Consider the following 57671-nt stretch of genomic DNA (forward strand, 5'->3'; position numbering starts at 1 on the left):
TATTTCGTTTCTTCACTGTTAACTGATCGCTCGAGACAACTCCATTATTCTATCACCTTAACCTACCTTTGTCAATATCTTTTTGAAACTTTTTTAAAAAAAATTGAGACAGGTATGAAACCTGTCTCATCTGCTTTATTTTACTTCAAGCAACCCTAGGTCACCATCTTCTCTTTTATATAGAAGATTTGTAGTGCCGTCATTTGCATCTGTGTAGATAAAGAAGTCATGCCCAAGTAATTCTAACTGTAAAATTGCTTCTTCCAAATCCATTGGTTTCAAGTCAATCTGCTTGGTACGTACTACTTTTACTTCTTCTACTTCTTGGTCTGTAAATTCATCTGAGAAGACTTGGCTTGTTGAAATCTTTTGACGATGTTTGCGCTCAATTTTTGTCTTGTTACGACGAATTTGGCGTTCAATCTTATCAACAACTAGGTCAATTGAGCCATACATTTCTTGAGATACATCTTCTGCACGCAATGTAATGCTGCCTAATAGAATAGTAACTTCTACTTTTGCACGCTTGTCACGGTATACTTTCAAGTTGACTTTCGCATCTAGTTCTTGGTCTTCATTGAAATATTTTTCAATTTTTGCGACTTTGTCTTCTACGTAGTCTTTCAAGGCATCTGTAACTTCAAGGTTTTCTCCACGAATACTATATTTAATCATATTGTACCTCTTTCTAGGCTATTGCCTTTCTTCACTATTATTATATCATTTTTTTCTAAAAATGCAAGCGTTTCCTAACGGGCAATTGAAAAACTCTTGACTGTTTTCGCTCCTGCTTTCAAAAGTATTTTCCTAGCGTGTTGAATGGTCTGGCCTGTCGTATAGATATCATCAATTAAAAGAATCTTTTCTGCTGGTACTTTTTCTGAGATTAAGCAAAACGGTTGTTGCGTTTCGAGTCGTTCCTTTCGACTGAGACTGGATTGTTTGACCGTCTCCTTCTTTTCTAATAAGTTGCAATAGGATAAACCGGCTTCCTCTAGCAAGGCCTCGACTTGATTAAATCCCCTTTCTTCAAGACTTTTTTGACTGAGGGGAATGGGGACCAACTGCCAATCCTTCCATTCCTTACCCATTAGTTTAAGTTCTGAAGCAAAAACTTTCCTTAAAGCATAATCACCAAAAAACTTGTAGCGTGAAAAATAGCTGGCCATTGCTTGGTTGTACTGAAAAAGTGCCAAATGATCCGCGGGTAAACCTTGCTTTCGCCAATGTAAACAATCTTCGCATTCTTTATCCTCATCGTATTTGTAACAACTTGGACAATGCTTTTGCCCAATTTTCTCAAATTGCGCCTTGCATACTTGACAAGTTCTTGCCTGGCTCTTGGAAAAACTAAAGATGTTTGAAAAACTTTCTTTTGTCGAAATAGGTTGATCACAGAGAAGGCAGTTGATCATCTTTAGCCTCCTTATTCATTTCTCGAATCTCTTTTATTGCTGATTGCATGGCCTTTGTTTTTCCATTGTGAAAAAAGTACAATAGTCCATCTGGCCTATCCATACTACGCCCAACTCTTCCTGAAATTTGGACGAGACTGGATTTTGTAAACAACTGATGATGGGATTCTAATACGAAAACATCTACCCCTGGAAAGGTGACTCCTCTTTCGAGAATGGTAGTAGAGATAAGAATAGTAATCTTTCCCTCTCGAAAGGCTTGGACTTGGTCTAGCCGGTCACTAGTTTGACTAGAAACACAGCCTACACTCCCTTTTCCAAACTCCTTCTCAAGGATTTCCTGAACCTGTCGGCCTCTTTCAATCTCAGCAACAAACAATAGCAAAGGAAATCCTGTCGCCTGTTGCATCAAGATAGCTTTCATCAGTTTAGTTGGTAGGCAAGTCTTTTTAATAGAAGCTTCAAGGCTACCGAGCCAAATCGGTGTCGGGATAACCAAGGGATTCCCATGAAATCTTCTTGGCAAACTAAGCCGTTCCAGTTGGCCATTTCTGACCATCTTGTCAAGCCGATCTGTTGCAGTTGCCGTCAAAAATACTCTTACCCCATTTTCTTTGAGCGCATTGTCAACCGCCTGGTAAAGAATGGGGTTATCTACATAGGGAAAGGCATCAACTTCATCGATTATCAATAAATCAAAAGCCTGGTAAAATTTTAGCAATTGATGTGTGGTAGCAATGACTAAGGGTGTTCGAAAATAGTCTGCTGATTCTCCATGCAAAAGGCTAATCGGACAAGTAAAGTCTTTTTGAAGCCGTTGGTAAAGTTCGATGCAAACATCCACGCGCGGGCTGGCTAAACAAACCGTCCCACCCTGTTTCAGAATAGTGTCGATGGTCTGGTAAATCATCTCTGTCTTTCCTGCTCCTGTAACCGCATGTACCAGACAGGCCCGTCCATCTCCAACTTGTTTTTGAAGGGCAGTTGAAATCTTTTCCTGCCAAGGGGACAATTGTCCTTGCCAGTTTAGGTAGGATTGTTCAGGAAATCTTTTTTGCGGAAAATAATACAAGGCCTGATCAGAACGTAGCCTTCCCAACAAGATGCACGCTCTACAATAATAGGTCTGATTTGGCAATCGACCTATCTCTTCATAGTCGGTTCCACATCGCTGACATGTCTTTGGACTAGTATTTTGCTCTAGTTTTCTTGCTAGGGCGATTTCTTCTCTTGTTAATTGATCTTGCGTGAACCATTTTCCATACTTGTTTTCATCTCTCATACTTATTGATTCGTAATCCATCTTGTCAAGATAGAAAAAAAATCGTACAATTTTTGTATGAAAGAATTTAAAACTATCAAAGCCGACGGAATTGTTGAAGAGGAAATTAAAAAATCTCGCTTTATTTGTTTTATGAAACGTGTCACTAGTGAAGAAGAGGCGAGAGAGTTTATCAATTCAATAAAAAAAGAACATTACAAGGCTAACCATAACTGCTCTGCTTTTGTCTTAGGGGAAAATATGACCATCAAGCGGACCTCAGATGATGGTGAACCATCTGGTACAGCTGGCGTTCCGATGCTGACAGTTTTAGAAAACCACCAGCTGACCAATGTGGTGGCGGTGGTGACCCGCTATTTTGGTGGTATCAAACTGGGAGCAGGAGGTCTTATTCGTGCATACGCTGGAGCTGTGGCAAAGGCGGTCAAAGAAATCGGGATGGTTGAGGTCAAGGAGCAGGAAGGAATTGCTATTTCTTTAACCTATGCTCAATACCAAGAATTTGCTAACTGGCGAGCGGAATGGCAACTAGAAGAGTTCGATACCCAATTTAATACAGGTGTAGACACCCTCATCTTCGTTGATAAGCAAGCAGTTGAGCCTGTCCTTGCTAGCTTAACCGAATTTTATCATGGTAAAGTTATTGGTCAAGTAGCTGAGTCTAGGGTGGTTGAAATTCCGATTCATTAAAAAAAGCTATCAAAGTGATAGCTTTTTTATATTTTACATGAGCTAAATTTCTTCTTATAATAGAAGCAAATTCAAGCGGAGGTGCCCTATGGCCATTTATCAATCAATTACCCAATTAGTCGGAAACACCCCAATCATCAAACTCAACTCCCTAGTACCTGAAGACGCTGCTGAGGTCTATGTAAAGCTGGAAGCATTCAACCCTGGCTCATCAGTTAAAGACCGTATCGCTTTAGCTATGATTGAAGATGCTGAAAAAGCTGGGATCATCAAACCTGGTGACACCATCGTGGAACCTACCAGCGGCAATACTGGTATCGGTTTGGCTTGGGTAGGGGCTGCCAAAGGCTACAAGGTAATCATCGTCATGCCTGAAACTATGAGTGTGGAACGCCGAAAAATCATCCAAGCCTACGGTGCGGAGTTGGTTCTTACACCAGGGAGCGAAGGGATGAAGGGAGCTATCGCGAAAGCAAAAGAGATTGCTGAAGAACAAAATGGCTGGGTGCCTTTCCAATTCGCTAATCCATCCAATCCAAAAGTTCACGAGGATACAACAGGGCAAGAAATTTTGAAAGACTTTGGTCCAACCGGCCTAGATGCTTTCGTTTCTGGTGTTGGTACTGGTGGAACTGTCTCTGGCGTTTCCCATGTTTTGAAGGTAGCAAATCCAGATATTGCAATCTACGCAGTTGAAGCGGATGAATCTGCCGTACTCTCTGGGGAAGCGCCTGGACCACACAAAATCCAAGGAATTTCAGCCGGCTTTATCCCGGATACCTTAGACACAACCGCTTACGATGGCATCATTCGCGTCAAGTCTGACGATGCACTTGCAACAGGACGTGCAATCGGTGGCCAGGAAGGGTTCTTGGTAGGTATTTCTTCAGGTGCAGCCATCCATGCAGCAATTGAAGTCGCAAAAGAATTGGGTGCAGGCAAAAAAGTATTAGCTATTTTGGCTGATAACGGTGAGCGCTATCTTTCAACAGCACTCTATGATTTCGAAGCATAAAAAAAGAAGGTCACGCCTTCTTTTTTTCTTTTAAAAATGCAACTGATTCTTTGACCCAGCCAGGCAGGGCTTGCCCCAAGGGAGCAAAACCTGTCTTATGACGGTCACTGGTGAACCGATGATGGCGTGGAATTTTCTGTTTTTCCTCTTCCAGTGTTCGGATGGAAAGACTTGCCTTACCCGTGTACTCATCTAAGTCCACTACCTGTACCAATACTTCTTGACCCAAGGAGACTTGTTCATAGATATTATCGACAAACCCAGTCTTAATTTCTGAAATGTGGATCAAACCGCTTGTCCCATCTTCTAATTCGACAAAAGCGCCATAGGGTTGAATGCCTGTCACCTTGCCTGCTATTTTGTCTCCGATTTTCATATTAATCCTCGATTTCAACTCCAAGAATGACTACATCTTCCACTGGTTTATCCATCGAACCAGTTTCTACACTTGCAATTGCATCCAAAACCTCAAATGATGCTTGGTCAACAAGGTGGCCAAAAACAGTATGGCGTTGGTCCAAATGCGGAGTCCCGCCCTGTTCGGCATAGGCTGCTGCAATTTCCGCAGGCCAACCACCACGTTCTAATTCTTTTTTGGCGTATGGTGCTTTGTCAGCCTGTACAATAAAGAATTGGCTGCCGTTTGTATTTGGTCCAGCATTTGCCATTGATAGGGCTCCACGGAGGTTGTAGACTTCCATTGAAAATTCATCTTCAAATGATTCCCCGTAGATGGACTCACCACCCATACCTGTTCCGGTCGGGTCACCTCCTTGAATCATAAAATCTTGGATGATACGGTGGAAGATGACTCCATCATAGTATCCATCCTTGGCAAGGGCTACAAAGTTTGCAACTGTCTTAGGTGCTTGTTCTGGGAAGAGCTGGATTCGCAAGTCACCATGATTGGTATGAATCGTCGCAACCGGTCCTTCTACTGATGCCAGATTTAATTGGGGATATGTTCTTTCTTTCTCAACCATTCCTAATTTCTCCAAGGCATCAAAGATGCCATCTTCTTCTACTTTTTTTGTAATATAATCTGCTTTTTTCTGCAACTCAGGATGCGAATGTCCCATTGCAATACTGATACCTGCATAATCAAAGACTTCCAAATCGTTTAGCCCATCACCGAAAACAAGGACATTTTCTGGTTTCAAGCCTAATTTTTCAACAACAGCTGCAACGCCTGCCGCTTTTGAAGCTGACTGCAAGACGATATCAGATGAAATCTCATGCCAACGCACACTTCGCAAACGGTCTTGTAGGTTCTCAGGCAATTGAACTTCCTTACCAGTTTGTTCAAAGGTAATCAGTTGATAGACATCCTCTTCCTTGTAAAAATCAGGATCCGTTGGGAGGTTTTCATAAATTGGATCAATGGCAGCGCTAATTCGCTGATCCCGTGTAGAAATGGCAGCTGACTCGCCACCCATCATACCGTAATCGACTCCTTGACTTGCCATCCAATCCAAGGCTTCTTGAATCAGTTCTTTGGACATGACTGCCTTACGAAGAAAATTCCCTTTGGCATCTACAACGTAGGAACCATTGATCATAGCAAAATAATCAGGTTCCAATGCCTTGATTTCAGGAACCAGCCCGTAAATGGCACGACCAGAAGCAATTCCAGTCAGAATCCCCTTTTTCTTCAAAGAAGCAAACACCTGTCGAATCGACTCAGGCATGTAGCCTGTATCTTTGATGCGCAAGGTGTCATCAATATCGAAGAAAACAATTTTAATCTTTTTTGCTCTGTATTTTAATTTTGCATCCATCTGTTTCCGTCCTTTCAAGGGTCTTTATTTGACCAAAAAATGGGAAAATTATCATATTTTCCCATTATACCACTATTCTGCGTCTTGCGCTACTAGCCCATGTTGAAAGGCATAAACTACTGCTTGCGTCCGGTCACTAACTTCCAATTTTGAAAGGATATTGGAAACATGGGTTTTAACGGTTTTGAGGGAGATAAAGGATTCATCGGCTATGCGCTGATTATCGTAACCCTTGGCTAATAAAGATAGAATTTCCCGCTCACGCGCAGTCAGATCATCATGGAGATTTGGATGGCGTTTTTGATCTTCAACTTTCTTCTCTACTTCCGTTTCAATTGCAAATTGACCGTCTGCTACTTTTTCAATCGCCCGCAATATCTCATCTGCACTCGATGTTTTCAACATGTAGCCTCTTGCCCCAGCTTCTAGGACTGGATAGATCTTGGCGTTGTCTAGGTAAGACGTCAGGATTACAATTTTGGCTTCCTTCCACTGAGAAAGAATCTCAAGTGTCGCTTCCACTCCAGTCATCTTGGGCATGACCAAATCCATCAAAATAACATCTGGACGAAGGCTCAGGGCTTTTTCCAGTCCTTCTTGTCCATCTTCAGCTTCTGCAATCACTTCTACATTGGCTTGCAGATTGAGATAACTTTTCAATCCAAGTCTAACCATCTGGTGATCATCAACCAAGAGCACACTAATCTTCTTCATGTTCTTTTCCTTTCAATAAGGGAATACGGATATCAATGGAGACACCTTTTTGAGGCGCTGTCCGAATTTTGATAGTTCCTGCCATATCTTCTACTCGTTCCTGAATATTTTTCAGCCCATAGCTGACCTCTTCTTCTTGCTCTACCTGCATTCCGATGCCATCATCTGTAATTTTCAGTTGTAGCTCTGCTTCCTTCTGAATGAGAAACACATCCAAATGCTGGGCCTTGGCATGCCGAAGGGCGTTGCTGATAATTTCTTGGGCAATGCGGAAGAGGTGGTCTTCAATCGCCTTGGGTAATTGGTCCACCTGGTGCTGAAAATGGACTTGAATCGAACTCTTATCTTCAACTTCGCGTAAAATCAGTTCAAATCCGTCTACCAGATTACGACCGTCCAACTCACTTGGGCGTAAATGGAGGAGCAAGATGCGCAAATCTTTCTGAGCTGATTCCAGCATTTCCTTGACCGAGAGTAGCTGGGTCTGCAGGGTTGCCGCATCTATACTGGTCAAATTCCCTGCAATCCCTGATAGTATCATGGAGCTCGCAAATAATTCTTGACTGACTGTATCATGCAATTCTCGGGCAATCCGTTTACGTTCCCCTTCAACAATCTCCTCTCGTTTCACCAAATCCAAATTATCAACTAGCTGTACTTGACGAGTCAACATGCGGACCTTTTCAGACAGGGCTACCAATTCCTCCTCTTCTTCCGCCTGCGAAAAAATGGGTTTGTTTTGCAAAATCAACTTCATTTTTTGGCGCATGGAGCGGGTTGCAAGCAAGACCGAAGATTGAACAAAAATCCAAAGAAAGATTGACAGGACGATGATGAGGATGACAATGGTGAAAACAAGTTGATCTGTTTCAACCCAAAAAGTGACATCCATGAGAGGGTGTTCTAGAAGGGGGAAAATAGCTGCCAATACAACAAGAACCAAGAGGATAGCATACCAAACGTAGAGGAGGAGACGACCTGCTTTCATCATACGCTTACCACCTCCACATCACCCAAAATCGAATTGACAACGATTTTTATCCGCTTATGCGATTGCAAATAATTGGGACTGGATAAGGAAACATTTTCATTTCGCAAATCTAGCTGAGGTTGTCCCATAAAGCGAACACTGCCGTAGATACTGGATGCCGACAGGGAAACTTCCACATCGATTGGTACGATAATCTTGGTTTTTCCAAAAGTTTTTCGAACAACAAAAATATTGTCTCGCCCTGTCAAGACAGTTTCATCCAGATCAATCACATCATTCCCAAAGAGTCGGATCATGTTAATATCTTCGTAACCGAATTGATCATAGTGATGATCTTGGTTTCCAAACCAGTGATTTTTATCCCGTTTGACTGCCAAAGCCGTATCTTCAAATACCAAGTGGGTGTACTGGTTTTGTTTTTGGTAACGGGAGAAAAAATTGAAAAAAATGTAAACAATAAGTAGAATAATCCCAAATATAAAGAAGGGATTGAGCAGAAAGACCAGAAAAATCAAGTAAATACCTGTTAAGAGGAGGAGATTTCCTTGCCGACGCCCCAAAAGATACCACAAGCCCAAGATAATAAATGCAATAAAAAGCAAACTGCGGGCTTGTTGACTAGCCAATACGTCAAAAAAGGCTAGGGTAAAGATGATCGATTCTACCAATAGAAAAAATTGAACTTTGCGCATAGTTTTCCCTTTCCTTCTTATTGTACCAAAAATCGACTGAATGTCATCCATCCTGAGATGGAATTGCTGAATGTTAGAGCTTGGTATTGCCCATTAGAAAGAACAACTTATATAAAAAGTGAGGCTGGGCTTGCCCCAACCTCATGTATATTTTATTGGCTATTTGAAGTAGATGTTGAACTCGAACTACTTGTACTAGTTGTTGTTCCAGTAGAGCTTGTTGATGAACTAGTTGACGAAGCAACTGTGACATAGAGCGTTACAGTCCCTGTGATGGACTCTCCTGCTCCCGGAGATTGTCCGACAACCAAATCTCCTGTCGTAGAAGTATAGGCATTGTCAGCAAATTTTTCAATAGTTGTAACATCAACTCCCAGGGCTTGCAGTTGTCTTCTGGCCTCTGCATAGCTAACTTGTAAAATTCCAAAGTCTGGCATCACTGCTGCTTGACCTTTTGACACAACTAAGTTAACGGCTGTGCCTTTTTCTAGGGTCGTTGTTGCAACTGGATTCGAGCTGATCACATAGCCTGACTCCACTTGATCACTAAATTCTTCTGTCGTCGTCCCAACAATCAAACCTACGGATTTGAGCAATTGGGTCGCTTCCGATAGCGATTTTCCTGTCACATCTGGAACGTCGACTGGTTCTACCCCTTTAGAAACAATCACAGTTACTGTGGTTCCTTTTTGATGAGAGGTATTGGCATTTGGGCTGGTTTTAATAACCTTACCTGCCGAAACAGTATCACTATAATCTTCTTTCAGGACAACTTCAAAACCTAGGTTCTCTAGTTCGGCCTGGGCAGTCTCTGCATCTTTTCCAACCAAATCCGGAATATTGATCGCCTCTTCAACTGCCACAACAATATCAACTGTCGACCCTTCTCGCTTTGAGCTATAGGCAGCTGGATTGGTCCGAATCACTGAGCCTTCTGGAATTTCCGTCGACGCCTCACTGGTTACATTTCCAACCAAGAGACCTGCAGTTTCAATTTTTTCTTTCGCAACTTCCAAGGTCTGACCTGTAACGTCTGGGACTTGGACTGTTGCCGGTGTGTTGTAGAGGATGGCAACAAATCCTGCTAGCATCAAAAAGATGGAACCAAGTAAGACCTTGTAACGGGTACGCATACCACGACGTTTTTTCTGCGCTTTTGGAAGCGGAGCAGGTTTTGGCTTGCTTTTGGCTGCAACTTTTTCTTTCTTAGCTTCTTGTTTAGCCTGTTTTTTACTCGGCGTTGTTGCTTCTGGATTGACTTGAGCCAGTTTTGGTAGAGTTTTTGTATCAACCTTATTATCATCCAAAATCACTTTGGCTTCATTTCGGCGTTCATAAGAAAGGGCTGAAGCCAAGTCTGCATACATCTCTGCCACAGACTTATAACGATCGGATAGTTTTTTCGCTGTTGCCTTCATCACAACATTTTCCAAAGCCTGTGGTACGGCTGGATTTTCTTCCCGAACAGATGGCAACGGCTTTTGGAAATGCTGGAGGGCAATAGTAACCGCACTATCTCCATCATAAGGAATCCGACCAGTCAACATCTCAAAGAGGATAATTCCCATGGCATAGATGTCACTTTGAACGGTTGCTTTCGAACCTCTAGCCTGTTCAGGAGAAAGGTAGTGAACTGAGCCCAACATGGAGTTGGTCTGGGTCAAGCTGGTTTCCGCGAAGGCAACTGCAATCCCAAAATCCGTTACCTTAGCGGTTCCGTCTTCGGTCAACAAGACGTTTTGGGGCTTCAAGTCACGATGGACAATACCACGGGTATGCGCCATACGCATAGCAAGTAGAATCTGGCCCATAATTCGAACCGCATCATCATTAGACAAAGGAGCAAAATCCTTGATGTACTTTTTCAAATCCAGTCCATTGACATATTCCATTGCTAGGTATTGTTGCCCATCTTCTTCACCAATGTCAGTAATACGGACAATATTGGGATGATCCAGTTCAGCCATAGAACGTGCTTCCCGCTGGAAACGTTGGATAGCAATCTGATCTGTCTGGTAGTTGGTACGAAGAACTTTTACAGCAACTTCTTCCCCATCCAAGATCAAATCTCGTGCCATATAGACATCTGCCATTCCTCCTCGGCCAATCTGCTTGACAATACGATACCGCCCAGCATAGATTTTACCAATTTGAATCATTACCAACTACCCTCCGTAATCTGAAGAAGAGCTACGGTGATATTGTCTAAACCTCCTGCATTATTTGCAAAGCGAATCAGTGTCTCCGCCTTGCTCTCTAATGAAACGTCGCTAAGTACAATGTCTCGAATATCTTCTGTTGAAACCATATTGGTCAAGCCGTCACTGTTAATGACAACATAGTCACCAATTTCCAAGGTCTTGAGTCCAATATCTGGCTCAACTGGTTCTTGTTGCCCAATCGATTGGGTCACAAAGTTTTTCTGAGGATGGCGTTGTGCCTCTTCTTCAGTAATTTGACCAGCGCGTACCAAGGCACCTACAAGAGAATGGTCATTTGTCAGGCGTTGGTACTCTTCTCCACGGACAAGTCCAATACGTGAATCGCCAATATGGGCATAAATCATCTGATTTTCAATAACAACTACCGCTTCTAAGGTTGTTCCCATTCCTTTGTACTCTTCTTGCAAGCCTAACTGGTGAATCTTCTGGTTTTCCTCTTCCAAAACTTGGACAAACCATTCTCTCACATCATTTAAGTGATTGATATGGGAATCAACCCAAAGAGTTCCAAGGTCTGTAACCGTCATTTCGCTAGCAATATGCCCAGCGCGGTGACCACCCATCCCATCTGCAAGGAGGATCAAGTCAACTCCAGCTCGGTTAGTATAACGGTTGACGTAATCTTGGTTGTTGGATCTTTTTTGACCAACATCTGTTAACAAACTAATCTTCATATATCTTTTCTGCTGTTGTACAGCAACCTCCTCATATTAGGATATTCTTTTCACTTGACCGATGAAAAAGCCATCTGTCAAAAATTGTTCCGGGGTTATCAAGAGGCATCCGTCCACCATCAATTCCTTTTGAGAATGATGAAGCGGTACCTGCTCAAAATTAGGATGAGCCTCTAAAAATGCTCGAAGCACTTCCTGATTTTCCTTGGCTATAATAGTACAGGTGCTATAGGTCATTATACCACCTTTTTTAAGACTTTGGCAAACGCTATCCAGAATCTGCAACTGAACTGCCTGTAGGGATGCAAAATCTTGCGTTTCTTTATTATAACGGATATCTGGTTTCCGACGAATCAAACCAATACCAGAACAAGGCGCATCAACTAGGATTTTGTCGAAGCAATCTGGACCAAATGTTTCAGCAACTTGCATGGCATCGAGCTTCTGCGTGCGGACACGGTCAGCAAGACCTAGTCGCTGAGCATTTTCTTCAATTAACCTTAATTTATGGTCATACAGGTCCAAGGCTGTCACTTGGCCACTGGTTAGATAAGAAGCCATATGACAAGTTTTTCCACCAGGCGCTGCACAAGCATCTAGGACCTGCTCATCTCCCTGTAAATCAAGTGTCGGTGCAACCAGCTGACTGGATTCATCTTGGATGGTCAGCAATCCTTGTTGAAAATAATCCGTCCCCGCAAAATGTCCATGGTCCTTGACCAGGCCGACTGGTGAAATCGCAGAGGGTTTTGCATCCAAGGAAACTTGTAGGGTTTCAAAATAACTGGAATCCGTCACACGGACGCTGGCCTTATTGCGGACAAGTAAGCTAGCAAATATTGCCTGCGCGCGTTCTTCGCCATACTCTTCAATCAATCTCGTCACCAACCATACAGGCAGGGAATAGAGGACTGAATAGCGCTTGTTCTTACGCTTGATGGTATCAGGATTTGGCAAATCCGTAGCCAGAATTTTTCGCAAGAGCGCATTGACAAACTTATCCGTTCCCTTGCCTCTTTTGGCTAACTCGACGGCTTCGTTGACGACTGCATGGTTAGGAATTTTGTCCAAATAACACAATTGGTAAAGACTCAGCATGAGTAGATAATAAACCCAGCTATCCAACTTTTCTCTGTCTTCGATAAAATGAGCCAAGTACCATTCGAGGGTAATTTTTCGAGACAAACTTCCGTAAACCAGCTCCGTCACCAGGCCCTTGTCCTTGTCTGATAACTCAGCTTGAGACAGAGCTTGCTGAAGGGCGATATTGGAATAGGCTCCCTTATCAAAGACTTCTACCAAAACCGATAAAGCAAGGCTTCTAGCCGATTCTTTCTTACTCACCAAAACGATCTCCTACTGCTAGGTCGCGCCCTGCACCATTGAGAAAATCTGCAACAGTCATCTTAGGCTTGCCTGCGGGTTGAACAGTCAAGAGCGACAGAGCACCCTGACCAGTTGCAACGATTAACTCCTTTTTGTTGCGGCTGATAACCTGACCTGCAGGCCCTTCACCTTCCACAGCGACTGCTTCTTGGATTTTAAAACGCTCACCCTTCCAGTAAGTATGGGCAACCGGCCATGGATACATGCCACGAACTTGGTTGAAGAGCTGACGAGCTGTCTTGGACCAATCCAAAACCTCTTCTTCCGGCTGGATATTCGGCGAGAAGGTGACTTGACTTGGATCTTGAGCGACTGGTCTCAGGTTCCCTGCAAGATAGGCTGGCAGACTGGAAAGCAATAAATCACGACCAACTACCGCTAGTTTCTCAAAGAGAGTGCCGACATTATCCGTCTCTTCGATGGCGATGCTATCAGCTGCAATCATATCGCCTGCATCCATCTCTTTGACCATTTCCATAATAGTGACACCCGCTCGTTCATCACCATTTATAAGGGCATAATGAATCGGTGCGCCACCACGATATTTAGGCAAGAGCGAAGCATGAACGTTGACTGCAAAATCAACAGAATGGAGCAATCTTGTAGGCAAGAATTGTCCGAAAGCGGCTGTGACAATACCATCCGCTCCTAGACTCATAATCGCTTCCATCTCTGAACTGCCTGATAATTTCTCCGGTTGATAAACTGGTAAATCATAAGCTAATGCAACCTCTTTCACAGGTGTCATTTGAATTACTTTTTTTCGACCAACTGCACGATCTGGCTGAGTCACTACAGCTAATACCTCATAGTGACTATCAGCTAGAATTCCTTTCAATACGGTCGCAGCAAAGGCTGGCGTTCCCATAAAAATAATTTTTGTCATTCTATTCATTCTCCTCTTACTATCCCTTAATTATACCATTTTTGCTTATTTTTTCCTTAATCCAAGCCCTATTCACGATAAAAAGAGGCTGTTTTTCAGCCTCCTATTAACTTACATCATGTTCTGCGGTTCATTATCAATGACCATCCGCAAATCCTTCATTTCCTTTTCCTGGGTCTTGTCCAGGATATGATTGAGAACGGCTTCCAGATTTTCTTCCTTGCGGTACTTGAGAATAATTTGATAATGATAGAGGTTATGGGTACGAGCAATGGGTTTGGGAGTTGGCCCCAAGATGCGAATGCTATCGCTGAGATTTTCCCGTAAGAAGCTGACCACCTCAAAAGCCTTTTGCACCACAAAATCTTCCGACTTGTGCGACAGGGTCAATCCAACCGTGAAATAATAGGGAGGATAACCCAGATTGCGACGAATGTTCATCTCATATTGGTAGAAGCCTTCGTAATCCTGATTCTTGGCAAAGGCAATGGCGTAATGGTTGGGGTTGTAGGTCTGAATCAAGACCTCCCCTTCCTTGTCAGCTCGACCTGCCCGACCAGCTACCTGGGTCAAGAGCTGGAAGGTCCGCTCAGACGAACGAAAATCAGGCAGGTTCAGAGCTGTATCCGCATTGAGTACGCCGACCAGGGTTACGTTTGGAAAATCCAGTCCCTTGGCAATCATCTGGGTGCCCAACAAGATATCGGCTTCTCCCCGACCAAAGCGGTCCAACAAGTCCTCGTGAGCTCCCTTTTTCCGTGTGGTATCCACATCCATTCGCAGAATCCGAGCTTCTGGCAAGAGTTCCTGCAATTCATCATAAGCCTTCTGGGTCCCCGTACCGTAGTAGCGAATGGACCGCGACTGGCAATTGGGACAGATCTGGGGAATAGCCTTCTGAAAACCACAATAGTGGCAGTTCATGGACCGACTATCCATGTGCAAGGTCAGGGAAATATCGCAGTTGGGACACTGGTCAACCGTCCCACAATCCCGGCACATGACAAAGGAAGAATAGCCCCTGCGGTTGAGCATGAGGACCACCTGCTCCTTTTTCTCTAATTTCTCACGGATTTTATCCAAGAGGATCGGGGTAAAATTGCCAGCTTCCTGCTGACCGATATAATCGCGAAAATCCACTACCTGCACCTCTGGAATTTTAGCCAGTGGATTGGCCCGTTGATTAAGCCTTAAAAGACCGTACAAGCCACGACTGGCACGGGCCCTGGTTTCCAAGCTAGGTGTCGCAGAGCCTAGGACCAAGACTGCCTGATTGTAGTCTGCTCGCAACTTAGCCACTTCACGTGCATGGTAGCGAGGATTGCTGTCTTGTTTATAGGTGGCCTCGTGCTCCTCATCGATGATAATGACCCCCAGATTTTTCAAGGGAGCAAAGACTGCCGACCGAGCACCGACCACGACCTGAGCCTGCCCCTGCTCAATCTTCCGCCACTCATCATACTTCTCACCGTCCGACAGGCCTGAGTGCAATATAGCTACCTGCTGACCAAACCGAGCGATAAAACGATTGGTCACCTGCGGCGTCAGAGAAATTTCTGGCACCAGCATAATAGCCGTTTTTCCCTGAGCCAAGACCCGCTCAATCACCTGCAGATAGACCTCCGTCTTACCAGACCCTGTCACGCCTTGCAGCAGATAGGTCTGGCTCTCCTGACCAATAGTCGAGACAATCTGCCTGACTGCAATGGCTTGCTCAGGGTTTAAGGTCAGGGCCTGGCTAGCCTCCACCTTGTCAAAGTAAGCTTGACTGCGACTGACCTCTTCCTCCCAGACCTCAATCACTCCCTGTTCCTCAAAAAAGTCGAGGATTTCTTTAGAATAGTCTGCTCGTAAGCTTGCTAGGGGCGCAGGCTCCGCCTGCTGCAAGAGCAGAGCTTTAAGCTCTTGGCGTTTCTTGGCACGCTTGCTAATGTCAAAGTCTGCTAGCTTGTCCTGATAGACCCGGTACCATTTTTCCCGTTTGATGTGTTTTTTATCCATGGCAACATAATCCACCTCAATCTTGCCAGCCTGGGCCAATCGCATGACACGTGCCTGATGCTCGACATCCAAATCCGAAAATCGAATCTCCTCACGCCCTCCAAACAAGCTTTCCTGCTCTGCTTTTTCCAAAGAAACCTTGGGACGTAAAACCTTATCGTAGCTGGAGTTTAGGAGGTTGGGCAACATAGCTTTGAGGAGGCTGATTTTGTAAGAAAAGACAGTCTTTCGCAATTGTTCCGCCAACCAGAGTTGCTCCGTAGTCAAAACGGGACGGAAATCCAAGATTTCCGCTATGTCCTTGGTATCCTCCGACGCTGGCTCATCCAATAATCCCACAATAATCCCTTGGATCAAACGATTTCCCTTACCAAAGGGGACATGGACTCTCACACCGATTTGCACCATCCCCTCCCACTGGAATGGGACACGATAAGAATAGGGCTTGTCCGTCTGCATAAGGGGAACATCCACGATAATCTCCGCTAACATAGAACCTCCTTTCTAAAATCAAAAGAAACTCAGCTGGAAGCCAACTGAGTTTAGGTGTCTAGATTTTTTCGCCATCTTCTTTCTCTTTGGCAATTTGAGCCTTGATTTTACGCTCTTCTTCTTCTGCTAAACGTTTCGCCTCTTCTGCACGACGACGAACAGCTTCACGTTTGGCTTCTGGATCTGGGTGAATCACTACGTTGCCAGCCTCGATTTCTTCCAAGGCACGCAGGGTGGATTTAACAGAAGTAAATTCTTGGGTTGGTTTTGCTCCCGCTTCCAATTCATGGGCACGCTTGGCTTCCAAAATCACCAAAGAATACTTTGATGGCACCTTATCCAATAAGGTATCAATCGAAGGTTTTAACATCATAATCATTTACTCTTTTCTATCTACTTTTCTTATCTATGAGCTGTTTCACTAATCATCTCATCGTAGCGACCAATGACACGATCTACTCGGAAATGCTCCGCTTCAATAATTCGTTTGACACGTTCAGCCGCCAAAGGCACTTGGTCATTGACAACTGCGTAATCGTATTCGCGCATGAGGGCAATTTCTTCTTTAGCACGCTCGATCCGTTGCTCAATCACTTCCTGGCTATCTGTTCCACGCCCAACCAAGCGATCCTGCAATTCTTCCAAGTCAGGTGGGGTCAAGAAAATAAAGACTCCATCTGGCACTTTTTGTTTTACCTGCAGCGCTCCTTGAACTTCAATTTCAAGAAAGACATCGATCCCCTTGTCAAGTGTTTCATTGACATATGTCAAGGGCGTCCCGTAGTAGTTTCCAACATATTCTGCGTATTCCAACATCTGACCCTGACGAATCAAATCTTCGAATTCTTCTCTTGAACGGAAGAAGTAATCTACTCCGTCCACTTCACCAGGTCGCTGAGGACGCGTCGTCATGGAAACTGAATATTCAAATTTATTATCAGAACTATCAAAGATTTCCTTTCGAACAGTTCCTTTTCCAACCCCGGAAGGACCAGAAAATACAATTAGCAAGCCACGTTCGGTCATGACATCTCCTTTTCATCTTTCAATCTAGTGTAACAAAAATCTGACTAGATTTCAACACCTTGATGAAGGGATTGAAAAAAGCAACCTGTCGGTTGCTTCTTATTTTGCAATATCTGTTGCTCTGGTTTCTCGAATAACCGTAACCTTGATATTTCCAGGATAATCCAAGTTATTCTCGATTTTTTCACGCACATCATGTGCCAAGATAGTGATCTGATCATCCGAAATTTTATTTGGATGAACAATAATCCGCACTTCACGACCCGCTTGAATCGCATAGGATTGCTTAATACCATCAAAGCTATTAGCAATTTCTTCCAAGTCTTGTAGACGCTTGATATAAGCTTCCATGGATTCACGACGTGAACCTGGACGAGCTGCACTCAAGGCATCCGCTGCGGCAACAATCACAGCAATAGTGCTGGTTGCTTCAACATCCCCATGGTGACTGGCAATAGCGTTGACAACGATTGGATTTTCTTTGTACTTACGGGCCAATTCTGTACCGATTTCAACGTGACTTCCGTCCACTTCACGGTCAATGGCTTTCCCGATATCATGCAAGAAACCTGCACGACGGGCTAGATTGACATTTTCACCCAACTCAGCTGCCAAGACTCCAGCCAATTTTGCCACTTCAATCGAATGACGGAGGACATTTTGACCATAAGATGTACGGAAATGCAAGCGCCCCATAATCTTAATCAAATCAGGATGAAGATTTGGTGCCCCAATTTCATAAGCTGCAGCTTCACCATATTCGCGGATGCGGTTGTCCATCTCCAAGCGATGCTTGTCAACCAACTCTTCGATGCGAGCTGGATGAATCCGTCCGTCTTGCAACAGGGCTTCCATGGTCATGCGAGCAATTTCACGGCGAATAGGATCAAAGCCAGACAAGACAACCACTTCTGGCGTATCATCAATAATGACATCAATCCCCGTCAAGCTTTCGAAGGTACGGATGTTACGACCTTCACGACCAATGATTCTTCCCTTCATAGCATCGTCTGGCAAGTGAACAGATGTGATGGTCTGCTCTGCCACATACTCACCTGAGATCCGTTGCATAGCTTGCGCCAACAAATCTTTTGCGGTTTTATCCGCACGTTCTTTCACCTCACGCTCAGCATCCTTGATGCGGGTCGCGATTTCATGGGTCAGCTTGTCGCGTGTCTCTGTCAAGATTTGCTCCCGAGCCTGGTCCTGGGTCAGAGAAGCAATTTTCTCCAATTCCAACGCCTTTTCTTCTTCCAATTTTTGGACAGCTTGCTCGCGCTCATCAATGTGTTTAGATTTATCAGTTAGGCTTTGTTCCTTTTGTTCTAAAGCCTTTTCTTTGTTCGTTAAATTATCGTCCTTGCGGTCTAAGCTGCTGGCCCGCTCCGTTAAGCGAAGCTCAGTCTGCTTCAGTTCTTGTCTTTCAGACTTAAACTCTTCTGCAACTTCCTCCCGATATTTTCGTGCCTCTTCTTTCGCTTCCAAGAGCAACTCTTTTTTGAGGGTCTGGCGGTCACGTTCTGCAGTTGCAAGAATTGCTTCTGCTTCGTGCTCTGCCTTACCTCTCATGTTGCTGGCCTCTTGTTCAGCAGATAAAAGTGTCAGTTCTGCAGTTTCTTTTGCAGATTTCATTTTCAAAGAAATGGCTAGATAACCAATGACTAAACCGATGAGAGCAGAAACAAGTGTCACTACAAGTGTAACAAATTCCATTTTTCTACCTCTTTTTTCGATTAGATTTTCACAAAAATCTTCTTTTATTCTATCATAATTGAAACGATTTCACAATTCAAAAAATTAAAATATGATATAATGATTTGGAAGGAATTTTAGAAAGTGAGAAACATATGCCTAAAGACGTCATTGTAGAAAGTTTTGAATTGGACCACACCATTGTAAAAGCACCCTATATCCGACTGATTTCAGAAGAAAAAGGCCCTAAGGGAGATGTGATTACCAACTTTGATATTCGCATGGTTCAACCCAACGAAAATGCCATGGATACTGCTGGCCTCCATACCATCGAGCACCTCTTAGCAAAATTAATCCGCCAACGCATCGATGGTTTGATTGACTGCTCACCTTTTGGTTGCCGCACTGGCTTCCACATGATTATGTGGGGAAAACAAGATCCTGAAGAAATTGCAAAAGTTATCAAGGCTTCTCTTGAAGAAATCGCTACTGCCATTACTTGGGAAGACGTTCCTGGCACAACCATTGAATCCTGTGGCAATTACAAAGACCATAGCCTCCACTCTGCTAAAGAATGGGCAAAATTAATTTTAGAACAAGGTATTTCATCTGACGCCTTTGACCGTAAACCAATCTAAAAAGAACAGCAGATTATCTGCTGTTCTTTTGTTTAGTAATCCAATGCATCTGAGTGGCCAGAGCCATTTCCAACAAAGTAACCTGTCTTACAGTTGATTGAGAAGAGGTAGGTACCGTCTGGTTTGAACAGGTTGTAATAGCCATTTCCATTAATAATATTGACTTTTTCAAGAATATAGTTGTTTCCAGAAATATAGCCACGTTGTTGTGAGATGGCAATGATGTTTTCAAGGATGCCTGGGTTAAAGTTCCACGCTTCGTTGTTGACATCATCAATCTTAGCCTGATCATATGGCACACGGCTGAGGTTGCGTTGCAAGGTCACTCCTTCTGGTACAGCAATACCGTAAAGGGCGCTAACAGAATTGGTTACTGCAGCGCTTGTCGTCGCCTGACTGGTGCTACTTGCCGTTGTACTTGCTGTTGTATTGGCAGCTGCTTGACTGCTTGAACTTGCTACCGTTGCTGCATTTTCTAGTTGTGATTGCCCAAAGTTGATAGCTGCTGTCAAGGTAGCATCTACGCTAGAGATTCCTGTTGCAGTCGCTGTAAAGCTTGCGCCAGAATTGGCTGTTGCCGTCGTATCCAACTCACCATCCACAATCAAGGCCTTATCAAACTGGCTGTTGATAGCTTGAGTAGCTGCGATGGCTTTTTCAAGGCTATCATATTTAGCTTTTGCTTCCTTGTAGGCATCTGAAGAACTATCCATCTTGTCCAAAATCGCCTTCAAATCTGCCAGGCTGTCAAAAGCGCTATTTTTCAATTTTGACAGGCTTGAGTCAGTAAAGAAACTTGCGTAAAGTTCGTTAAATGCAGTTAAGCTCGCATCTTCTGAACTTGAACTAGTTGCCGAACTAGTCTGGCTTGTTGAGCTAGAAGAAGACGAACTCGTATTTGAAGACGAAGAGCGGTTCAACCAGATAAAGGCAGACACCAAAGTTGCTAGAAAGGCTAGACCCAAGCTCGCCCAAATCCAGAGTTTCTTCTTCTGAGCCGAGGTATCCTCAACAGGACCGAGAACAAAATCATCTTCCTCTTCTTCCGCTAAACTATCTACTACTGGTAGCAGGTCGATGGTTGCAGCTGATTCCTTAGGAAGATCGAACTGCTTTGTCTCCTGTTCAACCGTTTCTTTCGCTGTATCTGCAGCAGTTGCCACAGGAGCTGTAACTTCTTCTTTTGCCCATGCTTTTTTGGATTCAATTTCTGCACGGTGTTGCTTGATGTAACGGTCCAAAAGACCGTCTTCTTCTGTCACCCCCGCAACAATCTCCTTGTGTTTTTTGACGGCCTCACCGACCGTCAAATCCTTGGCTGTTTCAAAATCCAGCACCTTTTCTTCTTGACCATCTACAAATTGTTTGTTCTTATCTACCACTTGTCATCCTACCTTTTCTGTATTTCGCTTGACACGTTGACCAAAAAATTGGTAGAGGTCAACCTTCAAAGTTCCGTTATAAAGTTTGCGTTTCTTATCCGCCAGTCGGCCAAAGCGTTGTTCAAATAACTCATCGCTTGTCAAAATAAACTGAGACCAGGTTTTTAGAGGAGCAAAGGTCTGTCCCATTTCACGGTATAGGTCAATCAAGTCTTTATCTTCCAACAAGCGTTCACCATAAGGAGGATTGGAAATAATGACCCCGTTGATTTTGTCCGTCCGTAAATCCTGTAATCGCATCTGTTTGAAGACAATATCATCTGCAACTCCAGCAGCCACGGCGTTCTTTTTCGCTATTTCCACCATACGGCCATCGATGTCCGAACCCGCAATATCCAATACTAGGTCCTGTCGGATAGCAGACTGAGCTTCTTTACGAAGACGCAAAACTAAGTCTCGATCTACCCAATTCCATTCTTCAAAAGCAAAGGAACGCTTCAAACCAGGCGCAATATTTCTAGCCAGCATGGCTGCCTCAATACAAAAAGTCCCTGAGCCACAGGTTGGATCAATCAAGGGCTTATCTGGATACCAGTTGGACAACTGCAAAATCGCAGCTGCCATATTTTCCTTGATAGGAGCTCCGCCTTTTTCCGCCCGATAACCCCGTTTAAAAAGACTAGATCCTGTTGTATCAATCAGAACCGTCGCATGGTCCTTCAAAATGGATACCTCAATTTTGAACTCTGCCCCAAGCTCTTGCAAAGGAACGCCTTCTGGTCGAGAATAGTGCTTCTGCAATTTTTTTACGACTGCTTTTTTCGAAATAGCTTGCACACTTGGTTCGTTGTGCAGTTTGGACTTGACACATTTTGCCTTGGAAATAGGGAACTTACAGCCCAAGGGCAGGTAATTTTCCCAATCCAAGCCAAACACACCTTGAAACAGTTCTTCAAAGGTTCTAGCCGGAAATTGCCCTACGACAATTTTGATACGGTCAGCCGAACGCAACCAAAGATTGCTTTCAATAATTTCTTTGACCCCTCCTGTAAACCGAACTCGCCCGTTTTCCACTTGGCAGCTGTAACCCAAATCTTTTAATTCTCTTCCAACAACTGCTTCCAGTCCCGCTGCCGCGGTTGCAATCAGCTCAAATTGTTTTTTCATGTATTTCCTCTATAATAAAAGCTAGCAAAGCTAGCTACCTATTTATGCAATTTTCTATAAGCCATGTTTTGTTCCGGTGGTACTAGGCCTACCACCTTCGATAATCATCTGTCTACTGTTCTAAACAGTCAGGATTTCTGTTCGTTTCCATCCATCCCATGCCCCGACCAAAGTTTGGGTTGCTAGCTTGAGGGGTTTACCGCGTTCCATTTTTTACGTTTCCATAAAAACTTCGTCACTGTGGCACTTTCAGACCTACTTTGGCATATCCGAAGACGTAGCCATTTTAGTCGCCGTAACGTCAAAGACGTCCCTAGGCTTATGCATTCGCCTAGCACAAACACTACCGGCATCACAGCCAGTGCTAGCATGGACTTTCCTCATGGTAGATAGCTACCACGCGATTATCCAAAAATTGCACACACTTCACAAACGCTCTATTCTTGAACGATTTGCTTTCCGAATACTTCTTTTTCCAAGCGATTGAGACGGCGAAGAATATCAAAGTTTGTTGCTGATGTCATTCGCTCCGTACGGATTGTTGTTGTTTCTTCAACTGGTGCAACTGGCTTATTACCATTTGCTGCTTGTGCTTTCAAGCGTGCAATCTCACCCTTCAACTCCTTGATAATCGCTTCATAGGCGTCATAGTCCTTCATGATTTCATCTAAAAAATCATTGACTTCATCCTGATCATACCCACGAAAACCAATCTTAAAATCTTGTTCAAAAATATCTTTAGTTGTAAATTTAATACTTGCCATGTCTCTCTCCCTAATCTAAACGTCACTAATTCTATTATATTAAAAAAAATAGGGAAAAATCAAGTCAAATCACTCAAATTTTTCAAAATTTTCCGCCACCTCATTTAGACGTTCAAAGGTAAGCGTTTTAACAGTATAAGCCTCCTTTGTTAGCAGCAGATTGTAAAGGTATTTCAATTGTGTTTCATTTTCAGGTTCATAAAATACATAGGCCTGATTGGTCTTATCTAGAAGAAATTGATTAAACTCCCGAAATTGGGATGGATTTTCATACCGTTCAAAGGCAATTTTCACGAAATCCTGTTGCCGAAAGAGGGCCAATTTTTCCTGTTGATGTTCCTGCCAATTCTCTCCATGATTAGCAAATAAAAAAATCGTGGCAATCTGGCATTCATACCCCTCTTTTTTCAAGTCCAATAAGGTCTCCAAACACCAGTATTCAAACCCCAGTTGTCCTGTGAAGATAAACCAGTTCGCCCCCTCTTCTAGTAAGGAAATCAGATCCTTACGAATAGCCTCTTTGATAATCGCCAATCGTGGATCTTTCTGACCAAATATCCCCAGTTCATGAGCTCGGTATCCTTGGACCAATACGGTTTTGGAAGTCATTATTTGTTGAAAATCCCCTCTTTATGGTATAATATGCTGATACTATTTTATCAAGAAGAGGAACTATGGTCAAATACCCTCACCAAATTGGGAGAAAAGTAGTGCCGCGGGGAAAACCGCGACCAGACGAAAAAATTTCCTTTGCCAACCGCGGAATGACCTTCGAAGCGGCCATTAACGACAGCAATCAATACTATCTAAGCAGAAACCTTGCGGTAATCCACAAGAAACCTACTCCTGTTCAGATTGTAAAAGTTGACTATCCTCAGCGGAGTCGGGCCAAGATTGTTGAAGCCTACTTTAGACAAGCCTCAACAACGGATTACTCCGGTGTCTTCAAGGGTCACTACATAGATTTCGAAGCCAAGGAAACCAGACAAAAGACATCCATGCCGATGAAGAACTTCCACCAGCACCAGCTGGAACATATGCGGATGGTACTCCAACAGGGTGGCATTGCCTTTGTCTTACTCCACTTTTCAACCATTGGAGAGACCTATCTCTTGCCTGCCTCCTCTTTGCTTCATTACTATGACCTTGATAATGGTAGCAAATCTCTGCCACTTTCTTATATCCAAGAAAATGGCTATGAAATCAAAATGGGTGGCTATCCAAGCCTTCCCTATCTAACAATTGTTGAAGAAAAATTTTTAGGTGGTGACTCCATTGAATAATCCAAATACCAAACGCATCTTGATACTTGGCGCCAATATCCTAATGGGACTCTTTCTTTTTGTCTTTCTTGCAGGAGCCTGCTTAGCAGGTTATTACATCGCTACTGCTCCTGAATTGACTGAGGAAACATTGACAGCAACGGTTTCAAGTAAAATTTATGACAAGGACGGCACGCTCATTGCTGACCTAGGAGCAGAAAAACGCTCAAATGCAGATGCATCTGAAATCCCTACGGATTTGGTCAACGCTATTGTCGCCATTGAAGATCAGCGTTACTTTAATCACCGCGGTGTCGATGTAATTCGTATCGCTGGTTCCTTGCTCAACAACCTAAGCGGTGGAAATCTGCAAGGTGGATCAACCTTGGACCAACAGCTGATTAAATTAACTTACTTCTCGACTTCGACAGAGGACCAAAACATCAAGCGTAAGATCCAAGAAGCTTGGCTTGCCCTCAAACTGGAGCGTATGAAAACCAAACAAGACATCTTGACTTACTATGTAAACAAGGTCTATATGTCCAACGGAAACTACGGGATGAAGACAGCTGCCCAAGCATTTTACGGCAAAGAACTGAAAGACCTGACCCTACCCCAGCTAGCCCTTTTGGCTGGTATGCCACAAGCACCAAATCAATACGATCCGTATACTCAGCCTGAAGTTGCCAAGAACCGCCGTGATTTAGTCCTTTCTCAGATGTTGAAGCTGGATTACATCACTATGGAACAATATGAACAAGCGGTCGTGACACCTATTACAGATGGCCTACAACCCTTAACCAGCACTTCAGCCTATCCAGCATATATGGACAACTACCTCAAGGAAGTCATTGCTGAAGTAGAAGAAAAAACAGGTTACAACCTCTTGACGACTGGTATGGATGTGTATACAAACGTCGATACTGCAGCACAACAACAGCTCTGGAATATCTATAACACAGACCTATATATCACCTATCCTGACACTACCTTCCAAGTAGCCTCAACAGTCGTCGATGTCAGCAATGGTAAGGTTGTTGCTCAACTTGGCGGGCGAAATCAATCAAGTAGCGTATCGTTTGGTACCAACCAGGCAGTTGAAACCAATCGCGACTTCGGCTCAACCATGAAACCCATTACCGACTATGCCCCAGCGATTGAAAATGGTATCTATAATTCAACTGCAGATACCATTCTAGACGGCCCTTATTACTACCCTGGAACAACTACTCCAGTTTACAACTGGGATAGAAGTTACTACGGCACAATTTCTGTCAAGACAGCCCTCCAGTATTCACGAAACGTACCCGCTGTAAAAGCACTTGAGGAAACTGGTTTGGACAAGGCCCTCAGCTTCTTGAACAGCGTCGGCATCAATTACCCACAACTCCTCTATTCAAACGCTATCTCAAGTAATACAACTGAGTCTAGTAGTGAATATGGAGCAAGTAGTGAGAAGATGGCAGCTGCCTATGCAGCATTTGCCAACGGCGGTACCTACTACAAACCGCAATATGTCAATAAGGTCGTCTTTACAGACGGAACCAAACAAGAGTACCAACCAGAAGGCAATCGTGTCATGACAGCTGAAACAGCCTACATGATGACAGATATGCTGAAGAGCGTTATGACATCGGGAACTGGGTTAAATGGTGCTGTAACAGGTGTCCCAATGGCTGGTAAAACCGGTACCTCAAACTACACGGATAGTGAGTACACAGAAATTCTTGCCAACAATGAAGCAGCTAATTACAGCATGATGGTCGTCCCCGATGAAAACTTTGTTGGTTATTCGACCAAATATGCTATGGCTGTCTGGTCAGGTTACACTAATAGAAAGACACCCGTCTTGGATAGCGGTATGAAGATTGCAACAGATGTCTTCCGCAACATGATGGCCTACCTCAACCCAGTTGAGACAGCTGTCGATTGGGAAATGCCTGAGGGACTCTACCAATACGGTAGTAACCTCTACTTGAAAGGCAGCGACAGTTACAACAACATCCTCTACAATAGTTACAACTATCGTAATTCTTATAATAACAATTATAATTCCCAATCTTCAACCACTTCATCTACTGCTGTTGAAACGGAATCTACAACGACTGAAACCAGTCAAACAACATCTGAAACGACAACAGATACCACTCAAGATCAATCCAACGACAGTGATCAATAAAAATAGCTCAGCCCTTTGAACTGCAAACCAACAAGTGAAAACTTTGGAGGTCGCGACAAAGGGCTGGGTTTTTCTTTTTTTAATGGAATATGATAAGATAGAAGTATGAAACCAGAAGAATTTTATCAAACACTTGCTCAGAAGGGCATTGTCTTAACAGACAAACAGAAACAGCAATTTCAACGCTACTTCCAACTCTTGGTAGAGTGGAATGAAAAAATCAATCTAACGGCTATCACAGAAGAAGAAGAGGTCTATCTCAAACACTTCTTTGATTCCCTTGCTCCAATTTTACAGGGGTATATTACCAACCAAAATTTCAAGCTATTAGACATCGGGGCTGGAGCTGGCTTTCCAAGCTTACCAATGAAGATTGTATTTCCAGAGCTTGAGGTGACGATTATCGACTCTCTCAACAAGCGCATCACCTTTTTGAACCATTTGGCTGAAGAACTGGAATTGGAAAAAGTACATTTTTACCATGGTCGTGCAGAGGACTTTGCCCATGACAAGAGTTTTCGGGCGCAATTTCAGTTGGTCACCGCACGTGCGGTTGCCCGCATGCAGGTCTTATCTGAGCTAACCATTCCTTTTTTAGCTCTCAATGGTCGCTTGATAGCCCTCAAGGCTTCTGATGCTGAAAACGAACTGGAAGCTGCAAAGAACGCCCTCAACCTACTCTTTGCCAAGGTCATTGAAAACCAGGATTACCAATTGCCGAATGGCGACCCCCGTACCCTGACAGTTGTTGAAAAGAAAAAAGAAACCCCAAACAAGTACCCACGTAAGGCGGGTATCCCAGCAAAACGGCCACTTTAAAAGGAGTTCCAACTGGAACTCCTTTTTCTTATTTCCAAGGATTATAAAATCGCCCTTGATTGAGAATAAATAGTGCAATGGCTGTACAAGCAAAGAGGGCAATCACCATAAAAACAAGGTAGTCCTGCTTTTGCAAAGCTTGGTAAGTAAACCAGGTCCGCTTCGAATTTTTTCCAAAGCGGCGCAATTCCATTGCAGTTGAGATGGTATCAATTCGTCCCAAAGAACTGAAAATCAAGGGAACAACTAAGGAAAGGTTACCCTTAATACGATCCATCAATTTCCCTTTTTTAGACAACTCTAAACCACGTGCCTCTTGAGACATTCGAATGGTGAAAAATTCTTCCTGGATATCTGGAATGTAGCGCATGGTGAGACTGACTGCATAAGCAATCTTATAGGGAACCCCAATCTGATTCAGACTAGAGGCAAATTGACTGGGATGGGTTGTCATCAGAAAGACCACCGCCAGAGGAACAGTACAAAAATACTTGAGCACCATGTTAAGCATGTAAAACAGTTGCTGACTGGTCACTGTATAAATGCCCAGACCTTCCCATAAAACAGTCTTAGCGCCATAGAGGCTGACTCCGTATTGCGGAGCAAACAGATAGACCATCAAGGCATTGAGAAGGGCAAAAATCGTTGTAAATACAAGGACAAAGGACACGTCCTTGAGTCGAATTTTTGACAAACGAAAGAGACTGAGTGAAAAAACTGCAATGACCAGAATCAATCGTGTATCATAAGTGACCATGGCGATAATGGAGATCAAAAGGAAAAAGAGCATCTTTGTAACTGCTGACAGCTGGTAGATGAATCCTTGGCCAGGTTGATAGCCGATTAAGTGTTGACTCATGCTTCTCTCCTTTCTGTTTTCATGTATAAATTGGTCAAATCCAGAGGATCCAAGCCCATCTTTTCTGCCAGATGAAAAATACTGGTTTCCTTGAGATTGGCCTGCTCAATCACTGGTTGCTTGACCAAGAGTTCAGCTGGATGTCCCTGATAGACAATCTGTCCATCTACGACAACCAAGGCCCTGTCACAGTAGTCCAACATCAGCTGCATGTCATGGGTAATCATCACAATCGTTTGCCCTTGTGCATTTAGTTGATTCAGAAAGTCCATCATTTCGCGGTAATGACGTTGGTCCTGTCCAGCTGTTGGCTCATCCAAGAGGATAATATCAGGCTCCAGAACCAAAATAGAGGCGATGGTCACGCGCTTTTTCTGCCCATATGAAAGGGCTGAAATGGGCCACTTCCGAAATGGATAGAGCCCGCACACTTCCAAGACTGACTCTACCTTACTTTGAATCTGGTCTTCTGCCATTCCTCTGAGGCGCAATCCCAAGGCAACTTCATCAAAAATCATAGTCTGACTGATCATTTGGTTGGGATTTTGTAAAACATAGCCAATCCGCTGGGCTCTTTCTTTGACAGAGTCATCCGCTATGGATTGACCCTGCCACAAAAACTGACCTTGAACAGGCAGAAAACCACAGAGGGCCTTTGCCAAGGTCGATTTTCCTGCACCATTTTTTCCGACGATAGCCAGGCGTTCTCCCTGGTAAATCGTCAGATCCATATCAGGAATCACTTGATGATCTCCGTAAGCGACTTGCAACTGAGAAATCTCTAGCAGGGGGGTGCGATCCTTCTGAGCTCGTTCAATATGCGGTAAATCTGGAATAGCTCGGTCTATCAAATCTATTTTTTCCAATGAAGATGGATGAGAAATATCCGCCAATTGATAACCGAGGGCACGTAAAGTTGCTAGATAGAGCGGCTCTCGAATACCATTTTCTTGCAGCAAATCCGATTGTAAGAGTTGGTCAGGATGACCATTAAAGACCAGACGCCCACCATTGATCAAGACAATTCGGTCCACCTGGCGGTAAAGCACATCTTCCAAGCGGTGCTCGATAATAATGGTCGTTGTTCCTTCTTCATTATGAATCCGGTCAATCAAATCAATGGTATCCTGTCCAGATTTTGGATCCAAATTGGCCAAAGGTTCATCAAACAACAAAATCGGACTTTCATCGATCAAGACTCCTGCTAGGCTAACCCGTTGCTTCTGACCTCCCGAGAGATCCTGGGGACGATGGTCCAACAGTTCTTTTAAGTCCAAGCGTTCTGCCCAGTCATGAACTCGCTCCTTCATAGTCGCCAAGGTTTCCATGTCATTTTCCAAGGCAAAGGCCAAATCTTCTGCTACAGAAAGCCCAATAAACTGACCATCCGTATCTTGCAAAACGGTGCTGACCATAAGAGATTTTTGGTAAATAGACTGGTCAAAGGCAGGGATCCCCATCAGTTCAAAATCCCCTGTATGGGTTCCCTTATGAATGGCAGGGATAATCCCATTCAAGACCTGACCGAGAGTGGACTTGCCTGAACCAGATGGTCCAATAATCAGCACCTTCTCTCCTTCATAAATGGTCAAATCAATACCGTGTAAGGTCGCATCCGTCTGCGCATTGTATTTAAAGGAAAAATTTTTGAATTCGATGACTTTTTTCATAATTCCTATTATATCAAAATCCAGCATGAAAAAAAGGAAGAATCCTCAGATTCTCCCAATCCATAAGCTATGACGAACGATTTTCTTATTTAAACTTTAAAAATAAATCGTTATTGAAAAAACAAGAGCATCTTACATCACAATCACGTTGAAATGATGTCCATCCAAATCTGTAAAGCTGGCACCGTAAAAGTCATAGGCATCTGTTGGTCGACCTGTAATTTGTCCACCATTGACTTCTACACGCTCCACCAAGCTGCCCACTTCTTCTTTAGTTGCTACATTGAGTGAAATCAAGACTTCATCTTCAACTCTTTTCTAGTTGATAGGTTTAGTATAGTTGATTTTTCTTAGGGAAACAATTATTTTGCCCCCATAACCTCAGAGATTTCTCCCCTAGACTTGGATAGAAGCGACTGTAGAAAGACCTGCTCATTTCTTTCTATTTGCTGGCAAAACTCATCAAAAGATGCTACTCCTTGAGGGATCGCCAAGCCCAGTTTTTCAACCACGACTGGTTCATTTCTTCTTTGACCTTTCCCCTCCAACAATTCATACTGCTTACTCTCTTCAATTTTCCCAGAATGAGGAAATAAATAAAAGCCTTTCCGAGCATCAAATCGGTACATATAGGCCACTAGCTGCAAGTAATCCCTTCCTTTGATATTGTCGATAGGTTTGTACTTGGCATCTGCAACAACCCTTTTCGAAAGGGAAACAAAATCAGGATAAATACGCCCATTTCCACCTTGAAACATGGAAAAACTGCCACTCTTCGCCTTATTTCGCGGATGATGAAACTCTTCCCCTAACAGTTGTGCTAGATATTCTTCCCATAGCCAAGCCACATCAAACAGAATACCTTGAATTTTCTGCTGCTGCCTCTCCCCAACACCATGCCTTGTTCCTTTCAGAATCAACAAACAAAGTTTTTGCAAGGTCCCATATTCATGATAATAAGCATGACGAACAGGTGCAACTTGGTTTTGGTAGATGATTTTTGTCCTATCTGCTAATTGGTAGCGAGGAGTCGCTTGAATGACTGTTTCTATATTCTCCCTATCCTTGTCTTGAAATAGCAGGGACGTACGTGAAAGTTGGTGCCCCTTGATATACTCGATAGTATGTCGGACCAGTTGCATCAGATTATTATCAAAAGAAAACTCCCTGGTGCTATAAGCCATCTTCCCTTCAAATGGTGTGCTAGTTTTCAATTGCCGAGCGATATCCAAGGCTCCCTTCAAATTCGCATCATGATGATGAAAACGGCGATATTCTTTGTAGAGTCCCTTTCGTAAAGCAGCCTGAAGAAATGATGGAAAAAGGCAAATAAACAGCTGATAGAATTGCTGTTCGAGTGAAAATGAGGTTTCTAGATTGGTGACATTGAGATGAAGCACCTTCTGTAACATGTAATGCAGAAAATAATCTTCCTTATCACTTTGAGCAAAGCGGGAATGAATCGTCAACTGGTCATTCTGATATCCGATAAAGCCAATGACATTTCCAGTCCGTAAGGAATGATCGACAGTCTCAAACAGCTTTTCTGATTTGTCGAGATCAGGAATTTCTTGCCAGCTCGTCGGAAACAGGAATAAACCCTGTTCTTTGGCTAAAGACTCCAAACTCCTATCAAGCAAGTGATCCGCCAAAAAAGGATACCGCTCTTTAAAAACTGATTTCGAAATCCCATGCTGATTGTCTCTAATCCACATCGTCCATTTCCTCAAGCTTATCAAATGCAGCTTTCAATTCCTCTAACTGTTCCGCCTCTTGATAGCTACCTCGAAGATATTCTTCTAACAAGGGCTGAATATAATCTTGCCATAGCCGTTCATAATCGTAATCCAGTTGCGGAAGAGCTAAAAAATAGGATGGTCCGATATGGTAGTTTCGATTGAGATCCGCTATTTTTTCAATTGCCTGATTAAGATGTCTCAGTCGGACGGTCGCTTCTAGAATCTTACTGTCGTCTAGCTGATTCTTCCACATCCCTAAACAATCTTCAGCTTTTATCTCAACAAAACGAAAACGACGTCGCATGGCAAAATCAAAACTATCCACCGAACGGTCAATATCATTCATGGTACCAATGATATAAACATTTTCCGGAATATAGAACTTTTCTTCCCCTTCATGCATATTAGCATACTGAGTCGAAATTGCTCCCTTTTTGCCCCGATAACCAGGATCAATAGCATAGAACAACTCACCAAAAATCTTGGAAATCTCCCCACGGTTGATTTCATCGATGATAAAGACGAATTTTTTGTCAGATTGAATATCTTCAGGAGCTTGATAGGGTTTTAGACCGAATTTTTCTGCCATTTCTTTAATAATCGCTTTGCGATAGGTATCAAAGCCACCTTTTGGCGTTCCTGGTAGGCCACGGTAAACATTATAACATTGGTTACGGTTATAGAATCGACTATCTGATTCTTTCTCTGTTACGCCAGTCATATCCCCTTTTTCATAGGCCACTAAATTCATCGGCTTGCCTTTGAGAGTTTTCATCCTGTAGCCGTCTGGCTCATCAGAAACAGCCTCCCAAAACTTTTCCCAAGCCTCGTCAAAGTTGTCCTGTCCTCCAGTTTTTGAGGAATCCATAGCTTTTTGACAAAACTCTTTGAAAATTCCAGATTTGATGTCAAACTTGATTTCTCCAGAATCATCTTTTACCGGTCGCAAGCCTTCCACAAAATCCGTGTAATCATAGGAAGGATGAAATTGAACAAAACCGATTTGTTCTGGATGTCCATCTGTCAATTCCTCTGCAATTTGCTTGGCAAGATAGGTTTTTCCTGTACCAGGTGCCCCACGGAGAATGAGGTTGCGGGAAGAAATTAAGCTAGTTTTTAATGTCGATTTCATTTTATCCCTTTCTTTGATTACTTGTTCATTTACCTCAGCAAATGGTTTTTCACTAAGTCTAACCCCCTCGTAGGATTTCCGAACGAAAGGCAAGACCCTGTCGATATCCTCTTCCGATTGTATATAGCAATTAGCATCAATAGCCCAGCCATGTTGCTTGGGTGCAATGGTAAACAAGGTCTTCTCCTGGCTGGATAAGAAACGAGAAAGGATGGCTACCTTTATCCCAACTCTACTCTTGGATATCTCTATAAAATTTCGTTTTTTATCTTTCTTATTTTCTACGCTAAAGGCAGTATAACTATTCGTTTCATGTTGAACAGCATTCGGAAATGCTTCTCTTACCTTTCTCAATACAAGTTCCTTATCCACTTCTGCTCTTCCTTTCACCTGATTGACACAAAAAATCCCTACTATGTCATTATATCATAGTAGGGAACTGATTTTCTAATTCAATTTATACCAATACTGGCAATTCTTCACCAATCGCTTCCAAGCGTTCTGCCCATTCTTGACGGGTCAAACCGTTTTCAGTGATGTAACGGTTGCGCTCGTGAGCACGGCATTCGGCTGAGCAACCACGAACATACTTGTGCTCGTTTTCTTCTGACATAAGGGTGCGGCGGTTACAGAATGGGTTGCCACAGTTGACATAGCGTTCACATGGTGTACCATCGAACCAGTCCTTACCAACAACAACTGGATCTACATGGTTGACATCAACCGCGATACGCTCGTCAAAGACATACATCTTACCATCCCATAGTTCACCACGAACTTCTGGGTCTTTACCATAGGTTGCGATCCCACCGTGGAGCTGGCCGACATCCTTGTAGCCTTCACGAACCATCCAGCCGGAGAATTTCTCACAGCGAACACCACCAGTACAGTAAACAACCACGCGCTTGTCCATGAATTTTTCTTTGTTGTCACGAACCCATTGTGGCAACTCACGGAAGTTGCGGATGTCTGGGCGGATGGCACCGCGGAAGTGACCAAGGTCGTACTCGTAGTCATTACGGGTATCCAAAACAACTGTATCTTCGTCCAAGAGAGCTTCTTTGAACTCTTTTGGTGACAGGTAGGCACCTGTCGTTACAAGTGGGTCAATGTCGCTGTCGAAGTCGTTGTCTTCCAAACCAAGGTGAACAATTTCTTTTTTATAACGAACAAACATCTTCTTGAAAGCTTGCTCATTTTCTTCATCAATCTTAAACCACAAATCGCTGAACAATGGGTTTGCATGAACATAGTCCATGTATTTTTGGGTTGTTTCGTAGTCACCAGAAACAGTACCATTGATACCTTCATCGGCAATCAAGATACGGCCTTTGAGTCCGATAGACTTACAGAAAGCCAAGTGCTCAGCAGCATATTCTTTGGCATTTTCAATTGGAACATACTTGTAATAGAGTAGAACGCGAATATCTTTTGACATAGTGTCTCCTTTTCAATCTTTGCAATAGATTTTAAAGCTATACGATAGCGCATAGTCCTCTCAATTATACTCTTTTCATTCTGGTTTTCAAAATGATTTGCTTCCAAGTTTGCCTGCTTATTCTGGTAAATTTTGCTTTAAATTTTTTAATTGCTTTAGGGTGCTACTTGGTAAAATTTGCTTCACTTTCGAACAATGGCGCTTCTCTACATGTCCTTTCCAAGCTTCCTTAATCGGGTCTGGTTGGGTATTTTTTCGACAACAACTTGGGTGTTTTTCTACTGGTTGCGGAGCTTGCTCCAATGGTGTCACTTGCTGACAATCTGCGGTCGACTTCTCTTTGGACGATGCTCTGCCTGCAAAATACTTTCGCCATAAACCTTGAACAAAACTGAATACCTTCCGCCACCAAGCAAAGAAGCCCTGCTTTTCCCCAAGAGAAACTGGCGTAGCAATTAAGGATTCTTCCTGGACCAAGGTTAAGAGCTGTTTCCGAACCTTCCAGCGTAGGGTTTGTGGGGCTGGCTTTTGATTAAAGGCTTGGACCTCCTTGAGCCGTACTAGATAGGGCGCAATAAAAGGTGTTGGGTAAAAGCGAAAGCTAGAGGAATTTCCCATCGAAGTAGATATCAATAAGCCGGTCACCAATAACTCTTTGATTAACTTCACCTGTTTTTCTTGAAAGCGATAGAGGTAACGAGTCTCCCCTTCCACCTCTTCAAGATACACTTCTAGCTTTCCTTTGCGCCGTCGCCCATAGACTTTGGCCCCCATCCTCTCTGCCTTTAGCATAAAGCGGAGCAGGAAAAAAGTGCCTTCCTTTAACCGCCTCCAGTCGTGATCTTGGTACAAGAAGCTCCGAATTTTCCCCCGCATATAGAAATCCCCATGATCGACATGAAAAGTTGGTTGTTGGTAATGCGAGCGGCTAGGATGGTTGCTAATCCGAAACACTTTGTAATAGACATGGTCACAGCTGACACAGGAATAGATGGATTGGCTGGTTTTGGATTGGTAGAGATGGATCAATTCTTCTCCAGGGTTTAGGATAGACTCAATCACCGCACCAACCTTTTCAACGGTCCAAGTCATACGACACCTCACTAAATGAATAGCTTCACAAATGTTAATATATTAATTTTACCATAATTACAGCAAAAAAACCACCTAGAAATAGGTGGTTCCTGGATTAGTCTTTTGAAAGACTGTTTGAACGTGTTTGTGTTTTGGCATAGATAGACAGCAAGATGGTTCCTGCTACAGCGACTGTCACACTATTGACAATACCAGCAACCAAACCTTGAGCAAAGACCTTATTAGCTGGCTCGCTGTAAATAACAATATCCAAAAGTGGTGCAATCAAGCCCCAGGCTACGATGTTGGCAACCACCTGTGTCACGTTGAAAAAGACGATGTCCTTCTTCTCAAAGATTCCTTCATCAAGACGAAGGCTTCGTTTGGCAACACCCAAGACTAGACCAAAGACTCCTGATGCCAAGACCCACGACCACCATGGTGAGCCATACTGGAGCGAGTCTTTGAAGGCATGGCCGATAAAACCAACTAAAAAGCCAACAATCGGTCCAAAAACGGTCGCCAAAAGAGATTGAACAGCGTATTGAAGCTGGATAGATGTATTTGGAACAACAAGGGTTGGGATACTAATCAGAATCCCGATAACCACAAAGAGGGCAGCACCGATACCGGTTGCGACAACAGTTCTAATCGAATTATTTTTCATAATAGTCTCCTAACTAGTTTTTAATTTACAATGCGTTTGATTTCAATATGCCAATTCTGTCCGACACCAACGTTATAAGCCTTGGCAAAGGAACCTTGGTTAATAGCCAACCCGACTCGATAAAGGGAGTTGATATAAAGAAGCGGTTGTCCAATTCGAACATCTGCAAAGGACTTGCCATAGGTCACCTGGTTTTGATAGACCAACATGTCATTATTGTAGATCGTCACTTCAAATCGGTCGTTAAAGGCTGGATTGAGATTATAAAACTCTTCGCGCGTGATGGAAGTCCAAAGTGAGCCAAATCGGACATCCAGGATATCGATTGCCCCTTTGACAAAGTCTGCCCCCACTTCTGTCGGAACAGTTGGAATCTCGACAATATCTGCAACCTGCAACTCTGGTCCAACTTCTTCAAAGCTGATGTGCCCGGATGCTAGCTTAGCGCCTGTGTAGGCGTAAACATCTCGACCGTGGAAGGTATAGGAATGTTCCGTATTGGCACGGCGATTGGCTACTTCTGAGATTTCTCGTACAGCCTTGATACCAACGTGTTGCTTGATAAAAGAAAGGGTTCCATTATCAGGGGTCACAATGTAGTGGTTTTGTTCTGTCAAGGCAACCACACTTTTCCGTTTTGAGCCAACACCTGGATCCACAACGGATACAAATGTCGTTCCTTCTGGCCAATATTCAACCGTTTGGAAAAGACGGTAGGAGCCTTCAAAAATATTATAAGGGGTGATATCGTGTGTTAGATTGTGGACAACCAAGTCTCTCGATTCTTGCAAGGCCACACCGATCATAGCAGATACAGCACCGTCCACAAGTCCAAAGTCTGACTGGAGGACCAAAAGATTATTTGACATAGTTTCTCCTTCAAATTGGTTCTCTACCATCATATCAGATTTTCAAAGCACTTTCAAATTGCTTTTGCAAGAGAACTAGTTATAGCGAACAACTATACTCTCCTTCGATTGGCAAAAGAAAAGACGAGAAAATCTCGTCTTTTCCTTAAGCTACAATCGCTTTTGCTACCTCTTCTGTTGTCATACGTGAGAAGTAGTAAGTGGTGTCAATTTCTTGTAATTTGGCAAGGACATCTGCGTACTCGTAGCGAGTGCCTACCAGCAAATCTTCAATATCCGATACATCACCGATACCGAAGAAGTCTCCGTAAATCTTGATAGATTCGATGACAGATTTTTCAGCCTTGATGTAGGTTGTGATTTTACCAGCTGGGTAACGAACGCTACGCTCCACTGTGTATTCTGGTGTTTGACCGTAGGTCCAATCCCATGTCGCAAACTGGGTATCACGGATTTCTTGGATACGAGCCAAGTCGCCTTCTGACAAGACATACTCGTCCATATCTGGATATTCTTGCTTCATCTGATTGAGGATAGCGTCCTTGAACTCCAAGACTGTCATCTTCTCTGGTAATTCGTTGTTGATGTTGGTTACGCGGGCACGGACTGACTTGACACCCTTGGATTCAATCTTGTCCTTGCTGACCTTGAGGGCACTTGCGAGGACTGACATATCCACATCAAAGAGCAGGCAACCGTGGTGCATCATGCGACCTTTGGCATAGGCTTGGGCGTTACCACAGATTTTCTTGCCGTCGATTTCCAGGTCATTACGACCGGTGAAATTCGCCTCAACACCCAGTGTCGCAAGGGTATCAATTACAGGCTTGGAGAAGGTTTTGAAATCAAAAGCTCCCTCGTCTGCCTTATTTGAAATAATAGTATAGTTGAGGTTGTTGAGGTCGTGATAGACAGCGCCACCACCTGACAGACGGCGAACAACATGGATACCATTTTCGTCTGTGAATTCCTTGTTGATTTCTTCAATAGCATTCTGGTGCTTACCGATAATGATGGCAGGCTCATTGATCCAGAGAATAAAAATTTCGTCAATATCTGTTAATTCCTTGAAAGCATAGGCTTCGAGGGCAATGTTATAGGCTGGGTCATTGCTGTTATTTACGATGTATTTCATGCGAAACTCCTTTATTGTTAACTAATTTTTATTATAGTGGAAACGATAACAAAAGGCAAGTATTGAAACTCTTCTTGTCCATTCTTGAATTTTCTGAAAAATGATGGTAGGCTATAAAAGGAGGTTTTCATGAGCAAACACTTAAAATCATTTTTGATCTTTTATCTAGCCGCAAGTATCTTTCTTCCTTTTATGTGGTTTATCAATGCGCCACTTATCTGCTTTGTCCTTCCTCTTTATCTGACCTGGCAAAACATCCGCCATTTTATAGCCCTTTTGAAAAACCAGTTAAAAGAGTATAGTTTTTGGATTAACGATGGTTTGATTTTCTTTTTAGGAACAGGGCTAAGTTGGTTGGCTCTTGAATCGGCTCAAGTTGTTTACGTCGATTGGCCAGAAACCTTGGTTAATAGCCAGATTCACAGTCCAATTCAAACAGAAGCCTGGTCGGGACAGTTCTTCCTGCTTCTTTTGGGGGTTTTAGCTTATTTGGTGCTGAACATCTACCAAACCAAACTCCTCCCCCCTCTCCTAACAGTCCTCCTCATCAGCTGCCTGTATCCAAGTTTTGTATTTGCAATTTTTTGGACTATTCAACTTTCTAGCTTAATCGAAACAGATTTCTTCACATACTGCTACCTGTGCTTGGTTCCCTTCAACGTCTGTCTCATCTACAGTCGAACCATTTTACAGATCATAAAATTATGGCAGACAGAACTTGCAAAGCAGAGCACCCCACGCTTTCCTAGACTTTCTGCTCTCCTGCAAAGAAGCCTTTCTCTGCCCATCTGGCTCCTCTTCTTCAGTCTCCCCTATCTTGCAGTTCTTGGCTCTTATCTCATTCTATTTGGCCAAAAACCTGACCAGCTGCTTCAGATGTGGACAGAAACTAGTGACTGGGCCTTATCAGAAAAAATCTCCCCACCAAATGCCTTCTATGATGAACACTATCTTTGTACAGTGGGGGCTGCTGGACACCGCAAATTGGTCAAACCCATTCGCATGGGAGAGCGTCATGGACATCGTGTAGTTGTCAATCGTCAGCTGCAAATTGCCAATGCCTTTGAACAAATTTTAGAAGAAAGATGTCCACGCCTGCATCGCTTCATTCGTTCCAACTACGACCGGTATGGCTATCCCATTTCCAAACATATTCGCACGGCCTGGCAGGCGGATCTAATCTACCTGATCATGAAACCAGCCGAATGGCTCTTCCTCATCGTCATCTATCTGCACGATCGTCAGCCAGAAAATCGAATTGCACGCCAGTATCTGCCACTTTCAAACAATCTATTACCACAAGAAAATACTAGCAATTAGTAACATATCACAAAAAAAGAAAGCCACACGGGCTTTCTTTTTGCTTATCTGATTATTTACGTTTTGGTGGGTTGTGGATCGCAACACCAAGAACATCAAGGAAGGCTTCGTACATAACTTCTGAGAAGGTTGGGTGACCGTGGATAGATGCTGCCACGTCGTCAACTGTCAACTCAGATTCCATGATAGTTGCTGCTTCGTTGATCATTTCAGCTGCAACTGGACCGATGATGTGAACACCAAGGATTTCATGGTATTTCTTCTCAGCGATAACTTTTACGAAACCATGTGCTTCGTTAGAAGCAATGGCACGACCGTTACCAGTGAAGCTGTTGCGACCGATAAGGATGTTTTCTTTACCGTATTTCTCGATAGCTTGGTCTTCAGTCAAACCAACCATAGCGATTTCTGGGTGTGTGTAAACCGCTGCAGGTGTGAAGTCCAATTTAGCCTTGTGGTGGTTACCGTGGATTGCATTTTCAGCTGCCACTTCACCCATACGGTAAGCAGCGTGTGCCAACATCTTAGTACCGTTGACATCACCCGGTGCGTAAATACCTGGGATAGAAGTTTCTTGGTATTCGTTAACCTTGATACGACCGCGGTCCAATTCAAGGTTAAGATTTTCAAGACCAGCCAATTGTGGTACACGACCGATTGAAAGAAGGGCTTTTTCAGAAACAATTTCTGAACCGTCGTTCAACTTGATTGTCAATTGGTTGTTAGCTTCAACGATTTCAGATACACCAACGGAAGTCAAGAATTTCATACCTTTCTTAGAAAGGACTTTTTGCAATTCTACAGACACTTCGCGGTCCATACCTGGAATGATACGGTCAGCCATTTCAACAACTGTTACTTCTGTACCGTATGATGCGTATACCAAACCAAGTTCCACACCGACTACGCCACCACCCATAACAGTGAGTGACTTAGGAATTTCACGCAAGTCAAGGATATCATCAGAAGTCAATACCAATTTAGAATCAATACCTGGGATATTGATGCGTGATACTTTCGAGCCTGTTGCAAGAACGATGCTGCGACCTTTGATGACCTTATCGCCAATGACAACTGTCTTGTCAGGGTTTACTTGACCAAGACCGTTAAAGATTGTTACCTTGTTAGCTTTCAATAGACCAGCTACACCACCTGTCAAGGTCTTGACAACCTTGTTCTTAAAGTCAACTGTCTTATCCATGTCTACGGTGTAGTTAGTTGAAGCAAGATTAATACCACGCTCAGCCGCAATCTTCAATCCGTCAAGGATTTCAGCGTTTTTAAGGTAGGTCTTAGTTGGGATACATCCCTTGTTCAAGCAGGTACCACCAAATTCTGATTTCTCAACAATAGCGATTTTACCGCCCAATTGAGCACCACGAATAGCAGCGTAGTAACCAGCAGGACCACCACCGACAACAACCATGTCGTACTCGTCAGCTGCCAATTCAGCCTTAGGAGCTTGTGGAGCTGCTGCAGGAGCTGCAGGTACTTCCAAACCAGCTGCTTTCAAGTCAGCAGTTGCTTGAGCAACCTCAGCTGGAGCAGGTGCAGCACCCACTTCAACTGTTTCACCTTCTGCACCAAGGTAAGCAATGACCTCAGTTACAGGAACTGTTGCACCGTTACCGTGAACGATTTTCAAAAGAACACCTGATTCTTCCGCTTCCAATTCCATGCTTGTCTTGTCTGACATCATCTCCAAGATAACATCACCTTCGTTGACAAAATCACCTTCTTGTTTTTTCCACTCGATGATTTCGCCTTCTTGCATATCTACACCAAGTTTCGGCATAATAATTTCAATTGCCATAGTTATGATACAAAGAACGTCAAATGCGACAGAATTTTAGGAGTCCAACGAAGGATGCTTGCATCCAAGGCGGACTATCTAAATTCCGAAGCATTTAGTTCGTGTTCAAATGTCACGAACTCGTTCTACATCCTTTCTTTATTTTTTCTCTTTACCAAATTGAGCACAGGCTAAAAACCTATTGAAAAAGATAAATCGCCTCGTGCCTCAAGGCACATCGTTGATTTCCTATTTTCATACGGTTTTCTTAACGCCTTTTGCATCTTATCTCAGATTAACAATTCCAATGGGTTTTCCAGCAAGTTCTTCAAGTCAACCATGAACTTAGCACCATTCATACCGTCAACGATACGGTGGTCAATGGTCAAGCAGAGTGCCATGATTGGACGGATTTTGATTTCGCCGTCGATGACAACTGGTGTTTGAACAGTTGCTGCAACACCAAGGATTGCTGAGTTTGGTTGGTTGATGATTGGGTTAAAGGTTTTAGTACCAAACATACCCAAGTTGGTGATAGAGAAGGTTGATCCTGACATTTCAGCACCCTTCAACTTACCAGATTGAGCCTTCTTGATGACATCTTTCGAAGCCACCACGAAGTCAGACAAGCTCATCTTATCTGCACCGTGAACAACTGGCACCACCAATCCTTCATCCAAACCTACCGCGATACCAAGGTTGACAAACTTGTGCAACTCGATTTCCTGTGCATCGTTAATCAAAGATGCATTGAGGTAGCGGTGCTCTTCTTTCATCAGCGTACGAGTTACCGCAAGACCGATCAAATCTGTAAAGGTTACTTTCAAACCAGTCTTGTTCATGATTGGCTCAAGGACTTGCTTACGAAGTGCCATGAGGTTGGTCATGTCGATATCGTAGTTAAGCGTAAAGGTTGGAGCTGTCAAGTAAGAGTTGACCATACCTTTTGAAATTGCCTTACGCATTGGGCTCATCTTGATGATTTCAACGCCTTCTGGCAATTCTTTAGCTGGTTTCTCTTCAGCTTTTGGTGCTGGAGCAACAGTTTCTACAGCTACAGGAGCAAGTACTGCAAGAACGTCGTCCTTGACAATCTTACCATTGACACCTGAACCTGTAAGGGTTGACAAGTCAACACCTTGGTCTGCTGCGATACGGGCTGCAAGCGGAGTTGCTTTTGGAGCTGCTCCCTTGAAGTCTTCAACGTCAACCTTGTGGACACGGCCGTTAGCACCTGTTCCTGGAACAAGACCCAAGTCAATTCCAAGCTCACGCGCCAATTTACGTGCTGCAGGAGTTGCACGAACCTTGCCACCACCTTGAGGTTTGGCAGCCGCTGCAGGAGCAACAATTACTGGTGTACGACCTGCAGGCACTTCTTCGATTGCTGCTGCAGGAGCAACTGGAGCAGATGAAGCTCCTGCTTCAACTGTCTCACCTTCAGCACCCAAGTAGGCAATAACTTCTGTTACGGGAACAGTAGCACCATTTCCATGAACAATTTTCAATAGGACGCCTGACTCTTCTGCTTCCAGCTCCATGCTGGTCTTGTCAGACATCATTTCCAAGATGACATCGCCTTCATTGACGAAATCGCCCTCTTGTTTTTTCCACTCGATGATTTCACCTTCTTGCATGTCCACACCGAGCTTAGGCATAATGATTTCAATAGCCATTATTAAGATACCAAGTCCGAACAGAAAACGAATGAAAAATAGGAAATCGTCGAAAATCTTGATTTTCGTAACGATTTATCTTTTTTCCGAGTTTTCCGGACGGGTTCAATTCCTTTCTTTCAGTTTCTTACCTTGTCAAGAACCAAACCAGACTTCGATGATCGAAGTGGCTCGATTCTTTTCCAAGCATTCTTAGTCATGCTAGAACATTTTATTTCTAGCATAGCAGGGTTAGCGTCTTTCCGATTGTATTTCTGCCAAGGCGATTTGGTGCAGGCATAACTGACCTTAGGCAAGCCAAATCAACACAGTCAGAAAAGATAAGCGGATGACGATAATATTAGCCCTTGTTTACTTGCTTGTAAATTGCCGCTTTGATTTTCTCTACGTTTGGCAATACTGCGTTTTCAAGAATGTTTGCGTAAGGAACTGGTACATCGTCTGAAGCGATACGGATGATTGGTGCATCCAAGTAGTCAAAGGCTTCGCTTTCTGTGATGATTGAAGCAATTTCACCGATGAAACCACCTGTTTTGTAAGCATCGTTGACCAAGATAACCTTACCAGTTTTCTTCACAGATTCGATGATCAATTCTTTGTCCAATGGGATAAGGGTACGTGGGTCAACCACTTCTACGCTGATGCCTTCTGCAGCTACTTCTTCAGCCGCTTTCAAGGCACGTTCCAACATACGACCGTATGAAATAATGGTTACATCTGTACCTTCACGTTTGATTTCCCCTTTACCAAGTGGAATGTAGAAATCAGGATCCAAGTTAACTTCTTCTTTTTTACCGTAAAGAGCTTTTGGCTCCAGGAAGATAACTGGGTTGTTGTCAAGAATAGATGACTTCAAAAGACCTTTTGCATCGTTAGCTGTACCAGGTGCAACAACTTTGATACCTGGGATGTGGGTCAACCAAGCTTCAAGAGATTGTGAGTGCTGTGCCGCTGAACCGATACCTGAACCAGATGCCACACGGAAGGTTACAGGTGTTTTCAAGCCACCACCAAACATGTAGTTTGTTTTCGCAGCTTGGTTAACGATCGCATCAAGGGCAATTGTTACGAAGTCCATGAAGGTCAAGTCAACGATTGGACGAAGACCTGTTTGAGCCGCACCAACCGCAGAACCTGCGATTGCTGCCTCAGAGATAGGCGTGTCGCGAACGCGTTTTGGACCAAATTCGTCCAACATACCAACAGATGTACCGAAGTCACCGCCGTAGATACCGACGTCTTCACCCATCAAGAATACTTTTTCATCCTTACGCATTTCTTCGCTTTGAGCCAAGTTAATCGCTTCACGCAAGGCCATTACTTTTGTTTCAGCCATTTTTTACTCCTAATTTATATCAATTTATCTATACTGTACCAAGGAAAATCAATCAATTACCACAATGTAATTGTCTATAGTCCCTGCTTGAGACACCTTAGTTTGACTTTACCTTCAACTCTGACGTTACTTACGACACGGAGACTATTCAGCCGATATTGCTGAATAGGCGAAGTTAGTGAGGTAAGTAGGTAGTCCACCATAGTGGCTACCGTAGTTTGACTTGCTCTTTAGAGCTTAGTCAAACTTCTTACGTTAATCTACAAACACGTCTTCGTAAGCTACTGAGATGTCTGGATCTGGGCTTTCTTGTGCGAATTTCACAGATGCTTCTACTTGTTCTGCAACTTGTGCTTCGATGGCATCCAATTCTTCGTCTGTCGCAATCTTGTTTTCTGTCAAGTATTTGCGGTATTTCTTAAGTGGGTCTTTTGCTTTCCACTCGTTAACTTCTTCTTTTGTACGGTAAACACCTGCATCGGCAGTTGAGTGACCAAACCAGCGGTATGACTCAACCTCAACCATTGCAGGTCCGTTACCTGCACGAACATACTCGATGACTTCTTGCATTTTCTCATAAACGGCAATGACATCGTTACCATCTTCAACATAGTGACCAGGCATACCGTATGCAGCAGCACGTTGGTAAAGGTGAGGAATCTTAGTCGAATAAGAAATATCTGTTGAGATACCGTAACGGTTGTTTGTAATGAAGAAGATAACTGGCAAGTTCCAAACAGCTGCCAAGTTCATTGACTCGTGGAATGAGCCTTCGTTAGTAGCTGAGTCACCTGAGAATGCAATAACGATGTTATCTGTACCAAGATATTGTTGCGTAAGGGCTGCACCTACCGCAAGGGCATAACCACCACCTACGATACCGTTTGAACCAAAGTTTCCTTTTTCCACGTTTGCCAAGTGCATAGAACCACCACGGCCTTTTGATGTACCAGTTGCTTTACCAGCAAGCTCAGCCATCATACCGTTGATGTCAATCCCTTTTGCGATAACGTGACCGTGACCACGGTGGTGTGAGAAGATGATGTCCTGCTCTGTCAAACCAGCGATTGGGCCAACAGCCGCAGCTTCTTCACCAACTGAGAAGTGAGTCATACCTTGTACGAAGCCACGACGCACCAATTTATTCAATTTCATGTCAACATCACGGATTTGTTGCATTTTTAGAAACATGTCCAAATGTTGTTCTTTTGAGATAGATACCATAATTTCCTCCAAAGGTTTTCTCTTACCTTTCTATGATAGACTAATCTTTCACAAATGGCAAATTTTTGAACCGTTTTCTTAAAGTGAAAAAAAGTCTAAAAACTCTTGTTTCGTGCAGTTTTTCACAATGTGCAAGTTGTTAGCTTGAAATGAAAACAGGGTTGCTTTTCACAAACTTTTCATCTTGCTTCCGCTACCCAAATGTGCTACTATGAAAAAGGAGGATTCTATGGATTTTGAGACATTTTTGCTGGTTTCCAACTATGTTGGTACCATTGCCTTTGCCGTCTCTGGGGTGGTCAAAGGCTTTAAGAAAAAACTAGATATTTTTGGCATTACCTTGTTAGCCATTGTGACTGCTGTCGGAGGAGGGATGATTCGAGACAGTTTGGTCGGGCTCATTCCTGCTGCTTTGGTTGAGCCATCACCGATTTACTTATCCATCGCTGTCTCTCTCATTATGTATGTAGTAGTTACCAATGCCAAAAGTGAGCATCCCTTAGATCGAAAATTCTATCTCTATTTGGCGCGCATCAACTTGCTCTTTGATGCTATTGGACTAGTGATTTTTGCCCTCTTGGGTGCTAGCACTGGGATTGAAGCCAATCTTAATCCAATGGCAACTGGGATTTTGGCCAGTTTGACTGGTGTCGGCGGTGGGATTATTCGTGATTTATTGGTAAATGAAACTCCCTCTGTTCTCAAGGAAGATGTCTATGCCTTACTGGCATTTTTTACCGGATTGTCTTACCACCTTCTCGTTGTCGAACTAGGGTTCTCTCGTATCCCAACCTTCTCCTGTCTCTTTTTAATCTTCTTCATCCTCCGCCTGCTCATTATCAAATATCAAATCAATCTCCCCAATATGGAATCGTCAAAAAAACCATGAGTCTTTTTTTCGAAACTCATGGTTTTTCTATTTTTACCAGCCACCACGACCACCACCAGCGCCTGGTCCTGTTGCTGTGATTTGCGTAATCTGTTCTCCGTTAACAGTGACCGTTCCACCTGTCAATTCTGCTGTGCCATCAAAGTCAAAGGCTGATTGAGCTGTCACATCGATGGTCCCACCAGAGATGTAGATGTCACCGTTAGCATCGAAGGCATCTGTATCTCCACTTCCTACTGCAACTTTCAAGTCTCCGCCTGTTACCTTGATAAAGATATCCGTAGAAATCGTGCTCGCTGCATTAATGGCATCATCTGCACCATACACATCCAATGTACCACCGTTAATCGTAATATTGGTACCTTCAAGAGCCTCGAGGGATTCTGATACAGTAATATCTCCACCATCGATGGTCAAGGCCATTTCTGCTTTAATCCCGTCATCACCAGCAGCAACTGTAATCGTACCGCCTGCGATAGATGTATAGCCTTTAGTTGTATCTGTGTCATTGGTTGACTTAATTCCATCACCACCAGCTGTTACAGCAATCGTTCCACCATTGATTGTCATAGAATCCTTACCGCGAATACCATCATCTACTGCAGTAACCTTGATATTACCTGCATTGATAACCATGTCATCTGTTGATACGATACCGTCTTGGAAGTTCCCTTCTACAGTCAGGCTACCATTACCTGTAATAGTCAAGTCTGCTTCTACATGAATGGCCCCTTCGATATTGGTATCAGAGTGAGTACTTGAATCCTTAACAGTATTTTCTGTACCGTCTTGCAACTCAATCTCAACATTGTCTGCCGAAATAACGTTGATAGCCGCTGTATCTGAACTTGAAATCGTTGCCCCAGCCAAGATGATACGGACATTAGCATCTGTTTCAACCGTCACACCGCCTGTTGTAGAACCTGTCAAGACATAGGTTCCGCCTTCTGTGATAGTTAAACCTTCATCAGTCAAGCCAACTTCTGTCGTTGGAAGTGCTGACCAGTCAATACTTGAAGTTGACTCTGAACTAGATGAAGATGCTAAACTTGATGAGCTCGCAGTTACCACCTGACCAGAAGATGAGCTTGAAGTTGTCGAGCTCGTTGTTGATGAGCAAGCAGCCAATACTCCGATACTAACAATCGTTACAGCCGAGTAAATCCATTTTTTAAGTGATTGTTGTTTCATTATTTCTACCTCTTTTTCTATCAAGTGGACCATACGCCCTCCCTTGTATGCTCTTAGTTTACAGGCCCTTCCTAAAAGAAAGATTAAAGATAACCAAAAGAAACCTTAAAATAAAAAACTGCCCTCAGACAGTTTTCAAATGTTCTACATCGATGATCTTATCACAGACCGTCGCCAAGAGCTCCTCATCGTGCGAGATAAGAAGGACCAACTTCTTTTCTTTCTTTAAAAAGGCCAGAGCCTTAGCCAGTTCCTTCATCTGAGCCAGATCCAATCCGCTAGAAGGCTCGTCAAAGATGAGGACATCCTTATCCGCCAATAAGCTGGCAACAATCATCAAGCGTTGCTGCTCACCGCCTGACAGGCTGACTGGGTGCCTGTCCAACAAGTCTTCCAAACGAAAACGGCTGACCAAATCTTCATCGATTGTCTTGTCTTTTTGACCCAGAATGAGTTCCCTACGGACCGTTTCGGCAAAGAGTTGCAGGTGGACATCCTGCATGACAAAGCTGGTTTTTTCCAAGCGATGCCGAGGAGATAAGGTCTGTCTCTGCCAATTAATCTGACTGGCCTTGTCTTCCTCTAAACCAACTAGGTAACGAGCTAGACTAGTCTTGCCCGACCCATTTGGTCCGACAAGGCCGACGACCTGACCAGGCTTCAGACAAAGCTGCTCTACCTTATAAAGAAGATGGCCAGCTTGGCTGACAGACAAGTTGCCAATGGACAAACCTTCTTGGTCAGACTCAAACTGGCTGGCCTGCTCTGCTATTGCCCGCCGATAAGGCTCCGCATCGTAGCACCGCAAGCCCATGTCCTGACGGCACTCTTCTGTCCGTTGCAGGAAGTCGTTTGCCGGATAGTCCGCCACCAGCTGCCCCTCCTGAAAGTAGAGGTAACGGTCTGCCAGATCACTCAGGTAGGCCAAGAGGTGCTCGGCGATGATAATGGTCTTGCCTTCTTGCTTGAGCTTGTGCAGGACTTCCTGGACCTTGTGAACAGCCTCCTGGTCTAGATTGGCCGTCGGCTCATCCAAGAGCAAAATGGGACTACCTTGCATGGTGGCCGTTGCCAAAGCAATCAACTGCTTCTGCCCACCTGACAGCTGAAAGATTGGCTTGTCATAGAAGGCTTCCAGCTGAAAGAGATGATTGACCTCCTCCAAGCGACCTGCAATTTCCTCCGCTGAAAGCCCCTGATTTTCACAAGGAAAGACCAGCTCATGTAGGACTTGGGTATGAAAAAACTGGGTGGCGGGATTCTGAAAGACTGAAGCCACATGGTAGGATAGGTCTTCTACGGTAGCTTGTCGCAGGTCTAACTGACCTAGAAAAACTTGTCCAGTCACCTGAGCTGGATAGTATTCTGGGATAAGACCATTGAGCAACTTGAGGAGGCTTGATTTGCCAGAGCCACTGGGACCGCAAAGGACCACGCACTGCCCAGCTGGAATGGTCAAATCCTCAATTTGCAGGGCTGGCTTGTCCACACCTGCGTAAGTCACCTGAAGATTGTTTATCCTGATAGTCGTGTCCATAGAAGAAAGATTAGACAACATAGGCAAAGACTCCAATCTAGCCAAGTCCAGCCTGACTTGACAAATTCACTGGGACGACCGCTCAAAGCAATCCCCTTGGTCAAGGTCGCCACCGTCAAATCTTGGGCAGTTGCCAAGAGAGAGAGCATGAGGGGGACCAAAAAATATTCCATATAGCGTAGCGGTTGGACAAACAGAGCCCACTTGCTGAGAAAGATTCCTCTGACCTTCAGAGAAGCCTGGATATGCCGGGCGTCCGACTTAATGGCAGGCAAAAAGCGAAACATGACGCCCAAGGTCAAGAGGAAGACTTCGGGCAATCGCCATTTCCGCAAGCCATGAATGAGCTCATAACTGCTAGTGGTCATGAGGAGCAAGTGCCCTGCCAAGAGCGGCGGCCAGATGTAGGTCATAAGAACCAACAAGTGGAGCAAAAGGCCAGGCAGGACTGTCCAATAAGAAAGACTGAGAAAAAGACCATAGCCCAGCAGGCCGACCAAGGCCATTTTGGGCTTGCCAGAAAACCAGAAAAGCAGGCTTAGTCCACAGACCAAGACTGCATTTTCCAGTCCGCTCAGCCGCATTCCGTAGGTCAGACTAGTGAACACGACCAAGAGAATTTTACTGCGTGCATCTAATTTCATCAGACCAAACCTGAACGGTCAAAGTAGCGTTTGACCATGTATTGTCCAAAAAGTCCGCTCAGACTAGCTGCCAAGATAATGGTAAAAGATAACCAAAGGACATTTCCCGGTGTAAAGTCCAGCATGACACGGGCTACATATTCAGCCGACTTACCACGGGCCAAGAGATTGGCCTCATAAGCATCCCGCATGAGCCACATGAGAATAATGGGCCCCAGATTACCAAAAGAGAAGACCGCAAAACTCAGGAGGTTGCTCCATTTATTCTTATAAGCACCGAGCTTGGCTACCCAATCTCCTAGCAAGCCAAAGGTTAAACTAGGCAGAAAGGCCGCTGTCATATAGCCTGACAGGAAAAAGAAACAGGCCATGACCGCACCGACCAAACTGATAGAGCCAAACTTGCCAACCTTGGCAATCAAAAGCATATAAACCGGACCAGCTAAGAGGGCTGCTCCAGCAGGTGCATACATCATATTACCCGAACGATCAAAAACCAAGCTCAACAAGGTTCCTAGACCAACACAAACAAAGTAGAGGGCAGCAAAAGCCCCTGTTACCATCAGATCTTTTACTTGTAATTTCTTCATTTATTTTTCCTTTACTAATTGTCCGTCTTCCAAGCGGAAGATTGTATCCGCACAGGCCATGGTTGAGCTTCTATGAGAAATCAAGAAGACCATGCCCTGACAGTGTGTCTTGACCAGCTGGATAAAACGAGCTTCATTGAGCGAATCCAAGTTACTGGTCGGCTCATCAAAAATACAGCAGTCCGCATTTTTGAGCAGAGCCCGCATGAGTTCCAAGCGTTGCCCTTCTCCTGCCGAAAAGTCACTGGCTTCTACAATCGTATCCAAGCCCTGCGGTGCTGCCAAAATCCGTTCTTTCATGTGGCATTTTTCTGCCAAGTCCATAATGGTTTCGTCCGGCACATCCGTCCGACCCAAGAGGAGATTTTCCCGAATGGTCTGGCGGAAGATTTGCGGTACCTGAGGTACATAGGCAAAGGACCTCTGCAAATGAGCCTTGTCTACCTTCCGACTATCCAAGCCAGACAGACGTATTTGACCTTGCTGCCAGTCATACCACCGCATGATCAATTTCATCAAGGTGGATTTTCCTGCACCAGACTCACCGACCAGACCAATGATGCCACCCTGTTCAAACTGAACAGACAGATTACGATAGAGCCCTGTTTCACGATCATCATAGTCGAAGTCCAGTTGCTCAATAGCAATATCTGTCACGCTGACCTCAACCAAGTCACCTGTTCGCTCTGCTTCTTTTTCGTCCAAAAGAGCATAGATGTTCCGACCAGCATTCATAGCCCGCTTGAAACCAAGAGGCAGACGGCTGAGCTCCAAGAAGGGAGCAAAGGAGCTGGTAAAGGAAACCAGAAGAGCCACTCCTGTCGCTAGTTCCAAGTTTTGACTGCCGACCAAGTCGAAGGTCAGCCAGGCAAAGCCCATGATAGACAGTCCCACCACCAAAAAGGAAACAGCATACTGCATAAAGTTGGTCTGGGCAACCTTTCGCTCCTGACCATTGACCTCTTGACTTTTGTTCGTCAGAGTGGCAAAACGAGCATCTGTCTGCTGGAACTGCATGAGATCCTTCATGCTCTTCAGACTTTCAATAAAGTAGGAAACATAGCCCATGCGACTGGCATTTTGCTCCTTGAGTAAGGGTTGTAGCTGCTGGGAAAACCGATTTGGAATCGCAATCGCTAAAAGGGCGTAGGTCACCAGAGCCAAAAGAGACAAGCCCCAGCTGGATAGACCAAAATAGACTGTCAAGCCAAGAGCCACTAAAATCCCTGTACAAATCGGAGCAATGGTATGGGCAAAGAAAACCTCCAAGGCCTCAATATCCTCCCCAATCATCTTGAGCAGGCTACCACTGTCCTGCCTGTCCAATTTCCCAGGAGCCAGGGCCCGCAATTTTGCAAAAATCAGACGGCGGTAGGCAGCCAAGGTATGAAATGCCACATAGTGACCAAAGTAGTGCTCGCCATAGCGGAAGGCTCCACGCAGAAGAGCTAGAGTGACTAGGATTCCCAAGGTCCATAGAGGAGCAGGATTGCCAGCAAGGGCATCAAAAGCCAGATAGACCAGGGTTACTGGAATAGCAATGGTCACCACCTGTCCCAAGACCGCAAAGCAAACCGCCACCGCAATCCGTGGCAAGAGATGCTTCATCGAGCCCAAGAGTCTCGGAATCAGCACCCGTGTCGGCATTTCTTTCTTATCCATAAACGGCTTCCTCCAATTCTCTTTGTTGATCAACCAGCTGACGATAGGCCGAGCTAGTTTGATAAAGCGTGGTATGGTTGCCTGTCACAGCCCCTTCCGCAGACAAGAAGAGAATGTCATCTGCCTGCTCCACCTGCTTCATCTTATGGGTAATCATAATGACAATGGCATCCTTGGCCACCAGGTTAATCAGGTCGTAAATCAAGCCTTCATTGTCCTGATCGACGCTAGAGGTCACCTCGTCAAAGATATAGAGCGAGCGTTTTGCCAAAACCGCACGGGCACAGATAACCTGCTGGCGTTGACCTGGTGACAAGAAAGCACCGTCATCGCCCACAATAGTATCCAAACCGTCTGGCAGATGCTTAACAAACTGCAAGACCCCGTGCTCATCTGCCCAAGCCAAGATGTCCTCCTTGGTCCAATCACCAGCCATACGTAAATTCTCATAGATTGACTGGTTGAGCAAGGTTGACTGGCCCGACACATAGAGGACCTGCTCATTCAGAGACAACTGGCTGACAGTCGAAATCTCCTGCTCACCCAAGTAAATCGCTCCCTTATCCGCCTGCAAGCGTCGCAAGAGCAACTGGGCCAAGGTCGTTTTCCCCTGCCCTGACTCACCGGCCAAGGCATAGACCTTTCCAGCCGTCATGGTCATGGAAATATCGTTCAAGACTGGCTTTTCTCCGTAGGCAAAGGCCAGATTTTCCAGTTTCAAACTATCAAAAACAGGCACATGGGCAGCATCGATTTCCTGCTCCGCTGTCATGCTGTCCAAGAAACCAAAAATGCGATCCGCCATCTTGGTATTCATCATAACCAAGTGCATACCGTAGCCCTGCTCCCGTATGGGTGCAAAAAACTCCGTCGCAATGAGGACAAAGAAAAGCATACTAAAGAGGGATAGATTGCCTGCCGCTAGGCTATTGACCGCCACAAAACCAGACAGACCAATCCCCAGATACATGACCGCATCCATGTAGCCCACCGCCTGTAGCTGGAAACTGAGCAACTCCATGGTCGCATCACGGAAGTCCTCCGCCTGCTCATTGAAGGTCTTTTCATAAGCCGCGTCTGCCTGATAGGAATAAAGGGTGTTGAGCCCCTTGAGGTCGTCCAGGAAAAGATTGCCCACATCCATGTAGGAGCCCCAGTAGCGATTCATAATCCGCTTGGACCGCTTCTGCATAGCGATAATGGAAATGGGAATCAGAGGCAAGGCCAAGATGAAAATGACCGCACCCAGCGGGAAAATCAGAAAGACCAGCAAGAGCACAGTCGCACAGTTGAACTGGGTACGCAAGGAAGAAGCCATGTAGTAGGAATAGTAGGTATCCAGGCTGTCAATCCCTTGCGAAGCGATGTTAAAGACATCTGCCGCTGTCGCTTTTGACGCAAACTGACCATCCTTGGCCAAGAGAGCCTTAAAGAAGGACTGTTTGAGCGAATCCCGAGCAAACTGGGAGCCCAGGCCCTGCAAACGCTTGGCAATCAGGGCCACACCATAGCCAAAGGCATTGAGCCCCAGCAAGATAAGGACAAATCCTACTAAATCAACCTGACCGCCCTCATAGTAGGTCACAAAGCCCTTAGCAATCAAATAGAAGGAAATAATCCGCATCAAAAATTGCACCCAGGATAGAAAGGCTGCCAAATAGACCAGCTTCATCTTGGGCTTGATATGTTCTTTGAGCCGCTTCAAGAGGGCTTTTTTCTTTTCTCTGGAGATTTTCTCCTGCTCTTGTGCCATAGTTCACCTCACTCAAACATATTCCCATATAGTATATCATTCTTTGAATTGTCTGTAAATTTTAATTAAAAAGAAAAAGCTGGTTTTTCCAGCTTTTCTATTTTTGCTCTAGGTCACGTAACATTTGGTCAATCTTGTTGCCGTACTCAATTGATTGGTCTTTTTCAAAGACCAAGTCAGGGATTTTATAAAGAGTCAGCTTGCGGCCTAATTCTCTCTTTATGGTTCCCGTTGCTTTTTCCAGACCTGTTTGGGCTTTTTGATTGTCAGAAGCCAGGTTACTCATTATAGTATAGTAAACCTTTGCCATAGACAAATCACCAACCATCTGCACATCAGTAATGGTCACACCTTGCACACGAGGATCACGGACTTTCTTTTGCAAAATCTCATTGACTTCACGCTTAATCTCCATCCCTACACGGTCTGTACGAAAATGGTTTGCCATATTTTTTCCTTTCTTACATGATAGAAAAGCTGAGTTTCCTCAGCTTGAAAAATCCTAGTAAGTTTGAAGACTATTGCCTCAAACCTACTATCTTATATAATCAATGGTCACTTTCTCAAACGATTACTCTATAGGATAGTTCGTTCTTGAGAAAAGATTATTTCTTAATTTCTTCCATGATGTAGGCTTCGATGGTATCATCTACACGGATGTCGTTGTAGTTTTCAATCATCAAACCACCTTCTTGGGCATTACCGACTTCTTTCACATCGTCTTTGTAACGCTTCAAGCTCGCCAATTTACCGTCGAAGATAACAACACCATCACGGATGACACGGACACTTGAATCACGGGTAACCTTACCACGTACAACCATGAAACCACCGATTGTGCCGACTTTAGACACTTTAAAGGTTTCACGGATGATCGCTTCACCGATGATTTTTTCTTCGTACTCAGGATCCAACATCCCTTTCATGGCATCTTCCATCTCTTCAATTACCTTGTAGATGATACTGTGGAGACGTACTTCTACATCGTCCGCTTCCGCTTGGTTGCGGGCTTCGGCAGTTGGACGAACGTTAAAACCGATAACGAGTGCGTTCGATGCTTCCGCAAGGGTGATGTCTGATTCGTTGATGGCACCAACTGCTGAGTGAACGATATTGACACGCACACCTTCCACTTCGATTTTCTGAAGGGATGATGCCAGTGCTTCAACAGATCCTTGTACATCGGCCTTGATAATCACATTAACTGACTTAACCTCACCTGCTTTAAGGGTATCAAAGAGGTTTTCAAGACTAACTCGTTGCGTTGCTTGACGCTGTTTAAGAAGAGCGCGTTTAGCACGTTCTTCACCTGCTGCACGAGCTGATTTCTCATCCTCATAAACGGCAAAGTGATCGCCTGCCATAGGAGCTTCGTTCAAACCAGTAATAGATACCGGTGTAGATGGACCAGCAGTTTTAACACGACGACCAAGGTCATTTGTCATGGCACGAACACGACCAAAGGTATTTCCGACAACGATTGGATCTTGCACATTGAGCGTACCTTGTTGAACAAGGAGGGTTGCAACGGCACCTTTTCCTTTATCCAAATGCGCTTCGATAACCGTACCAATTGCACGCACAGTAGGATCTGCCTTGAGTTCTTGGATTTCAGCTACAAGTAGAACCGTTTCCAACAATTCATCAATGTTTTGGTTGAATTTAGCAGAAATTTCTACGAATTCAGACTCACCGCCCCAGGCAGTTGAGATAACACCATGTTCAGCCAATTCACCGATAACACGCTCTGGGTTTGCACCTGGCTTGTCAATCTTGTTGATAGCTACAATGATTGGAACATTGGCAGCTTTGGAGTGGTTGATTGCCTCGATTGTCTGTGGCATAACACCGTCATCTGCTGCAACGACCAAGATTGTCAAGTCGGTAACAGATGCACCACGAGCACGCATAGATGTAAAGGCCGCGTGTCCTGGCGTATCCAAGAAGGTAATCTTCTTACCATTTTCTTCGATTTGGTAGGCTCCGATATGCTGAGTGATACCGCCTGCCTCACCTGTTGCGACACGAGAATTTCGAAGAGTATCCAAAAGAGTTGTCTTACCATGGTCAACGTGTCCCATAATGGTCACAACTGGTGGACGCTCTGTCATCTCTTCTTCATTGAGATAGCCTTCTTCGACGAAGAAACGCTCGATGTCTGCATTGTCCACTTCTACTTTTTCTTTGGCTTCGATGCCGTAATCAACCATAAGGAGTTCAATGGTATCGCCGTCCAGAGATTGGTTCTGTGTTGCCATGACACCCATGAGGAAGAGTTTCTTCACGATTTCGGCAGGTTCACGTTTGATCCGTTTTGCAATTTCTGCGACGGTCATACCAGCTGTGTATTCAAATTCACTTGGTAATTCGTGGAACTTGCGCTCTGTGACAGGCTTAACAGGTTGGTTGCTCTTGCCTTTTTTGTTTTTCTTGTTGTTATTCCAGTTACTATTTCTTTGATTTCTCACTTGATTTTGACTATTTCGATTTCTTTGTTGTTTCCGTGGACCATCTTCTTCGTCACTATTAAAGTCACGCTTCTTGTCTGGTCGAGCTTGTTTCTTACGACGAGTATCAGCGTTTGCTGTTTCAATTGGAGTAGCCTCTGGTTTGACAAATGGTTTTGTCTCCACAACTGGCTCTTCAAATTTGATTTCTTTTTGTTTCACGACTTTTTTCTTAGCTTCTTGTGCCTGTCTGAAACGTTCTTCGCTGCTGCGAGCATATTCTGCATTTTGCTCAGCTTTTAATGCTGCTGCTCTAGCTTTGAAATCAATTTTCGGTGCTGCCGGTTCAACAGGGCGCTGATTGGTCTGACGACCAAAACCTGGCTTGTCACCTTGTGGACGACGATCGCGTCCCTGATCTTGGCGACGGTCTCTGCCTTGATCTTGACGGCGATCACGTCCTTGAAACTCACGACACTCCCCTGTCCCTTGATCTCGACGGTCCTTGCGACCTTGTTGGTCACGACGGTCTTGTCCACCTCGTCTGTCCTGCTGTCCTTGATGGGCAGGTCGTCCTTGTTGGCGACGTTCAGCCTGTTCTTTTGCCCTTGCCTCCCGTTCTGCCTTAAAGTTACGACTTTTCGGTCTTTGTACAGCTTGTACAGGTGCCGCTTCTTTCGGAGCTACGGCAGTTTTTTCTTCTGAAACCCTAGGCGCTACAGTAGCGATCGGAGCTGGTTCTGCTGCCTTTTTCTCCGGTTTCGCACTACTTACTTTTGTAGCTGAGAAGCTGGCAACAATTTTTTGAGCAATATCAGCTTCAACACTTGAAGAATGACTTTTTACATCCGCCCCAAGTTCCTTAGCCTTGGCGACGATTTCTTTACTTTCTTTGCCAAGTTCTTTGGCAATTTCGTACAATCTCTTCTTAGACAATACCTTGTCCTCCTGTTCTATTCCATAATAGACCTCATCTTCTTAGTAAATCCAGCGTCTGTCACAGCAAGAACTTTACGGCTCTTTCCGACAGCAGCGCTTAATTCCAGCGTTGAAAACGCGGTTACAACTTCTACTTGATAAGTCTGACTTTTGTCAGTAATTTTTTTTCTTAGATTGGGACCAGCATCCTCGGCTAAAAAGACGAGTTTGGCCTGTTTTTTCTGAATGGCTTCCACAACCAATTCTTCGCCTGAAATCAAACGACCTGCTCGCTGGGCCAATCCCAGTAGGTTGAGGATTTTCTGTGTCTTATTCGAGTCCAAGCTCTCTCCTTTTGACCTTGTGGTCAACGTAGGCAATCAATTCATCGTAAAATTCAGGAGCCACTTCCATGCTAAAAGCACGGTTGAAAACCTGTTTCTTCTTGGCTAGGGCAGCTTCGTCATTATCCAACTTGATGTAGGCTCCGCGGCCGTTGGCCTTGCCTGTTGGGTCAATAAAGACCTGACCTTCCTTGTTTTTAACGATGCGGAGTAAATCACGTTTGTCAATGATTTCTCCTGATACAACTGATTTTCGTAAAGGTATCTTTCTAGCTTTTGCCATGGCTACCTCCTACTCAGACTATTCTGCTGCGTCAGCTTCTTCAATTTCAGCCGGCTCTGCCTCTTCATACATGGCAGCTTCGATTGCTTCGTACTCAGTCGCTGACTTGATGTCGATACGGAAACCTGTCAAGTGCGCCGCAAGGCGAACGTTTTGTCCACGACGACCAATAGCAAGCGATAGTTTGTCGTCCGGAACGACTACTGTGGCATGTTTGCCATCTTCTGTATCGAAGATAACCTGATCCACTTCTGCTGGCGCCAAGGCATTGTAAATGAACTCAGCTTCGTCCGCTACCCACTCGATAACATCGAT

Annotated in this window: 52 protein-coding genes, 1 other RNA gene and 2 pseudogenes (1 of these 55 running past the window's edge); 8 read left to right on the plus strand and 47 right to left on the minus strand. The window is 44.2% G+C overall.

Features of this window, described 5'->3' with window-relative positions; all coding sequences use genetic code 11:
- Nucleotides 1-135 precede the first annotated feature (135 nt).
- The 3 genes from hpf to JNG37_RS02215 form a co-directional block, all read right to left on the minus strand.
- Nucleotides 136-675, minus strand: coding sequence for a ribosome hibernation-promoting factor, HPF/YfiA family (hpf, locus tag JNG37_RS02205; protein WP_158455578.1), 540 nt, complete (start codon nt 673-675; stop codon nt 136-138).
- 74 nt (nt 676-749) lie between these two features.
- Nucleotides 750-1412 (minus strand): ComF family protein, encoded by a 663-nt coding sequence (locus JNG37_RS10030; protein ID WP_187321615.1) that lies wholly within the window; start codon nt 1410-1412, stop codon nt 750-752.
- Complete coding sequence (locus tag JNG37_RS02215; protein ID WP_449276432.1) at nt 1393-2718, minus strand: DEAD/DEAH box helicase; 1326 nt, start codon at nt 2716-2718, stop codon at nt 1393-1395. The genes JNG37_RS10030 and JNG37_RS02215 overlap by 20 nt, the downstream gene beginning before the upstream one ends.
- Nucleotides 2719-2754: 36 nt before the next feature.
- On the opposite strand from JNG37_RS02215, the gene JNG37_RS02220 reads away from it, so the two are divergent.
- Nucleotides 2755-3387, plus strand: coding sequence for a YigZ family protein (locus tag JNG37_RS02220; RefSeq protein ID WP_158455582.1), 633 nt, complete (start codon nt 2755-2757; stop codon nt 3385-3387).
- A gap of 88 nt (nt 3388-3475) precedes the next feature.
- Nucleotides 3476-4402 (plus strand): cysteine synthase A, encoded by a 927-nt coding sequence (cysK, locus tag JNG37_RS02225; protein WP_158455584.1) that lies wholly within the window; start codon nt 3476-3478, stop codon nt 4400-4402.
- A gap of 10 nt (nt 4403-4412) precedes the next feature.
- Here the strand turns inward: cysK and JNG37_RS02230 are convergent, their stop codons facing one another.
- The 13 genes from JNG37_RS02230 to JNG37_RS02290 form a co-directional block, all read right to left on the minus strand.
- Nucleotides 4413-4778: a S1 RNA-binding domain-containing protein gene (locus tag JNG37_RS02230; protein WP_158455586.1), complete on the minus strand. Its 366-nt coding sequence runs from the start codon at nt 4776-4778 to the stop codon at nt 4413-4415.
- A 1-nt stretch (nt 4779) separates the two neighbouring features.
- Nucleotides 4780-6180 (minus strand): bifunctional Cof-type HAD-IIB family hydrolase/peptidylprolyl isomerase, encoded by a 1401-nt coding sequence (locus tag JNG37_RS02235; RefSeq protein WP_158455588.1) that lies wholly within the window; start codon nt 6178-6180, stop codon nt 4780-4782.
- 72 nt (nt 6181-6252) lie between these two features.
- Entirely contained in the window at nt 6253-6894 is a 642-nt protein-coding gene (locus JNG37_RS02240) for a response regulator transcription factor (protein ID WP_158455590.1), read from the minus strand.
- Nucleotides 6881-7882 (minus strand): sensor histidine kinase, encoded by a 1002-nt coding sequence (locus tag JNG37_RS02245; protein ID WP_449276433.1) that lies wholly within the window; start codon nt 7880-7882, stop codon nt 6881-6883. The genes JNG37_RS02240 and JNG37_RS02245 overlap by 14 nt, the downstream gene beginning before the upstream one ends.
- Complete coding sequence (gene liaF / locus JNG37_RS02250) at nt 7882-8577, minus strand: cell wall-active antibiotics response protein LiaF (RefSeq protein WP_158455594.1); 696 nt, start codon at nt 8575-8577, stop codon at nt 7882-7884. Before liaF ends, JNG37_RS02245 begins: the two co-directional genes overlap by 1 nt.
- A gap of 152 nt (nt 8578-8729) precedes the next feature.
- Nucleotides 8730-10736 carry a Stk1 family PASTA domain-containing Ser/Thr kinase gene (gene pknB, locus JNG37_RS02255; protein ID WP_158456066.1) on the minus strand — a complete coding sequence of 669 codons (2007 nt, stop codon included), beginning with the start codon at nt 10734-10736 and terminating at the stop codon, nt 8730-8732.
- Nucleotides 10736-11473: a Stp1/IreP family PP2C-type Ser/Thr phosphatase gene (locus JNG37_RS02260; RefSeq protein ID WP_158455596.1), complete on the minus strand. Its 738-nt coding sequence runs from the start codon at nt 11471-11473 to the stop codon at nt 10736-10738. Before JNG37_RS02260 ends, pknB begins: the two co-directional genes overlap by 1 nt.
- A gap of 36 nt (nt 11474-11509) precedes the next feature.
- Nucleotides 11510-12817 carry a 16S rRNA (cytosine(967)-C(5))-methyltransferase RsmB gene (rsmB, locus tag JNG37_RS02265; RefSeq protein WP_187321605.1) on the minus strand — a complete coding sequence of 436 codons (1308 nt, stop codon included), beginning with the start codon at nt 12815-12817 and terminating at the stop codon, nt 11510-11512.
- Nucleotides 12810-13745 carry a methionyl-tRNA formyltransferase gene (gene fmt, locus JNG37_RS02270; RefSeq protein ID WP_158455600.1) on the minus strand — a complete coding sequence of 312 codons (936 nt, stop codon included), beginning with the start codon at nt 13743-13745 and terminating at the stop codon, nt 12810-12812. Before fmt ends, rsmB begins: the two co-directional genes overlap by 8 nt.
- 111 nt (nt 13746-13856) lie before the next feature.
- Entirely contained in the window at nt 13857-16238 is a 2382-nt protein-coding gene (locus JNG37_RS02275; protein WP_158455602.1) for a primosomal protein N', read from the minus strand.
- A 58-nt stretch (nt 16239-16296) separates the two neighbouring features.
- Complete coding sequence (gene rpoZ / locus JNG37_RS02280; RefSeq protein ID WP_158456068.1) at nt 16297-16611, minus strand: DNA-directed RNA polymerase subunit omega; 315 nt, start codon at nt 16609-16611, stop codon at nt 16297-16299.
- A gap of 29 nt (nt 16612-16640) precedes the next feature.
- Nucleotides 16641-17264 (minus strand): guanylate kinase, encoded by a 624-nt coding sequence (gene gmk, locus JNG37_RS02285; RefSeq protein ID WP_158455604.1) that lies wholly within the window; start codon nt 17262-17264, stop codon nt 16641-16643.
- 99 nt (nt 17265-17363) lie between these two features.
- On the minus strand, nt 17364-18977 hold the full coding sequence (locus tag JNG37_RS02290; protein ID WP_158455606.1) for a ribonuclease Y: 1614 nt from the start codon (nt 18975-18977) through the stop codon (nt 17364-17366).
- A 134-nt stretch (nt 18978-19111) separates the two neighbouring features.
- Here JNG37_RS02290 and JNG37_RS02295 point away from each other — a divergent pair, with 134 nt between their 5' ends.
- A complete protein-coding gene (locus JNG37_RS02295) occupies nt 19112-19594 on the plus strand; it encodes an S-ribosylhomocysteine lyase (RefSeq protein WP_158455608.1) in 483 nt (160 codons plus the stop codon).
- A 32-nt stretch (nt 19595-19626) separates the two neighbouring features.
- Here the strand turns inward: JNG37_RS02295 and JNG37_RS02300 are convergent, their stop codons facing one another.
- The 5 genes from JNG37_RS02300 to JNG37_RS02320 all read right to left on the minus strand — a co-directional run bounded on the left by JNG37_RS02300 (nt 19627) and on the right by JNG37_RS02320 (nt 23516).
- Entirely contained in the window at nt 19627-20976 is a 1350-nt protein-coding gene (locus JNG37_RS02300) for a cell division site-positioning protein MapZ family protein (protein WP_187321606.1), read from the minus strand.
- 3 nt (nt 20977-20979) lie between these two features.
- Nucleotides 20980-22143, minus strand: coding sequence for a THUMP domain-containing class I SAM-dependent RNA methyltransferase (locus JNG37_RS02305; protein ID WP_158455610.1), 1164 nt, complete (start codon nt 22141-22143; stop codon nt 20980-20982).
- 52 nt (nt 22144-22195) lie between these two features.
- Nucleotides 22196-22559, minus strand: an RNA gene (rnpB, locus tag JNG37_RS02310) — RNase P RNA component class B.
- A 21-nt stretch (nt 22560-22580) separates the two neighbouring features.
- The gene (gpsB, locus tag JNG37_RS02315; RefSeq protein WP_158455612.1) at nt 22581-22907 is read right to left on the minus strand and encodes a cell division regulator GpsB; all 327 of its coding nucleotides are present in this window, start codon (nt 22905-22907) and stop codon (nt 22581-22583) included.
- 69 nt (nt 22908-22976) lie between these two features.
- Nucleotides 22977-23516 carry an SLOG family protein gene (locus JNG37_RS02320; protein ID WP_158455614.1) on the minus strand — a complete coding sequence of 180 codons (540 nt, stop codon included), beginning with the start codon at nt 23514-23516 and terminating at the stop codon, nt 22977-22979.
- Between the two features lie 65 nt (nt 23517-23581).
- On the opposite strand from JNG37_RS02320, the gene recU reads away from it, so the two are divergent.
- The 3 genes from recU (at nt 23582) to rsmG (ending at nt 27167) form a co-directional block, all read left to right on the plus strand.
- A complete protein-coding gene (recU, locus tag JNG37_RS02325) occupies nt 23582-24190 on the plus strand; it encodes a Holliday junction resolvase RecU (protein ID WP_158455616.1) in 609 nt (202 codons plus the stop codon).
- Nucleotides 24191-24233: 43 nt separating this feature from the next.
- Nucleotides 24234-26348, plus strand: a complete 2115-nt coding sequence (gene pbp1a / locus JNG37_RS02330) for a penicillin-binding protein PBP1A (RefSeq protein WP_158456072.1) — start codon at nt 24234-24236, stop codon at nt 26346-26348.
- A 105-nt stretch (nt 26349-26453) separates the two neighbouring features.
- Nucleotides 26454-27167 (plus strand): 16S rRNA (guanine(527)-N(7))-methyltransferase RsmG, encoded by a 714-nt coding sequence (gene rsmG / locus JNG37_RS02335; protein WP_158455618.1) that lies wholly within the window; start codon nt 26454-26456, stop codon nt 27165-27167.
- A gap of 28 nt (nt 27168-27195) precedes the next feature.
- On the opposite strand, the gene JNG37_RS02340 is transcribed toward rsmG, so the two are convergent.
- The 10 genes from JNG37_RS02340 to JNG37_RS02385 all read right to left on the minus strand — a co-directional run bounded on the left by JNG37_RS02340 (nt 27196) and on the right by JNG37_RS02385 (nt 37750).
- Nucleotides 27196-28026 (minus strand): energy-coupling factor transporter transmembrane component T family protein, encoded by an 831-nt coding sequence (locus JNG37_RS02340; protein ID WP_158455620.1) that lies wholly within the window; start codon nt 28024-28026, stop codon nt 27196-27198.
- Nucleotides 28023-29699, minus strand: coding sequence for an ABC transporter ATP-binding protein (locus JNG37_RS02345; RefSeq protein WP_187321616.1), 1677 nt, complete (start codon nt 29697-29699; stop codon nt 28023-28025). Before JNG37_RS02345 ends, JNG37_RS02340 begins: the two co-directional genes overlap by 4 nt.
- A 129-nt stretch (nt 29700-29828) precedes the next feature.
- Nucleotides 29829-29993 (minus strand): hypothetical protein, encoded by a 165-nt coding sequence (locus JNG37_RS02350; protein WP_238336228.1) that lies wholly within the window; start codon nt 29991-29993, stop codon nt 29829-29831.
- Between the two features lie 65 nt (nt 29994-30058).
- Entirely contained in the window at nt 30059-31411 is a 1353-nt protein-coding gene (locus JNG37_RS02355) for a 5-methylcytosine restriction system specificity protein McrC (RefSeq protein WP_158455624.1), read from the minus strand.
- On the minus strand, nt 31401-32939 hold the full coding sequence (locus JNG37_RS02360) for an AAA family ATPase (protein WP_261979820.1): 1539 nt from the start codon (nt 32937-32939) through the stop codon (nt 31401-31403). The genes JNG37_RS02355 and JNG37_RS02360 overlap by 11 nt, the downstream gene beginning before the upstream one ends.
- Nucleotides 32940-33024: 85 nt before the next feature.
- Nucleotides 33025-34005 (minus strand): oxygen-dependent tRNA uridine(34) hydroxylase TrhO, encoded by a 981-nt coding sequence (gene trhO / locus JNG37_RS02365; protein WP_158455626.1) that lies wholly within the window; start codon nt 34003-34005, stop codon nt 33025-33027.
- Between the two features lie 117 nt (nt 34006-34122).
- A complete protein-coding gene (locus tag JNG37_RS02370) occupies nt 34123-35097 on the minus strand; it encodes a hypothetical protein (protein WP_158455628.1) in 975 nt (324 codons plus the stop codon).
- A gap of 97 nt (nt 35098-35194) precedes the next feature.
- Nucleotides 35195-35746: an ECF-type riboflavin transporter substrate-binding protein gene (locus JNG37_RS02375; RefSeq protein ID WP_158455630.1), complete on the minus strand. Its 552-nt coding sequence runs from the start codon at nt 35744-35746 to the stop codon at nt 35195-35197.
- Between the two features lie 20 nt (nt 35747-35766).
- On the minus strand, nt 35767-36615 hold the full coding sequence (locus JNG37_RS02380; protein WP_158455632.1) for an SAM hydrolase/SAM-dependent halogenase family protein: 849 nt from the start codon (nt 36613-36615) through the stop codon (nt 35767-35769).
- Nucleotides 36616-36760: 145 nt separating this feature from the next.
- Nucleotides 36761-37750 carry a lipoate--protein ligase gene (locus tag JNG37_RS02385; protein WP_158455634.1) on the minus strand — a complete coding sequence of 330 codons (990 nt, stop codon included), beginning with the start codon at nt 37748-37750 and terminating at the stop codon, nt 36761-36763.
- A gap of 129 nt (nt 37751-37879) precedes the next feature.
- On the opposite strand from JNG37_RS02385, the gene JNG37_RS02390 reads away from it, so the two are divergent.
- The gene (locus JNG37_RS02390) at nt 37880-39070 is read left to right on the plus strand and encodes a DUF6688 domain-containing protein (RefSeq protein WP_158455636.1); all 1191 of its coding nucleotides are present in this window, start codon (nt 37880-37882) and stop codon (nt 39068-39070) included.
- 52 nt (nt 39071-39122) lie between these two features.
- Here the strand turns inward: JNG37_RS02390 and lpdA are convergent, their stop codons facing one another.
- The 4 genes from lpdA to JNG37_RS02410 all read right to left on the minus strand — a co-directional run bounded on the left by lpdA (nt 39123) and on the right by JNG37_RS02410 (nt 45098).
- Nucleotides 39123-40883, minus strand: coding sequence for a dihydrolipoyl dehydrogenase (lpdA, locus tag JNG37_RS02395; RefSeq protein ID WP_158455638.1), 1761 nt, complete (start codon nt 40881-40883; stop codon nt 39123-39125).
- A 269-nt stretch (nt 40884-41152) separates the two neighbouring features.
- A complete protein-coding gene (locus JNG37_RS02400; RefSeq protein ID WP_158455640.1) occupies nt 41153-42538 on the minus strand; it encodes a dihydrolipoamide acetyltransferase in 1386 nt (461 codons plus the stop codon).
- Between the two features lie 340 nt (nt 42539-42878).
- The gene (locus JNG37_RS02405) at nt 42879-43874 is read right to left on the minus strand and encodes an alpha-ketoacid dehydrogenase subunit beta (RefSeq protein ID WP_014638601.1); all 996 of its coding nucleotides are present in this window, start codon (nt 43872-43874) and stop codon (nt 42879-42881) included.
- A 255-nt stretch (nt 43875-44129) separates the two neighbouring features.
- Nucleotides 44130-45098, minus strand: a complete 969-nt coding sequence (locus JNG37_RS02410) for a thiamine pyrophosphate-dependent dehydrogenase E1 component subunit alpha (RefSeq protein ID WP_002942391.1) — start codon at nt 45096-45098, stop codon at nt 44130-44132.
- Nucleotides 45099-45327: 229 nt separating this feature from the next.
- Here JNG37_RS02410 and JNG37_RS02415 point away from each other — a divergent pair, with 229 nt between their 5' ends.
- On the plus strand, nt 45328-45987 hold the full coding sequence (locus tag JNG37_RS02415) for a trimeric intracellular cation channel family protein (protein WP_158455642.1): 660 nt from the start codon (nt 45328-45330) through the stop codon (nt 45985-45987).
- A gap of 33 nt (nt 45988-46020) precedes the next feature.
- On the opposite strand, the gene JNG37_RS02420 is transcribed toward JNG37_RS02415, so the two are convergent.
- The 12 genes and pseudogenes from JNG37_RS02420 to nusA all read right to left on the minus strand — a co-directional run.
- On the minus strand, nt 46021-47178 hold the full coding sequence (locus tag JNG37_RS02420) for a carbohydrate-binding domain-containing protein (protein ID WP_158455644.1): 1158 nt from the start codon (nt 47176-47178) through the stop codon (nt 46021-46023).
- 124 nt (nt 47179-47302) lie between these two features.
- Nucleotides 47303-48736 carry an ABC transporter ATP-binding protein gene (locus tag JNG37_RS02425; protein ID WP_158455646.1) on the minus strand — a complete coding sequence of 478 codons (1434 nt, stop codon included), beginning with the start codon at nt 48734-48736 and terminating at the stop codon, nt 47303-47305.
- The gene (locus tag JNG37_RS02430) at nt 48694-49359 is read right to left on the minus strand and encodes an energy-coupling factor transporter transmembrane component T family protein (protein ID WP_158455648.1); all 666 of its coding nucleotides are present in this window, start codon (nt 49357-49359) and stop codon (nt 48694-48696) included. The genes JNG37_RS02425 and JNG37_RS02430 overlap by 43 nt, the downstream gene beginning before the upstream one ends.
- Complete coding sequence (locus tag JNG37_RS02435; RefSeq protein WP_158455650.1) at nt 49359-49949, minus strand: MptD family putative ECF transporter S component; 591 nt, start codon at nt 49947-49949, stop codon at nt 49359-49361. Before JNG37_RS02435 ends, JNG37_RS02430 begins: the two co-directional genes overlap by 1 nt.
- Nucleotides 49950-51611 carry an ABC transporter ATP-binding protein gene (locus JNG37_RS02440; RefSeq protein WP_158455652.1) on the minus strand — a complete coding sequence of 554 codons (1662 nt, stop codon included), beginning with the start codon at nt 51609-51611 and terminating at the stop codon, nt 49950-49952.
- Nucleotides 51604-53364 carry an ABC transporter ATP-binding protein/permease gene (locus JNG37_RS02445; RefSeq protein ID WP_158455654.1) on the minus strand — a complete coding sequence of 587 codons (1761 nt, stop codon included), beginning with the start codon at nt 53362-53364 and terminating at the stop codon, nt 51604-51606. Before JNG37_RS02445 ends, JNG37_RS02440 begins: the two co-directional genes overlap by 8 nt.
- 97 nt (nt 53365-53461) lie before the next feature.
- Complete coding sequence (rbfA, locus tag JNG37_RS02450; RefSeq protein WP_158455656.1) at nt 53462-53812, minus strand: 30S ribosome-binding factor RbfA; 351 nt, start codon at nt 53810-53812, stop codon at nt 53462-53464.
- 157 nt (nt 53813-53969) lie between these two features.
- Nucleotides 53970-56246 (minus strand): annotated as a pseudogene (infB, locus tag JNG37_RS02455) (translation initiation factor IF-2); the annotation flags it as partial.
- A gap of 141 nt (nt 56247-56387) precedes the next feature.
- Nucleotides 56388-56747 (minus strand): annotated as a pseudogene (locus tag JNG37_RS10065) (translation initiation factor IF-2 N-terminal domain-containing protein); the annotation flags it as partial.
- A gap of 17 nt (nt 56748-56764) precedes the next feature.
- Nucleotides 56765-57073 (minus strand): YlxQ-related RNA-binding protein, encoded by a 309-nt coding sequence (locus tag JNG37_RS02460; protein WP_158455660.1) that lies wholly within the window; start codon nt 57071-57073, stop codon nt 56765-56767.
- A complete protein-coding gene (rnpM, locus tag JNG37_RS02465; protein ID WP_158455662.1) occupies nt 57060-57356 on the minus strand; it encodes an RNase P modulator RnpM in 297 nt (98 codons plus the stop codon). Before rnpM ends, JNG37_RS02460 begins: the two co-directional genes overlap by 14 nt.
- Nucleotides 57357-57374: 18 nt before the next feature.
- A protein-coding gene (gene nusA / locus JNG37_RS02470) for a transcription termination factor NusA (RefSeq protein WP_158455664.1) crosses the window boundary here: on the minus strand, nt 57375-57671 show its final stretch. It continues 849 nt past the right edge of the window; only the last 297 of its 1146 coding nucleotides appear in the window; its start codon lies beyond the right edge, outside the window; its stop codon occupies nt 57375-57377.

It is taken from the genome of Streptococcus suis, assembly GCF_016775005.1.
Lineage (GTDB): Bacteria > Bacillota > Bacilli > Lactobacillales > Streptococcaceae > Streptococcus > Streptococcus suivaginalis.

What these genes read in the sequence shown, in the direction of transcription:
- hpf (WP_158455578.1), bottom strand. Translation starts at nt 675, where the DNA reads ATGATTAAATATAGTATTCGTGGAGAAAACCTTGAAGTTACAGATGCC.
- JNG37_RS02215 (WP_449276432.1), bottom strand. Translation starts at nt 2,718, where the DNA reads ATGGATTACGAATCAATAAGTATGAGAGATGAAAACAAGTATGGAAAA.
- JNG37_RS02220 (WP_158455582.1), top strand. Translation starts at nt 2,755, where the DNA reads ATGAAAGAATTTAAAACTATCAAAGCCGACGGAATTGTTGAAGAGGAA.
- cysK (WP_158455584.1), top strand. Translation starts at nt 3,476, where the DNA reads ATGGCCATTTATCAATCAATTACCCAATTAGTCGGAAACACCCCAATC.
- JNG37_RS02230 (WP_158455586.1), bottom strand. Translation starts at nt 4,778, where the DNA reads ATGAAAATCGGAGACAAAATAGCAGGCAAGGTGACAGGCATTCAACCC.
- JNG37_RS02235 (WP_158455588.1), bottom strand. Translation starts at nt 6,180, where the DNA reads ATGGATGCAAAATTAAAATACAGAGCAAAAAAGATTAAAATTGTTTTC.
- JNG37_RS02240 (WP_158455590.1), bottom strand. Translation starts at nt 6,894, where the DNA reads ATGAAGAAGATTAGTGTGCTCTTGGTTGATGATCACCAGATGGTTAGA.
- JNG37_RS02245 (WP_449276433.1), bottom strand. Translation starts at nt 7,882, where the DNA reads ATGAAAGCAGGTCGTCTCCTCCTCTACGTTTGGTATGCTATCCTCTTG.
- liaF (WP_158455594.1), bottom strand. Translation starts at nt 8,577, where the DNA reads ATGCGCAAAGTTCAATTTTTTCTATTGGTAGAATCGATCATCTTTACC.
- pknB (WP_158456066.1), bottom strand. Translation starts at nt 10,736, where the DNA reads ATGATTCAAATTGGTAAAATCTATGCTGGGCGGTATCGTATTGTCAAG.
- JNG37_RS02260 (WP_158455596.1), bottom strand. Translation starts at nt 11,473, where the DNA reads ATGAAGATTAGTTTGTTAACAGATGTTGGTCAAAAAAGATCCAACAAC.
- fmt (WP_158455600.1), bottom strand. Translation starts at nt 13,745, where the DNA reads ATGACAAAAATTATTTTTATGGGAACGCCAGCCTTTGCTGCGACCGTA.
- JNG37_RS02275 (WP_158455602.1), bottom strand. Translation starts at nt 16,238, where the DNA reads ATGTTAGCGGAGATTATCGTGGATGTTCCCCTTATGCAGACGGACAAG.
- rpoZ (WP_158456068.1), bottom strand. Translation starts at nt 16,611, where the DNA reads ATGATGTTAAAACCTTCGATTGATACCTTATTGGATAAGGTGCCATCA.
- gmk (WP_158455604.1), bottom strand. Translation starts at nt 17,264, where the DNA reads ATGACCGAACGTGGCTTGCTAATTGTATTTTCTGGTCCTTCCGGGGTT.
- JNG37_RS02290 (WP_158455606.1), bottom strand. Translation starts at nt 18,977, where the DNA reads ATGGAATTTGTTACACTTGTAGTGACACTTGTTTCTGCTCTCATCGGT.
- JNG37_RS02295 (WP_158455608.1), top strand. Translation starts at nt 19,112, where the DNA reads ATGCCTAAAGACGTCATTGTAGAAAGTTTTGAATTGGACCACACCATT.
- JNG37_RS02305 (WP_158455610.1), bottom strand. Translation starts at nt 22,143, where the DNA reads ATGAAAAAACAATTTGAGCTGATTGCAACCGCGGCAGCGGGACTGGAA.
- gpsB (WP_158455612.1), bottom strand. Translation starts at nt 22,907, where the DNA reads ATGGCAAGTATTAAATTTACAACTAAAGATATTTTTGAACAAGATTTT.
- JNG37_RS02320 (WP_158455614.1), bottom strand. Translation starts at nt 23,516, where the DNA reads ATGACTTCCAAAACCGTATTGGTCCAAGGATACCGAGCTCATGAACTG.
- recU (WP_158455616.1), top strand. Translation starts at nt 23,582, where the DNA reads ATGGTCAAATACCCTCACCAAATTGGGAGAAAAGTAGTGCCGCGGGGA.
- pbp1a (WP_158456072.1), top strand. Translation starts at nt 24,234, where the DNA reads ATGGGACTCTTTCTTTTTGTCTTTCTTGCAGGAGCCTGCTTAGCAGGT.
- rsmG (WP_158455618.1), top strand. Translation starts at nt 26,454, where the DNA reads ATGAAACCAGAAGAATTTTATCAAACACTTGCTCAGAAGGGCATTGTC.
- JNG37_RS02340 (WP_158455620.1), bottom strand. Translation starts at nt 28,026, where the DNA reads ATGAGTCAACACTTAATCGGCTATCAACCTGGCCAAGGATTCATCTAC.
- JNG37_RS02355 (WP_158455624.1), bottom strand. Translation starts at nt 31,411, where the DNA reads ATGTGGATTAGAGACAATCAGCATGGGATTTCGAAATCAGTTTTTAAA.
- trhO (WP_158455626.1), bottom strand. Translation starts at nt 34,005, where the DNA reads ATGTCAAAAGATATTCGCGTTCTACTCTATTACAAGTATGTTCCAATT.
- JNG37_RS02370 (WP_158455628.1), bottom strand. Translation starts at nt 35,097, where the DNA reads ATGACTTGGACCGTTGAAAAGGTTGGTGCGGTGATTGAGTCTATCCTA.
- JNG37_RS02375 (WP_158455630.1), bottom strand. Translation starts at nt 35,746, where the DNA reads ATGAAAAATAATTCGATTAGAACTGTTGTCGCAACCGGTATCGGTGCT.
- JNG37_RS02380 (WP_158455632.1), bottom strand. Translation starts at nt 36,615, where the DNA reads ATGTCAAATAATCTTTTGGTCCTCCAGTCAGACTTTGGACTTGTGGAC.
- JNG37_RS02385 (WP_158455634.1), bottom strand. Translation starts at nt 37,750, where the DNA reads ATGAAATACATCGTAAATAACAGCAATGACCCAGCCTATAACATTGCC.
- JNG37_RS02390 (WP_158455636.1), top strand. Translation starts at nt 37,880, where the DNA reads ATGAGCAAACACTTAAAATCATTTTTGATCTTTTATCTAGCCGCAAGT.
- lpdA (WP_158455638.1), bottom strand. Translation starts at nt 40,883, where the DNA reads ATGGCAATTGAAATTATTATGCCGAAACTTGGTGTAGATATGCAAGAA.
- JNG37_RS02400 (WP_158455640.1), bottom strand. Translation starts at nt 42,538, where the DNA reads ATGGCTATTGAAATCATTATGCCTAAGCTCGGTGTGGACATGCAAGAA.
- JNG37_RS02405 (WP_014638601.1), bottom strand. Translation starts at nt 43,874, where the DNA reads ATGGCTGAAACAAAAGTAATGGCCTTGCGTGAAGCGATTAACTTGGCT.
- JNG37_RS02410 (WP_002942391.1), bottom strand. Translation starts at nt 45,098, where the DNA reads ATGGTATCTATCTCAAAAGAACAACATTTGGACATGTTTCTAAAAATG.
- JNG37_RS02415 (WP_158455642.1), top strand. Translation starts at nt 45,328, where the DNA reads ATGGATTTTGAGACATTTTTGCTGGTTTCCAACTATGTTGGTACCATT.
- JNG37_RS02420 (WP_158455644.1), bottom strand. Translation starts at nt 47,178, where the DNA reads ATGAAACAACAATCACTTAAAAAATGGATTTACTCGGCTGTAACGATT.
- JNG37_RS02425 (WP_158455646.1), bottom strand. Translation starts at nt 48,736, where the DNA reads ATGTTGTCTAATCTTTCTTCTATGGACACGACTATCAGGATAAACAAT.
- JNG37_RS02430 (WP_158455648.1), bottom strand. Translation starts at nt 49,359, where the DNA reads ATGAAATTAGATGCACGCAGTAAAATTCTCTTGGTCGTGTTCACTAGT.
- JNG37_RS02435 (WP_158455650.1), bottom strand. Translation starts at nt 49,949, where the DNA reads ATGAAGAAATTACAAGTAAAAGATCTGATGGTAACAGGGGCTTTTGCT.
- JNG37_RS02440 (WP_158455652.1), bottom strand. Translation starts at nt 51,611, where the DNA reads ATGGATAAGAAAGAAATGCCGACACGGGTGCTGATTCCGAGACTCTTG.
- JNG37_RS02445 (WP_158455654.1), bottom strand. Translation starts at nt 53,364, where the DNA reads ATGGCACAAGAGCAGGAGAAAATCTCCAGAGAAAAGAAAAAAGCCCTC.
- rbfA (WP_158455656.1), bottom strand. Translation starts at nt 53,812, where the DNA reads ATGGCAAACCATTTTCGTACAGACCGTGTAGGGATGGAGATTAAGCGT.
- rnpM (WP_158455662.1), bottom strand. Translation starts at nt 57,356, where the DNA reads ATGGCAAAAGCTAGAAAGATACCTTTACGAAAATCAGTTGTATCAGGA.